Annotated in this window: 27 protein-coding genes and 1 pseudogene (2 of these 28 running past the window's edge); 19 read left to right on the top strand and 9 right to left on the bottom strand. The window is 74.1% G+C overall.

The window, feature by feature from the left end; genetic code table 11:
* The 5 genes from K7I03_RS06375 to K7I03_RS06355 form a co-directional block, all read left to right on the top strand.
* A protein-coding gene (locus tag K7I03_RS06375; RefSeq protein WP_224346922.1) for a nucleotide exchange factor GrpE crosses the window boundary here: on the top strand, positions 1-23 show its end. Its footprint begins 562 nt before the window's first position; the window shows 23 of its 585 coding nt (coding positions 563-585); its start codon lies beyond the left edge, outside the window; the stop codon is at positions 21-23.
* 58 nt (positions 24-81) lie between these two features.
* A complete protein-coding gene (locus K7I03_RS06370; protein WP_185944127.1) occupies positions 82-1,623 on the top strand; it encodes an Hsp70 family protein in 1,542 nt (513 codons plus the stop codon).
* A gap of 27 nt (positions 1,624-1,650) precedes the next feature.
* A complete protein-coding gene (locus K7I03_RS06365) occupies positions 1,651-4,308 on the top strand; it encodes a hypothetical protein (RefSeq protein ID WP_185944128.1) in 2,658 nt (885 codons plus the stop codon).
* Positions 4,305-5,402 (top strand): TRAFAC clade GTPase domain-containing protein, encoded by a 1,098-nt coding sequence (locus tag K7I03_RS06360; protein ID WP_185944129.1) that lies wholly within the window; start codon positions 4,305-4,307, stop codon positions 5,400-5,402. The genes K7I03_RS06365 and K7I03_RS06360 overlap by 4 nt, the downstream gene beginning before the upstream one ends.
* A gap of 88 nt (positions 5,403-5,490) precedes the next feature.
* Positions 5,491-7,743, top strand: a complete 2,253-nt coding sequence (locus tag K7I03_RS06355; protein WP_185944130.1) for a hypothetical protein — start codon at positions 5,491-5,493, stop codon at positions 7,741-7,743.
* Between the two features lie 4 nt (positions 7,744-7,747).
* Here the strand turns inward: K7I03_RS06355 and K7I03_RS06350 are convergent, their stop codons facing one another.
* From K7I03_RS06350 to K7I03_RS06340, 3 genes are all read right to left on the bottom strand, one after another.
* Positions 7,748-10,345: an NACHT domain-containing protein gene (locus K7I03_RS06350; RefSeq protein ID WP_224346921.1), complete on the bottom strand. Its 2,598-nt coding sequence runs from the start codon at positions 10,343-10,345 to the stop codon at positions 7,748-7,750.
* Between the two features lie 43 nt (positions 10,346-10,388).
* On the bottom strand, positions 10,389-11,237 hold the full coding sequence (locus tag K7I03_RS06345; protein WP_185946233.1) for a hypothetical protein: 849 nt from the start codon (positions 11,235-11,237) through the stop codon (positions 10,389-10,391).
* Between the two features lie 255 nt (positions 11,238-11,492).
* On the bottom strand, positions 11,493-13,952 hold the full coding sequence (locus tag K7I03_RS06340) for an ArnT family glycosyltransferase (protein ID WP_224346920.1): 2,460 nt from the start codon (positions 13,950-13,952) through the stop codon (positions 11,493-11,495).
* 536 nt (positions 13,953-14,488) lie between these two features.
* Between K7I03_RS06340 and K7I03_RS06335 the strand changes: the two genes are divergently transcribed.
* The 14 genes and pseudogenes from K7I03_RS06335 (at position 14,489) to dpgD (ending at position 47,629) form a co-directional block, all read left to right on the top strand.
* Entirely contained in the window at positions 14,489-16,117 is a 1,629-nt protein-coding gene (locus tag K7I03_RS06335) for an AMP-binding protein (RefSeq protein ID WP_185946234.1), read from the top strand.
* A gap of 81 nt (positions 16,118-16,198) precedes the next feature.
* Positions 16,199-17,947, top strand: a complete 1,749-nt coding sequence (locus K7I03_RS06330) for an acyl-CoA dehydrogenase family protein (RefSeq protein ID WP_185946235.1) — start codon at positions 16,199-16,201, stop codon at positions 17,945-17,947.
* Positions 17,944-19,668, top strand: a complete 1,725-nt coding sequence (locus K7I03_RS06325) for an acyl-CoA dehydrogenase (RefSeq protein ID WP_185946236.1) — start codon at positions 17,944-17,946, stop codon at positions 19,666-19,668. Before K7I03_RS06330 ends, K7I03_RS06325 begins: the two co-directional genes overlap by 4 nt.
* A 69-nt stretch (positions 19,669-19,737) precedes the next feature.
* Entirely contained in the window at positions 19,738-20,016 is a 279-nt protein-coding gene (locus K7I03_RS06320; protein ID WP_185946237.1) for an acyl carrier protein, read from the top strand.
* A gap of 67 nt (positions 20,017-20,083) precedes the next feature.
* Positions 20,084-27,982, top strand: coding sequence for a non-ribosomal peptide synthetase (locus K7I03_RS06315; RefSeq protein ID WP_185946238.1), 7,899 nt, complete (start codon positions 20,084-20,086; stop codon positions 27,980-27,982).
* Positions 27,979-31,263: a non-ribosomal peptide synthetase gene (locus tag K7I03_RS06310; protein WP_185946239.1), complete on the top strand. Its 3,285-nt coding sequence runs from the start codon at positions 27,979-27,981 to the stop codon at positions 31,261-31,263. The genes K7I03_RS06315 and K7I03_RS06310 overlap by 4 nt, the downstream gene beginning before the upstream one ends.
* Before the next feature lie 103 nt (positions 31,264-31,366).
* Positions 31,367-35,878, top strand: a pseudogene (locus K7I03_RS34475) (amino acid adenylation domain-containing protein); the annotation flags it as partial.
* A complete protein-coding gene (locus K7I03_RS34470) occupies positions 35,852-41,674 on the top strand; it encodes an amino acid adenylation domain-containing protein (RefSeq protein ID WP_449657236.1) in 5,823 nt (1,940 codons plus the stop codon). The pseudogene K7I03_RS34475 and the gene K7I03_RS34470, both read left to right, overlap by 27 nt.
* Positions 41,671-42,975, top strand: a complete 1,305-nt coding sequence (gene dpgA, locus K7I03_RS06295) for a 3,5-dihydroxyphenylacetyl-CoA synthase DpgA (protein WP_221903561.1) — start codon at positions 41,671-41,673, stop codon at positions 42,973-42,975. The genes K7I03_RS34470 and dpgA overlap by 4 nt, the downstream gene beginning before the upstream one ends.
* A gap of 120 nt (positions 42,976-43,095) precedes the next feature.
* On the top strand, positions 43,096-43,815 hold the full coding sequence (gene dpgB / locus K7I03_RS06290; RefSeq protein ID WP_185945480.1) for an enoyl-CoA-hydratase DpgB: 720 nt from the start codon (positions 43,096-43,098) through the stop codon (positions 43,813-43,815).
* Between the two features lie 31 nt (positions 43,816-43,846).
* Positions 43,847-45,199 (top strand): (3,5-dihydroxyphenyl)acetyl-CoA 1,2-dioxygenase DpgC, encoded by a 1,353-nt coding sequence (dpgC, locus tag K7I03_RS06285; protein ID WP_224346919.1) that lies wholly within the window; start codon positions 43,847-43,849, stop codon positions 45,197-45,199.
* Positions 45,196-46,545: an aminotransferase class I/II-fold pyridoxal phosphate-dependent enzyme gene (locus tag K7I03_RS06280; protein ID WP_185945482.1), complete on the top strand. Its 1,350-nt coding sequence runs from the start codon at positions 45,196-45,198 to the stop codon at positions 46,543-46,545. The genes dpgC and K7I03_RS06280 overlap by 4 nt, the downstream gene beginning before the upstream one ends.
* A gap of 47 nt (positions 46,546-46,592) precedes the next feature.
* Positions 46,593-46,799 carry an MbtH family protein gene (locus K7I03_RS06275; protein ID WP_185945483.1) on the top strand — a complete coding sequence of 69 codons (207 nt, stop codon included), beginning with the start codon at positions 46,593-46,595 and terminating at the stop codon, positions 46,797-46,799.
* A 5-nt stretch (positions 46,800-46,804) separates the two neighbouring features.
* Positions 46,805-47,629 carry an enoyl-CoA-hydratase DpgD gene (dpgD, locus tag K7I03_RS06270; RefSeq protein WP_224346918.1) on the top strand — a complete coding sequence of 275 codons (825 nt, stop codon included), beginning with the start codon at positions 46,805-46,807 and terminating at the stop codon, positions 47,627-47,629.
* 409 nt (positions 47,630-48,038) lie between these two features.
* On the opposite strand, the gene K7I03_RS06265 is transcribed toward dpgD, so the two are convergent.
* The 6 genes from K7I03_RS06265 to K7I03_RS06240 all read right to left on the bottom strand — a co-directional run.
* On the bottom strand, positions 48,039-49,469 hold the full coding sequence (locus tag K7I03_RS06265) for a SagB family peptide dehydrogenase (RefSeq protein ID WP_185945484.1): 1,431 nt from the start codon (positions 49,467-49,469) through the stop codon (positions 48,039-48,041).
* A complete protein-coding gene (locus K7I03_RS06260; protein ID WP_185945485.1) occupies positions 49,466-50,470 on the bottom strand; it encodes a lantibiotic dehydratase C-terminal domain-containing protein in 1,005 nt (334 codons plus the stop codon). Before K7I03_RS06260 ends, K7I03_RS06265 begins: the two co-directional genes overlap by 4 nt.
* A complete protein-coding gene (locus tag K7I03_RS06255) occupies positions 50,454-53,024 on the bottom strand; it encodes a lantibiotic dehydratase (protein ID WP_185945486.1) in 2,571 nt (856 codons plus the stop codon). The genes K7I03_RS06260 and K7I03_RS06255 overlap by 17 nt, the downstream gene beginning before the upstream one ends.
* A complete protein-coding gene (locus K7I03_RS06250; protein ID WP_224346917.1) occupies positions 53,021-53,449 on the bottom strand; it encodes a hypothetical protein in 429 nt (142 codons plus the stop codon). Before K7I03_RS06250 ends, K7I03_RS06255 begins: the two co-directional genes overlap by 4 nt.
* 600 nt (positions 53,450-54,049) lie before the next feature.
* Entirely contained in the window at positions 54,050-55,918 is a 1,869-nt protein-coding gene (locus K7I03_RS06245; RefSeq protein ID WP_221903562.1) for a TOMM precursor leader peptide-binding protein, read from the bottom strand.
* A protein-coding gene (locus tag K7I03_RS06240) for a group-specific protein (RefSeq protein WP_185945488.1) crosses the window boundary here: on the bottom strand, positions 55,905-57,671 show its 3' portion. Its footprint extends 63 nt past the window's final position; 1,767 of the gene's 1,830 nt are visible here — the last part of the coding sequence; the start codon falls outside the window, past its right edge — the gene reads right to left on this strand; it ends in the stop codon at positions 55,905-55,907. The genes K7I03_RS06245 and K7I03_RS06240 overlap by 14 nt, the downstream gene beginning before the upstream one ends.

The following is a 57,671-nucleotide window of genomic DNA, read 5'->3' as shown; positions in this document are numbered from 1 at the left end:
CGACGACGCACCAGGACAACTGACGGACAACGGACGGGACGGGCCCGAACGCGGGCGTCCCGGTGGCGGGAGAGAGACCCTATGGCCGTGTACGGCATCGACCTCGGGACCACCTACTCCTGCGTCGCACGGATCGACGACGTCGGCAGACCGGCCGTGCTGCGCAACATCGAGGGGGCGGACACCACCCCGTCCGTCGTCTATTTCGAGAGCGCCGACAGCGTCGTCGTCGGGCAGAGCGCCAAGGACGCCACCGTCCTCGACCCCGAGCACGTCGTCCAGCTCGTCAAGCGGGACATGGGCGAGACGGTGCCGCGCGAGTTCCACGGCCGCGCCTACACACCGGAGGAGATCTCCGCCCGCATCCTCCGCAAGCTCGTCGACGACGCGAAGGCGGCCACCGGCGAGGAGGCGCACGACGTGGTGATCAGCGTGCCCGCGTACTTCGGGCTCGCGGAGCGGGACGCCACCCGCAAGGCCGGTGAGATCGCCGGGCTGCGCGTCCTGGACGTGGTGGCCGAGCCCATCGCGGCCGCGCTCGACTACGGCGCCCTGGAGGGCGCCGAGGAGCACGGGGACCGGGCCATCCTCGTGTACGACCTGGGCGGCGGCACCTTCGACACCACCGTGCTCACCCTGCGCGGCCGCGAACTGACCGTGCTCTGCACGGACGGCGCCAAGGAACTGGGCGGCAGCGACTTCGACGACCGCGTCGTGGCGCACCTGGCGGACCGTTTCCGCGAGCGCTTCCCGGACGCCGACGACCCGCTGTCCGACCCCCAGTCCGAGACGCAGCTCCGCAAAGACGCCGAGGAGGCGAAGAAAGCGCTCTCCTTCCGCGAGCGCTACACCGTGCGCGTCATGCACCAGGGCAGGGTCGAGGCGGTGGAGCTGACCCGGGGGCTGGTCGAGGAGCTGACCCGCGATCTGCTCGACCGCACCGTCGACATCACCCGCCGGACCGTCGAACTGGCCGCGGAACGCGGGGTGACGTCCTTCGACGAGGTGCTGCTCGTCGGCGGCGCCACCAAGATGCCCGCCGTCGCCGCCGCCCTGCGCGCCCAGTTCGGCTTCGAGCCGAGGCTGCACAACCCCGACCTCGCGGTGGCCCGCGGCGCCGCGCTCTACGCCCTCGACCGGGCGGAGGAAGCGCCCGGCGCGGAGGAGACCGGCCTCGCCCACCGCCCCTACGAGATCTCCACCGTCGCCTCGCGCGGCTACGGCATCAAGGTCACGGACATCGACACCGGCCGCGAGTCGGTCACCCACCTCGTGCACGCCAACGACGTCCTGCCGGCGTCGGTGACCGACGACTTCTACACCCTCCGCGACGACCAGCGGCGGGTCCGTATCGAGGTGATGGAGCAGGCGGGCGCGGTGGAGTCGGACGAGCCGGCGCACAACACCGCCGTCGCCGAGGGGACGTTGAAGATCCCGCCGGGCAAACCGAAGCGCTGGCCCTTCCAGTGCGTCTTCACCCTCGACACCTCCGGGCTGCTCAGCGTCGTCGCCACCGAGCGGGAGACCGGCGAGCGGATCGAGATCTCCGTGCGGATCGGGGGCCTGTCGCAGGAGGCGGTCGACGAGGCGCGGGTCGCGATGAGCCGCCAGCGGATCGGCTGAGCGCGGCGGGGCGCGGGGAGGCCGTTCGTGGGGTTCGACGAGGCACGCTACCGGCGCGAGGTGCTCGACGCCGGGCTGCCCGTGACCGAGGACCTCCGCGCGCGCTACCAACTGCCGCATGACCTGGGCGCGGACGCGGTCGCCGAGGCGGTCGCGGCGGTCCGCGCCTGCTGGCGCCGGAGCCGGGCCCGGCTCCGGTACCGCCCGGTGGTCGAGCAGCTGGAGGCCGGGTACCTGGCCCACCGGCCGCTGTTCGACGCGGCCGCCGCCGGCGACCCCGGCCCCCTGCGGGCCGCCCTCCGGGAGCACGGCCGGCGCGCCGCGTCCGAACGGGCCCGGCTGCGCGCCGCCTTGGAGGAGGCCGCGGGCGGGCTCGGCCTGCTCGCCGACAGCACCGTCGCACACCTCGCCGTCGCCCACCGGGTGCCCGAGGACGAGGTGCGGGTGACCCTGGCCGCCCTCGGGCTGCGGACCGCCGAACCGGAACCGCTGCCGCCGTCGGCGCCGCACCCCGCGTACGCGCGCTGCGCCGGCCACCTGGAGGTGCTCGGGCTGCGCCACCTCGCCGACTTCCTCGCGACGGGCACCCCCGGCGGCCGCACCGACCGGCCCGTACGCGTCTTCGGCGCACCCCCCGCCGACCCGGCGGCCGTCGAGGCGGCGGCCCGCCGCTGGGGCCGGCTGCCGCACGGCGCCGCGCACACGGCGGCCCAGGCCGTGATCGCCGCCGTCCGCGGCGTGCTGGCCGAGCGGGGCCCGGAGGGGCTCGCGCGGATCCTCCTCCACGAACTGGCGGTGCCGCTGCGGACGCGCCGCGCCGCCCGCGCGACTCCGGCCACGCTCCTCGCCCACGCGGTGGGGGAGTTGTCCGTCGCCGAGGACGACGCGCGGCGCCTGGTGTTCGCGGTGCTGCACGAGCCGGCCGGGGACCCGGTGGCGGACCGGCTGCGCCGCCTGGCCGCCGACGGGCGGCTCGCCGAGGCGGCGGCCGTGGCGGACCGGCTGCCGCCGGACGCGCTCCCCGAGGACGTCCGCGCCCTGGCCGAGCGCGTGCGCGGGAAGCTCGCCGACGCCCGCGCCGTCCTCGACCAGGCGCGCCGGCTGCCGCCGGAAGAGGCGGACCGGGCCTGGGACCTGCTGGAACAGGCCGAGGTCGCCGTACGCGACCTGCCCGGGACCGACGCCCTCCGCCGCGGCCTCGCCGTGCGGCCGGTGTCGGAGCTCACCGCGACCCGGGAGGGCGCGGGCGTCGCGCTCCGGTGGCGGCCCTCGCCGTCCACGGCCGGCGAGCCCGAGTACGTCCTGCTGCGCACCGAGCGGCGCGCGCCGCGCGACGCCGCCGACGGCACGGTGCTGCCGCTGCCCTCGCCGCGGGCCACGTCGGCGGTGGACGGCGCGCCCCCGCCCTGCGTCCCGCTGTACTACGCGGTCGCCGTCCGCCGGGCCGCCGAACCGGCGGGCGCCTTCTCGCCGCTCGCGGTGACCGGCCCCCTCGCGCACTGGCCGGAGGTCACCGGCGTCCGCGTGGAGTCCGGGGACGGCCGGATCGCCGCGTCGTGGACGTGCCCGGACCTCGCCCGGTCCGTCGAGGCCGTCCGCACCCCGCCCGACGGCGGGGAGGAGACGCGCGTCGCCGCCCGCCGCGACGGCTTCACGGACGGCGGCCTCACCAACGGCACGGCGTACGGCTACCGCGTCAGCGCCGTCTACCGCACCGACCACGGAACGACCGTGCGCACGCCCGGCGTCCGGCTCACCGCCACACCGCTCCCGCCGCCCGAACCGGTCACCGCCCTGGACGTCCGCCCGCCGGACGGCCACCCCGGCGGCCGGCTCCTGGCGCGCCTGGACCCGCCGGCCGCCGGGGAGGTACGGCTGTACGGCCTCGACAGCGTCCCCCCGTGGCCGGCCGGCACCCGGCTGCGCGCGGACGAGCTCCCCGGGGCGCCGATCGAGGCCCGGCCCGCGCCCGGCGGGCTGGTGTTCGCGCCGCCGGACCGGCCCACCGTGGTCCTCGCGGTGACGGTCGCCGGCGACCACGCCGTCGTCGGCGCCCACACCGCCACCGGCGGCCCCGCGCTCGGCACCCCCACGCTCGTCCGGCACGGCGGCGCGGACCTGGTCGTCGTCTTCGACTGGCCGCCGGACGGCGGCGACGAGGCCGAGGTCGCCTGGCGGACCCCGGGCGGGACGGCGGGACAGCGGCGTACCGTCACCCGCGCCGCCTACCGGCGGGAGGCGGGCGTACGGCTGCCGGTCGCGTCCGGCGCCGGGCTGGAGGTCGAGGTACGGGCGGTCGCCCGGCTCGGCGGACGCCCCGTGTACGGCCGGCCGAGCACGGCGGTGCTGCCGGCGCGCACCGAGGCCGGCTACCGGCTGGAGCGGCACGGCCTGCCCGGACGCCGCACGGTCACCGCCGTGTTCACCGCCCGCGCCACCGTACGCGCCGAACGCCTGCTGCTGGTGCGGTCTTTCGGCCCGGTCTGGCCGCTCGAACCCGCCGACGGGGACGTCCTCGCGGAAGCCGCCGACGTGACGCTCGGCCCCGGGAAGGACGTGCGGCTGTCGGCGCGCCTCACCCGCGGCCCGGGCGGCCGGCTGCGCTGCTTCGCCGTCGGCGCCGCGCTCGTGCTGCGCGACCCGCCGCAGCACACCCTCGCCGTCACCCGGAGGGAGCGGGGGTGAGAACGCCGTGGCGGCGCCGCACCCGGGTGTGCCCGCACTGTTTCCGGACCCTCACGCGCGAGCGGATCACCTACGTCTGCGCGGGCCGCCCCGCCTGCCCCGACGACCGGGCCCTGGCGTCCGCCGACCCCCGGGCCGGCTCCGCGGTGTGCGGCACCTGCGGCCGCACCACCACCCGGCTGCGCTGCACCGCGTGCGACGGGCGGCTGCCGGAAGGCTATCTGCGCACCCCCGGCAGACTGGTCGCGCTCGTCGGACCGGCCGGCTCCGGCAAGAGCACCTACACCGGTGTCCTGACGCACGAACTGCTGCACCACCTCGGCGCCGAACTCGACGCCGCGCTGCTCCCCTGCGACGACACCACGATCCTCGACTACCGCGAACGGTACGCACGGCACCTGTACGAGGAGGGGCGCACCGTCCCCAAGACCGCCGGGCACGACGCCGGCCGGCCCCTCGTCCACCGCCTCGGCCGCACCCGCCGGGGCCGCTTCGGACGGCAGCGGGAGCGGGTGCTGACCCTGGTCCTCCTCGACACCGCCGGCGAGCACTTCGCCTCGCGGGAGCGCATGGAGACCGAACTGCGCTACCTCGCCGCGGCCGACGCCGTCATCGTCCTCGTCGATCCGCGGGACCTGCCCGGAGCGCCGGTGCAGGGCGGCGACGGGGTGCCGGGCCGGTCGGGCGAGGTGCTCGCCCGGGTCCTGGCCCACCTGGGCGGCGGCGGGAAGGTGACCGTGCCGGTGGCGGTCGCCCTCACCAAGGCCGACCTCCTGTGGCCGCACCTCCCGGAGCACTCCCCGCTGCACCGCGCCCGCCGTCCCGGACCCGTCTTCGACGCCGACGACCGGGCCGCCGTCCACGCCGAACTGCGCGCCCTGCTGCGGCGCTGGCAGGAGTACCAACTCGACGCGCGACTGGCCCGGTTCTGCGCCGACTACCAGCTCTTCGCGGTGTCCATGCTCGGTGCCGCGCCCCGGCGGGACGGCACGCTCGGGCTCGGCGGCGTCGTCCGCCCGCACCGGGTCGAGGACCCCCTGATGTGGCTGCTGCACCGCTTCGGCGCCCTCGACCGGGCATGGAAACGGAGGTGACGCGCGTGGCAGGACGAGCGCACCACACCTCCGCCCCGCCCCCGGCCGGCGCGCGGCGGCCGCCCCGGCGCCGGGGGAGGGGCGAGCCGTGACGAACCCCGTGGTGCTGCTCCTGGTGATCGTCCTCCTGGTCGTCCTGGTCGTCGGTCACGGCGTCTGCGTCACCCTCCCCAGACTGGTGTGGGCCCAATGGCGCACCGTATGGCGGGCGTTCGGCCGGGCGGCGCCCGTTCCGCCCGATCCGCGCGGTGAACCGGCCGTCCCCTCCTACCTTGCCGTCACCGCCTCCCGTGACCTGCGCGCGACCTGGTGGGACGGGCTGGAACAGCACGAACGGCTGATGGGCGACGCCGAGCGGTTCACGGCCGAGCGGGTCGGCGGCGCGTTCCGCCGGCCGGGGCAGGGCGGGTCCGGCGGGGCGGGCTGCCTGATGGTCTTCCTGCGCCCGGTCTCCCTGCTCACGGGCGTCGGCGTCGTGCTGACCGCGACCGCGGTCACCCTCCTTCCGCTGCTGTCCGCGCTGACGCTGTGGGCGCTGTGCCGCGCCCTGTGGAGCCTGTGGTGGGCGGCGGGCGCGGCGGTCGCCCGGGCGGAGCGCGCGCTGCGCCGCGGACGGGCGCCGTGCCCGTACGCGGACTGCGGGCGCGTCGTCGACCGCCCGGTCCGGGTGTGCCCGAAGTGCCGTGCCCGCCACCGGCGGCTGGTGCCGGGCCGGTACGGCGTCTTCCTGCGCCGCTGCCGCTGTGGTGCCCGGCTGCCCGCCGTCCTGCGCGTCCACCGCCTGGAGGCGCGCTGTCCGCACTGCCGGAAGGCGCTGCCGCCCGGGTACGAACGGGCGCGCGTCGTGGTGCTCGTCGGCGGCCCGGCCGCGCGGCGCGCGGGGGTGCACCGGCAGGGGCTGGCCGACCTGGGCGTCCCGCCCGGCACCGCACCGCCGCTCGTACGGACGGCCGGGACGCCCGTCCTGTGGTACGACCCGTCCGGTGACGCCTACGGCAGCCAGGAGTCGGCGGCCGCGCTGGCGGACGTCCTGCGCCGGGCCCGCGGACTGCTGCTGGCCGTGGACGACCCCGCCGCGCACGGCGACGCCGTGCGCGCCGTCACCCGGGTCCTGCACGTCCTCCTCGCCCTGCCCCCGCGCTCCCGCCCGCGCCGCCTCGCGCTGCTGTACAGCCGGGCCGTACGCGGCGACGACACCGCCGTGCGCCGGCGGTTGGAGGAGGCCGGTGGCGGCCATCTGCTGCGCGCGCTGGACGGGACGGGCCTCCCGGTCCGCTGCGTTCCGGCCGGACCGCTCGGGGGGACGGTGCGGTGGCTGGCCGGTGCGGCCGACACCGCGGGGGCCGCCGTGAGCATGGCGCCCCCGCCCGCGCGCCCGCCGGCGCACACCACGTACCGCTACCCCCGGCACCGCGTCCCCCGCCACACCCTCCTCCTCGCCCATCTAGCCGGATACGTGGCCGTCCCCCTCGTCCTGACGCTCCTGGAGACGAGCGCGCTGCCGCCGTCCTCCTTCGGGGGCCTGCCGCAGCGGTACGCCAAGTGGCGCCATCCGCTGACCGGCACCGTCCACCAGATCGACCTGGCCGCGGCCGCCACCTACGACTGGCCGAGGCTCAGGGCGAGTTACGCGGCGCCCGGACACCCGCCGTCCGCGGCCCTGCCGGGCCACGCGGGCTACTGGTCGGTCGACGGGTCCCCGCGCAAGGGCGGCTGGCTGCGGGTGGACTTCGGGATGCCGCTGCCGCTGGACGAGGTGTCGGTGGACTTCGATCCGGACAGCGTCCCGGCGTTCACGGAGCCGGCCGACGTGGAGGGGCAGGTCGGCGCCCGTACGGTCGTGTTCCCGGATAAGCGTTCACGCAGCGAGAAGTCGGGCCCCGTCCTCACGAAGACGTACGGCTACGACATCACGGTCCCGGAGGCCGTGGACTCCGTCCGCGTCGGTCTGGGTTCCCTTTTCGACAAGAGCGGCAAGGAGGCGCGGCGGCTCCGCCTGCGCGAGTTCCACCTCCGCTGGTCGAGCTCCGACGCCCTGCGCCTGCGCCCGGCGGACGGCGGGCGGCTCGCCGTGGAGAACACCACCACACGCGACCTCGCCGTCACCGTACGCCCGCCCCTGCTGCCCACGGGCTGGCACGCCACCCCGGTCGGCCGCCCGCCCCGGATCCTGCGGGCCCACGCCGCGTACGAGGCGCGCTGGCGGATCACGGCCCCGGACGGGACCACGCGTCGCGCGCCCGTCGCCTACGCCGTCGACATCACCGAGGACGGCCGTACCGTGACGGCACGCCGCCTGGCCCTCCTCACGGCCGCCCTGAAGGCCGAGCCGCTGGCCTGAACGCTCACCGGCCACCGGACGGCGGGGTCCACCGGGGCCCGGCGAAGTCGGCGAGAGCCGAGGCGAGCCCGGGATCCACGCCCGGTGCGGGGCCGGTCGACAGGACGAAGTACCAGCCCCCGCCCATGCGGGAGCGCCGGGGCGGATGCGGGGCGTCGGGGAGGAGCCGGACCTGGAGGGCGTGGAAGCGCGCGTCCCGGCCCCGGACGATCGCTCGGCGCACGGTGATCTCCTCGATGTGCCGCCACTGGTAGGAGCGCCGTCTCCGCCCGAACAGCGAGGTGACGCCGTCGCGGGTCAGCTCCAGCTCCAGCCGCCGCCGTGGCCTGAGGAACCCCACCGCGGTGACCACGGCACCGAGGAAGGGCCAGAAGGCGAGGGACACCCAGCCGACCGGTTCGTGCCACTGCCCTGACACGCCCACGCGAACGGTGGTCAGGCCCATGATGGCGCCGACCGCGGTCCAGTGGGCCAGTGGCAGGCTCCGCGACCGGCCGTGGAGGCGGTAGCGGTCCGCCGTGCGCTCCGCCGTGAAGTCGCCGGGGCGCGACAGCCTGGGCAGGCGGAACGGCCCGGGGCCGGACGCGTCCGGCCCCGGGCCGTTCCGCCCCGCCAGGTGCTCCTGGAGCCGGCGGTTGCGGAAGCGGTAGGTGCCGCCCGACAGCTGCAACAGGCCCGCCGTGCGCGCGTCCCGGAGGAACGCCATCAGCGACCAGGGCACCCGGCCCGCCACCGCGAGGGAACACTTGGCCAGCAGCCAGCGGCTCCACGGACTGAGCAGCACCAGCATGGCCGAGGCGCCCGCCCAGCCGCCGGCCACCGCCCCCCAGTCGTCCCCGCCGTCGAGCCAGAAGAACGAACTGGTGCCCGCCCCCATCAGCGGGGCCGCCAGGGTCACCGTCGTGACGAGCGCACTCTGTTCACCGCGCAGGAGTTCGTCCGGAGTGGCCGCGTCCACGGTGTCCGCGGGAGCCGCGTACACGATCATCAGCAGGGCTGGGAGCACGAACCCGACGGACAGGACGACGAGTTCGGCGTCCCGCGTCACGGAGTAGAGGGCGAGGAGGAGGACGACGAGGACCGGACCGCCGGAGAGCGCCGCGAGACGGACCAGCGGGCCCACGCGCGCGTGCCGGTCGAGGGAGCGCAGGGCCCGGACGAAGAGCAGCGGATTGGCGCTGCGCCGGGGTTCGGCCAGGCGCTGGCCGAACCAGGAGGCGGTCACCGCCCGGGCCACGGCCGCGGAGAGGACCCCGAAGGCGATGGTGCCCGTCGTGTGGAGATCCCCCAGGGGCGAGGGTTCCGCCAGGCCGGACACGCCCGCCTTGACGGCGAAGGACAGCAGGATGCCGGTCACCAGCAGCGCCGGCAGGGCCAGCAGCCGGGGCAGCGGCGCCAAGTGCAGCCGCCACCAGGCCAGTTCCGACTCGCCGCGCCGGTCCAGCAGCCGCGCCAGGTACGAGAGCCAGGCGCGGGCCCGTTCGGCGTCCCAGGCGCGGGGCGCGTGCAGCCGGGCGGGGTGCGCGGGCACCGGCGGGAACGCGGCGGGCACGATCCGGTCGAGCAGGTGCGCCTCGACGGCGTCCCGGGTCGGGAACCGCTCGCGGTCCGCCAACTCCCCCGGATCGGCCGGGCCCTTCCCGTACGTCCGGCGCACCAGCCACACCATCAGGGGACTGGTCAGCGCCCAGGCGGCGGGCGCGACGGGATCGCCCCGGAGGGTCTTCAGCAGCGGTGCCCAGGCGGCGGCGCGGGCCGGGGGCCGGGCCTTGCGCAGGTACTCCGCCACCTCGCCGGGGCGCAGCGGCAGCGACTCGATCACCGTGGCGTGCCGCAGCCCCTTGCCGTCCCGGTCGAGGCGGGCGTACTCGGCCGTGCGGGAGACCAGCACCGCGTCGCCCGCGCCGCCGAGGCCGGTGTTGAGCGCGTCGAGGACCTCGGCGCGGCGGTGCTCGGGCAGTTCGTCGAGGCCGTCGAGGACGGGCAGCACCCGGCGTTCGAGGACGAGCCGGCGGGCCGGGTGGACGCCGTCCACGGGCGGCAGGCCGGGGTGGTCCCGGCGCAGCCGGTCGGTCAGCCACTCGGAGAGCGACTGCCGCCGGGTGTCCCAGGACTCCAGCGACAGCATGAGCGGGACCGGCACGTCGTCCTCGCCCTGGGTGAGCCGGCGGGCGAGGAGTTCGAGGGTGAGCAGGACGGAGAGCACGGTCTTGCCGGAGCCGGCGGTGCCCAGGACGACCAGCCGCCGCCGGGGCCGGAGCCCGAGGAAGGTCCCGGCGATGGTGTCGGTCCCGGAGCCCGCGGGCAGGTGTTCCCCGGCGGAGGTCACGCGCCGGCTGGGCGTCCAGCGCACGGGCAGGGGCTCGGGGTCCGTCATGTCCCAGGCGTCGGCCTCGGCCCGCCACCGGTGGAGGAGGCTGCGGGCCAGTCTTCGCTCGGCCGCGGCGAGCGGGGCGTCGTCGTCGGGCGGCGGGTGCTCCACGTTCAGGGTCAGGTTGAGGTCGCCCTGGAGGATCCCGATCTGGATCAGGTACTCGGCCGTGCAGTCGATCGCGGTGTTGGTGATGTCCGGCCTGCCGCCGGAGTCCGTCCGCCTCACCATGTCCGTCCGCCCCCGTCGTCGCGCTGTCCGTTGAGGCGAAGCCTCAGGGTTTCCCCGGCTCTCCGTGGAGGCGTACCGTGCTGACGATCTTCATGACCGTCGGGTCCGGCAGCTCGTCCCGCACGCCCGTGGCGCCGTAGAGGATCCAAGCGACGTATCCGCCCGCGGAGTTCTTGAACGCGAAGGCGATGGCCTTGCCGTCGGTCGAGCATCTGTTCTTCCGGGGCGCGTTCTCGGACCGGGCCCGGGCGATGCTGCCCTTGAGACCGGACCTGGTGGTGTACGGCTTGGCCGTCTTGTCGGAGATGATGCTCTTCTTGTCCGGCTGTGTGTAGCCGCCGTACACCCACACGGCAGCCGAGTTCACGGCGGCGTGGCCGGTGTCCTCGGCCCCCTTGGCGCCCTTGGTGCCGGCCCCCGCCAGTTCGGTGCTCACCACGCGCCCGTTCGCGTCGATGTCGGGCACGCACCAGTCTTCCCGGAGCGATGCGAAGCCGCTGACGACGCTGACGAAGTCGCCCAAGGCGGCCGGTCCGTCGGTGTCGCGCTCGCCGTCCAGGAAGCCGTACTGCAAGGACGGAGGCTTGACGTCCCACTCCGGCGGCACATCGAAAGCGGTGCCGAACTCGGGGTCGACGACGACCTTCCAGCCCGGAATGACGGGCCGTTCGGCCGCACCGGCGCGGGGGCCGGTGCTCGCGGACGCCGAGGCCGACGCCGACGCCGACGCGGTCGGGCCGGGCGAAGGGCCCGCCGGCGCCGCCGCGTTCCCGCCACCGTCCAGCAGCAGGGAGGCGGTGACGCCGACGGTGACGGTCACGGTCGCGACGGCGGCTACCGCGACGGCCTTCGCCCGGTTTCCGGAGCCCACGGACGGTTCTCCTGACGGCATGGCCAGGAGGATAGCGCCTGGCCTTCCGGAGGACGCCGGCCCGTCGGCGGGCCGGTGCGACGGCGTCGACACGGCGAACCGGGCGGTCCGGTGCGGGGGTTGCCATGCCGCTCCCGGAGCCCGCCGCCTCCCCGGCGATGCCGGAACCGGTATCGCGGCGACCTCGGCCGACCCGCGGCGCGGCACTGGTCCCCGCCGGGACGTCCGGCGGGGCCCGGGGCCTTCCCCTTCAGGTACGGGGAAACGCGGACCGCGTCACGACGCGCCGCAGCGGTAGAGCCTGGACGGGCCGAAGAGACCCGCCGTCGCCCGCTCCTCGGCCGCGTCCACCCCGTAACTCGCGGGCGGGACCGCCGCGCAGTGGCCCTTCACCCAGTCGCGGATCTCCGGGCGGCCGCCCATGCCCGCGATCTTGACGGTGTCGGGACCGGAGAGCAGGACGAAGCGTACGTCGCCGTCTTGGACCAGGCCCCGGAAGCCGCGCAGGGTGGGCTGCGGGGCCGAGCCGCTGAACCCGCCCAGCGGGAGCACGCGGTCGCCGGTGGCCAGGATGAAGGGCGTCCGCCAGCCGTCGGTGACCAGGGGGTAGTCGGCGCCCTCCTGGTGCGCCTTGACGTAGGCGTACAGCTTCTTCTCGCTGCTCGTGAGGGTCGCGGTGGCGTTCAGCAGCGTTCCGCCCGGAGGCAGGTCCCGGTCGGGGGATCCGTCGCGCGCGGAGGAACCGCCGGGGGCCGGGGGGCCGCCGGGGGTCGCGGGACCACCGGGGGGTTTGGGGCCACCGGGGGGTGTGGTGCCGTCGGCGGGCGGCGGGCCCGCGGGGGGCGGCGCGGGCAGGGAGGCCAGCCTCTCCTGCAGCATCTCCGCCTCCGCGAGGATCTCCGACGGGCCGGCGGTCGCGTCGAAGGCACTGCCCCCGTACCGGCGGTCGAGGACGGACGCCGACCAGGCGACCGGTGCGGCCACCGCGCCGGCGAGGCCGATGGCGGCGCCGCAGAGCAGCAGCCGGGTCCGGGTGCGGTCCCCGAGCCGTGCCACGGCCATCGTCACGACTCCCAGCGCGCAGACCGCCGCGACCAGCCAGCGCAGCCACGGCAGGAAACCGCTGTGGTTCGAGGCCAGGTGCCAGCTCCAGGCCGCCTCCGCCGCCACCGCGGCCGGCAGGGCCCAGGCGCGCGGTCCGCCCTTGCGGTAGGCCCGCCACATGAGGGTGATGCCGCAGGCCGCCAGCGCGGCGAGCGGTGGGGCCAGCGTGGCCATGTACGCGGTGTGGGGGATGTCGTCCATCTTGCTGAAGACCAGCCCGACCGTGACCAGCCAGGTGCCCCACAGCAGCAGGCCGCCGCGCAGCCGGTCGGTGCGCGGGGCCCGGCGGCGCCACCACAGCCCGAGCGCCAGTCCCAGGACGGCGAACGGGTACAGCCAGCCGATCTGGGGGGCGAGCGGCTTGGTGAACAGCTTCAGCCAGGGGCTGGTCGCGCTGTCCGCGCCCGGCGGGCCCGGAGGGGCGGGCGGGGCGGGAGGAGCCCCCGGCTTGCCCGCTCCGGGTGCGCCGGGGGCACCGGCCGCAGGAGGAGCGGCGGGCGCGCCGGGCGCGCCGGGCGCGCCGGGCCCACCGGCCGTACCGGGCGCACCCGGTGCGGGCGCCGGGCCGGTGCCGGGGCGAGGCGCCCCGGCCGGGGCGGCCGGAGGAGCGGGAGCGGCCGAAGCTGCCGGAGGCGCAGCCGGGGCAGCAGGAGGGGCCGGAGGCGCCGGAGGGGCGGGAGCCGCCCCACCGGGCCCGCCCGCCGGTGCCGCGCCCGGCGGACGGGAGCCGAAGCTCGGCGCCGATCCCGGGACGTCGATGCCGAACCGCTCCAGCCCGTTGTAGCCGAACACCATGGCGAAGGCACTGTTGTTGGTGCTCCCGTCCACGTACGGGCGGTGCTTGGCCGGGACGACGGTCATCATCAGCACCCACGACAGCGAGACGGCCAGGCAGATGGCGCCGGCGACGGCCGTGTGCGCGACGCGGCGGCGCAATTCCACAGGTGCGGCGACGAGATAGCCGACGGCGAGGGCCGGCAGCACCAGCCAAGACTGCAGCATCTTCGCCTGGAAGCCCAGCCCGATCCAGATGCCGGCGAAGACCAGTGACCGCAACCGTGCGTCCAGCAGCGCCCGTTGGAAGCAGTCGGCCGCCAGCACGAGGCACAGGGTGAGCGCACCGTCCTCCATGGAGTGCCCGAACATGGAGGCCAGGACCGGGGTGAAGGCGAAGAGGGCGGCTGCGCACAGGCCCGTCAGCGGGCCCACCCAGCGGCGTACGACGCGGTACATCACCAGGACGGAGACGACGCCGGCCACGCACTGGGGCAGCGCGACGGCCCAGGCGTGGAAGCCGAAGAGCTTCACGGAGAGCGCCTGTGGGACGAAGGCGCCGGGGATTTTGTCCGTGGTGATGGTGGCCGCCGGGTCCAGCGCGCCGAACAGCAGTGCCTTCCAGCTGACGGACATGCTCTTGACGGCGTTCGAGTAGTAGAGCGTGAAGCCTGAAGAGGAAACGTTCCAGCCGTAGAGGATCGCGGCCAGTGCCGCGACGGCCAGCAAAGCGGGTCTGGCCCACCACGGTTGTCGTTCCGGAGAGCGCCAGAACATCCAGGGCCGGCGTTTGCCCGGTGGGGACTCGTGCGTGCCGCCCGCGGCGTTCCTGCGCTCGGCGGTGGGTATGGCGAACAAGGTGTGCCTTTCTTGCATGGGGAGTTGAGGCGCCGCAGTGTCGGCGTCGGCGCGGTGAACGAACGGATAAGGCGGGCCCGCAGGGCTGCCACGCGCGGAATTCTCCCCGGGCGGGCTGCCGCTGGCCGAACGGACGGGTCGCGCGGACATCTTGCCGCCACTTTCCCCGAGGTGCGGTGAATGGTCCGGGTCGTTCGGGACCTGCCTCCCGAGCGGACGCGACTTGCGCTCCGTCACATCGTCGCACCGCGCGTCGACATGGGTGGAGGAGCGTTCCGCGAGGACCGCCGGGAGGCGAATTCCCCCGCGGGAGAGATGTTGATCAAGTTTGCCGGATATCTGTATCCTCTCCGGGTTTGTGCGTCAAGACGGTGCTCGTCGCCGTGATTGATCCCATGCTTGTAAGTGGTGAGGGGGGCGTGTCCCCGGTGATAGGTTTCAGAGCCGGGGAGAGGGTCGCGTTGCGCGTGCAGATGGTTTGACGACTACTCAGTTACACGCGATCCGCAGTTCTCGTTACGGGGGGATCAACCAGCATGTCCGAAACTTTGTCAGGTCTCTTGGAAGACCGCGCCCGGACCTTTCCGGACCAGCGGATCCGGTTCGCGGAAGAGGGCCGCGAGCTGTCTCTGGCGGAGCTTCTCGAAGAGGGCCGGGAGACCGCCCGCGCCCTTGCCGGAATCGGCGTGCGGAGCGGCGATCTGGTCGCCTTCGTCCTGCCCAACGGCAGCGGGTTCCTCCGTGTGATGCTCGGCGCCCAGTACCTGGGTGCCGTACCGGTGCCGCTGGCCCTGCCGTTCGGCGGGGTCGACGAATACCTTGAGCACGTCGCCGGCGTGGTCGCCGACGGCGGTGTTCGGCACGTCGTGGTGGACCTCTCCGCCGCACGGGTGCGGGAACGGCTGGCGGCGGCGCTGCCCGGGGTCTCCGTCGTGGACCTCGGGAGCCTCGCGGCGGGGGAGGGCGCCCTCCCGGCGCACACCCGCGACGGGAACGGCATCGCCTTCATCCAGTACACATCGGGGAGCACGTCGGCCCCGAAGGGCGTGGTCCTCACCGACGCCAACATCGTCGCCGGGCTGAGGGCCATCACCACCCCGGCCGCTGTCGGGCCCGGCGACCGCTGGGGCCTGTGGCTGCCGCTCTTCCACGACATGGGCATCTTCAGCCTGCTCGCCGCACTGTCGGTCGGCGCCGACGTCGTCCTGTGGCAGCCCCGGACCTTTGTGCGCAAGCCGCTCGACTGGCTCGCCCGTTTCGCCGAGGCCGGCTGCACCCTCTGCTCCGCACCCAACTTCTTCTTCGACATGCTGGTCGCCGCCCGGCGCGCCCTGCGGGACGAGCGGCTGGCGCCGGACGCCGGGCCGGACTTGTCCCGCTGGCGCCTGACCTTCAACGGCGCCGAGCCGGTGAACGCCGGGACCGTCGAGGACTTCTGCGCGGAGTTCGCCGCCGCCGGCTTCCGGCGCGAGGCGATGTACCCCGTGTACGGCATGGCCGAGGCGACCCTCGCCGTGACCTTCCCCCCGCTGGGGCGCGAGCCCGTGGTCTACGGCGCCGACCGCCGGCAGCTCGTGGAGCACGGCCGCGCGGTCCCGGCGACGGACCCGGCCGAGACCCGGACCCTGGTCGGCGTGGGCCGGCCGGTCCCCGGCGTGCGGGTGCGGATCGCCGCGGACGGCGCCCCCGCGCCCGAGGGGACGGTCGGCGAGATCGAGATCAGCGGCCCGCCCGTGACGCACGGCTACTACCGCCGGGAGACGGGCGAGGAGCGCACCGCGGACGGCTGGTTCCGCACCGGCGACCTCGGCTTCCTCGCCGACGGCGAGCTGTACATCGTCGGCCGGGTGAAGGACATGGTCATCGTGGGCGGGGTGAACTACCACGCCGAGGACGTCGAGGCCGTCGTCCGGGACCACCCGGGCATCTACCGCAAGCGGTGTGTCGCCGTCCTCGGTCCCGACGAGACGATGGCGGTCGTCGCCGAGACGTCCCTGGAGGGGGACGCCGAGCGGGCCGCCCTGGTGGAGGAGCTGGAGGCGCACGTCCGGGCCCGCACCGGGCTGCCGGCCGTCCGCGTGCACCTGGTCGCGCCCCGCTGCCTCCCGCAGACCAGCAGCGGCAAGTTCCAGCGCCGCAAGGTGCGTTCGTCGCTCCCCGCGTGAGCAGGAGCCGTCGGGCCGCCGGGAGCCGGCGGCCCGACGGGCCATGCCCTGTCCGACGGGATCTCGAAGGGAAAGCAGGACGTGCCATCTCAGTCTGCCGTGGCGCTGGAGCGTGCCGTGCGCGCGGCCGAAGCCGACGGCGGCCCGCTGTCGGCGGCCGCGCTCGCCGGCTCCGACCGTGCCGAAACGTTTCCTGAGCCGGCCTGCGCGCTGCTGGACGCCGCGGGCCTGGCGCACCACTACGTCCCCGTGGCGCACGGCGGCGAACTCCGCGGCTACGACGAGCTGATCGGCCTGGTGCGCACGGTGGCCCGGCGGGACCTCACCGTCGCCATCGCCCACGGGAAGACCTTCCTGGGCACCGCACCGGTCTGGGTCGCGGGCACGGCGGAGCAGGCCGCGCGGCTCGGCGAGGACGTCCGGCGGGGTGCCGTGGTCTCGTGGGGCCTCACCGAGCGCGACCACGGGAGCGACCTGCTGGCCGGCGAGGCGGCAGCCGTCCGCGACGGCGCCGACTGGCTGCTCGACGGCGAGAAGTGGCTGATCAACAACGCCACGCGGGGCACGCGGATCTGCGTCCTGGCCCGGACTGACCCGGCCGGCGGACCGCGCGGGTTCAGCCTCTTCCTGGTGGACAAGCGCCGGCTGCCGGAGTCCGCTTCCACCGCGCTGCCGAAGATCCGGACGCACGGCATCCGCGGCGCCGACATCAGCGGCATCGCCTTCCACGGGGCCCGGATCCCCGGATCCGCCCTCGTCGGGGCCGAGGGCACCGGTATGGAGACCGTCCTGAAGGCCCTCCAGCTCACCCGCACCGTCTGCGTCGGGCTCTCCCTGGGCGCCGCCGACCACGCCCTCCGGCTCACCGCCCGGTTCGCCCGCGACCGTCGGCTGTACGGCGGCCGGCTCGCGGACCTGCCGCAGGCGCGGCGCCTCCTGGGCGAGGCGTCCGCCGCGGTGCTCGTCGCCGAGGCGGCCGCCCTGGTGGCGGGCCGCAGCGTCACCGCGCTCACCGACGAGATGAGCGTGGTCTCCGCGGTCGCCAAGGCGTGCGTGCCCACCCTGGTCCAGGACGCGATCGCCCAGCTCGGTGAACTCATGGGCCTGCGCGGCTATCTGACGGAGCATCACGAGGAAGGGGCGTTCGCCAGGCTCGACCGCGACCACCGGCTGGTGTCGATCTTCGACGGCAGCACCGCCGTCAACCGCAACGCCCTGATCGACCAGTTCCCGCGGCTCGCCCGCGGCTACGGCAAGCGGTGGTGGAACGAGGCCGGCGTGGCCGAGGCCACGACCCTGACCGCACCCTCGGGCGCGTTCCGGCCGGAACGGCTCCGCCTGCTGTCCGGCGCCGGCGGCAGCCTGGTGCAAAGCCTCCCGGACGCGGTCGCCCGACTGGACGCGCTGGCCGCCACCGGCGCGGTCCCGGCCCGCCTCGCCCGGCTGGCCGGCGACCTGGGTGCCGCCACGGCCGCGCTGCACGAGGAACTGGCCGCACAGCCGCGGCACCCGCGCGACGTCCCGGCCGGCTCCTTCGACCTCGCCGAACGGTACGAACTGTGCTTCGCGGGCGCCGCGAGCCTGTGGCTGTGGCTCAACAACCGGCCGGACGACGCACGGTTCCGGACACCGGACCGGCCCGACCACACCTGGCTCCAGGCGTGCCTCGTCACCGTACTGACCCGGCTCGGCGCCCCCGTCGGCGAAGAGGACCGGTCGGCCCACGACCGGCTGGCCGCACTGCTCGTCGAAGGGGAACCGGACCCCGCCCACCCGCCGATCAGCGTCGACATGATGACGAGCGCCGGCATGATGAGGAGCACGTCATGAGCGACGGCCGCAGAACCGGCGGAACCGCCGGCGCGACACCCGGCGTCGACGCCCTGGAAGCGCTGCTGGGCGACCCGCTGGACCCGGACAATCCGCTCCGCTTCTCCCGGATCCTCGAGGCGGACGAGCGCGGGGAACCGTTCCTCCCCGGCGAACAGGCCCTCGACACCTACGGGTTGAACGCCGAGTTCGTACCGGCCGCGTACGGGGGACGGCTCACCCGGCTCGACGACCTCGTCGAGACCATGCGCGCGGTCTACCGGCGCGACCCCGCCCTGGGCCTGGGGTACGGCGTCAGCTCCTTCCTGGCCGCCGTCAACATCTGGACCGCGGGCAGCGCGCGGCAGTGCGCGGAGGCCGCCGGGCTGCTCCTGGGCAACGGCCGGATCGCCGTCGCCTACCACGAGCTGGACCACGGCAACGACATCACCGGAATGAGCTTCGAGGCCACCGAGGCCCCCGAGGGGTACCTCCTCCGCGGCAGGAAGGAAGTCGTCGCCAACATCCGGCGGGCCGAGGCCATGGTGCTGCTGGCCCGCACGGACCCGCGCCCCGGCGGCCGCAGCCACTCCCAGCTGTTCGTCGACGCGGCCGCCCTCCCGGCCGACCGCCACCTCCCGCGCTTCCCCACCGCGGGCATGCGCGGCGTCCGGCTCGGCGGCATCGAGCTGCTCGGCTGCCCCGTGCCCACTGACAGCGTCCTCGGCACGCCGGGCCAGGGCCTGGAGACGGCCCTGAAGTCCTTCCAGATCACCCGGACGACCGTCGTCGCCATGTTCACCGGCGTCCTCGACACCGGCCTGCGCACCACCCTCCGGCACGTCCGCGGCCGGAGGCTCTACGGGCGGACCGCCGCCGACCTCCCCCTGGTCCGCTCCGTGCTCGCCGGCGCCTACACCGACCTGCTGCTCTGCGAGGCGTTCGCCGCGGTCGCCATCCGCGCCCTGCACCTCACACCGGCCGAGGCGGGCGTCTACGCGCAGGCGGTGAAGTACTTCGTCGCCAAGACGCTGATGGACGCGATGCACCGCCTCTCCACCGTCCTCGGCGCCCACTTCTACCTGCGCGACGGCGACAGCGCGATCTTCCAGAAGCTGCTGCGGGACATCCAGCCCGCCGGATTCGGCCACGCCGCCCGCGCGATCTGCCAGATGGCCATCGTCCAGCAACTGCCGCTGCTCGCCCGCCGCTCGTGGAACCGGGGCGAACCCGCCCCGGACGACCTCTTCCGGCTCGACGGACCCCTGCCGCCCGTTCCCTTCGACCGCCTGCGCGTCTTCGCCGGCGGCCGCGAACGCCTCAGCTCCACCGTGACCGCCGCACCGGCCGGCGCCGGGGACGCAGAGGACGCCGACGTCGCCCGGCTGACCGCCCACTTCGCCGGCGAACTGCGCGCGCTCACCGACACCTGCGCCGGTCTGCCGCCCTCCGAACTGACCACCGCGGCCGCACCCCGGACGTACGCCCTCGCCGACCGCTACGTGCGGGTGCTCGTCGCCGCCGCCTGCCTCGGCATCCGGCGGCACAACCCGGCCGACCCGCTGCTGGGCGACCCGCGCTGGCTCCAGGCGGCACTCACCCGGCTCGCGGCCCGGCCCGGCGCCACCCCCCGCGCCCTGCCCGACCACCTGGAGCGGTGGCTCTTCGCCGAGCTGACCGCACGCTTCGAGTCCGGCCGGAGCTTCGGCCTCACCGGACGCCGCCTCCCCGACGGCCGCTGACCGGCGCCCCGCTCACGGCCGCCCACCCGCACCCGCCACCCGTACCGAACCCACCCCCGAGGAGAGACCGTGCAGCCTGCTGCCTCCGAAACGACCGCGGTGTCCGCCGAGTCCCTGACCGCCTGGCTGATCGAGCGGATTGCCGAACACGTGCGGATGCCCGCCGCGGACATCAGCCCCGACCGGCCGATGACCGGCTACGGCCTCAGCTCCCTCTACGCGCTGACCCTGGCGAGCGAGATCGAGGACCACCTCGACATCACCGTGGACGACACGATCATGTGGGACAACCCCACCGTCGCCTCCCTCGTCGACGCCCTCCTCAAGGAGATCGCCACGTCCTCCTGACCCCGCCCCGCCCCACCCGGTCCGCAGCGCCGCACCAGGACCACGAGCCAGGAAAGCCAGGAGAGCCGTGAACGACATCGAGACCGCACGCCATGCCGCCTCGGCCGCGCAACTGGGCGTCTGGGTCGCCCAGCAACTGGACCCCGGCAGCCCCCTCTTCCACTGCGGCGTCTGCTTCGAGCTGACCGGAACCCTCGAAGTGCCGCTGCTGGAGCGGGCGGTGAACCTGACCGTCGCCGAGACGGACGCGCTGCGCACCCGCTTCACCGAGGACGACGAGGGCCTGTGGCAGCTCATCGACGCACCGGCCGACGCGCCGCTGCGCCTGATCGACCTGCGCGAGCACCGTACGGACGCCACCGGCACCCCCGAGGACGCGGCCCGCGCATGGCTCGAAGCCGCCCTCGCGGCCCCGTTCGACCTGCTCCGCGGCCCCCTCCACGAGCACGTGCTGCTCCGGCTCGACGACGGACGCCACCTGCTCTTCTTCCGCTACCACCACATCGTCCTGGACGGCTACGGCCAGTCCCTCTACTGCCGGCGGCTCGCCGAGACCTACACGGCCCTCACCCAGGGCCGCACGCCGGCCGCCACGGACTTCCACCCGCTGGCGGACCTCCTGCGGGAGGACGCCGAATACCGCACCACCCGGCGGTACCGGCCGGACCGCGACCACTGGCTGACGGCCTCCCGGGACGCCCCCGAACCCGTCACCCTGGCCGGCCGCACCGCACCCGCCTCGGGGGGCGTCCTGCGCCGGAGCACCGCACTGGGCCCCGAGGAGGCCCGGGCACTCCTGGACGCCGTACCCGGCGCCGCCGGCCGCTGGTCCCTCCCGGTCATCGCCGCCACGGCGGCGTACCTGAGCCGGCTCGCCTCCCGCCGCGACGTCGTGCTGGGACTGCCCGTGCCGGGCCGGGTCGGGCGCGCCGCCCTCGAAACGCCGTCGATGATGGCGAACATCCTGCCGCTGAGCCTCACGGTCGACGCGGCGCTCGGCTTCACCGCGCTGGTGGACCAGGTGTCGCGGAAGGTCGCCACCGTCCTGCGGCACCAGCGGTACCGCAGCGAGGACCTGCTGGCCGAACTGGGCTACTCCGGCGGCTCGCAGAGCCTCGTGGGCCCCACGGTCAACATCATGTCCTTCCAGCACCCGACGGTCTTCGGCGACCTGGGCACCACGGCCCGCCAACTGGCGACCGGCCCGGTCCAGGACCTCTCCGTCGTGGCCATCGGCAGCGCGGACGCCCACGACGGCATTCGGCTGGAATTCGACGCCAACCCCGCCGTGTACGGCGAGGACGAACTCGCCGCCCACCTCGAACGGTTCCAGGGCTTCCTGCGCCGCCTCGCCGAGGCCCCGGACACCCCCCTCGGACACCTCGACGTCCTTGGGGCGGCCGAACGCCGCCGGGTGCTCGTGGAGTGGAACGACACCGCCCGCCCCCAGCCCCCGCGCACCCTCCCGCAGTTGTTCGAGGAGCAGGCGGCCAGGACCCCGGACGCCGTGGCGCTGGTGTCCGAGGGCACGACACTGAACTACGCGGAGCTGAACGCCCGCGCCAACCGCCTGGCCCACCGCCTGCTCGCCGAAGGCGTCGGCCCCGAGCAGACCGTCGGCCTGGTGCTGCCCCGCTCCGTCGCGTTCGCCGTCGCGCTGCTGGGCGTGCTGAAGGCGGGCGCGGCGTTCCTGCCGCTCGACCCGGGACACCCGGCGGAACGGCTGGCGTACATGCTGGCGGACGCCGGCCCGGTGCGCCTGCTGACGCTACGCTCCGCGGCCGGCGCGGTCGCCGCGTCCGAGGTGCCCTGCCTGGTGCTGGACGACCCGGGGACCGCGGCCGACCTGGCGGCCCGTCCGGACACCGATCCGGCGGACGGCACCGACCGTCCCGTCCCGCTGGACCCGGAGCACCCCGCCTACGTCATCTACACCTCCGGTTCCACCGGGCGGCCCAAGGGCGTCGTCGTCCCGCACGGCGGCGTCGTCAACCGCCTTACCTGGCTGCGCGAGACCCACCCCCTGGCGCCGGACGACAGGGTCCTGCAGAAGACCCCGTCGAGCTTCGACGTCTCCGTCGCGGAGTTCTTCCGGCCGCTGATCGAGGGCGCCGCCCTGGTCGTGGCCCGCACCGACGGTCACAAGGACCCCGGCTACCTGGCCGACCTCATCCGCGCCGAGCGCGTGACCGCCGTCCACTTCGTGCCGTCCATGCTGCGGGTCTTCCTCCAGTCACCCGAGGCCGCCGCCTGCCGCGACACCCTGCGGCAGGTCTCCTGCAGCGGCGAGGCCCTGCCCGCCGAACTGCAGGCCGCCTTCTTCCGGACCTTCGACATCCCGCTGTACAACCTCTACGGGCCCACCGAAGCCTCCATCGAGGTGACGGCCTGGCAGTGCCGCGACGAGGGCACCGGCGTCCCCGTGCCCATCGGCGCACCCATCCGGAACACCCGCGTCTACGTGCTCGACCACGCGCTGCGCCCGGTACCGGCCGGGGCGACCGGGGAGCTCTACCTCGCCGGCGCCGGGGTCACCCGCGGCTACCACGGCCGCCCCGGCCTGACCGCCGAGCGCTTCGTGGCCGATCCGTACGGCCCGCCCGGGGCGCGGATGTACCGGACCGGCGACGTGGTGCGGTGGCGTGCGGACGGCAACCTCGTGTTCGTCGGCCGCGGGGACGGACAGGTGAAGGTCCGGGGCTTCCGGATCGAACTGGGCGAGGTGGAGGCCGCGCTCGCCGCCCAGCCCGGGGTGGCGCAGGCGGCCGTGGTGGTCCGGGAGGACGTCCCGGGCGACCGGCGCCTGGTCGGCTACGCGGTCCCGGAGCCGGACACCGGGCCCGACCCGGCGCGCCTGCGCGCGCGGCTCGCCGAGCGGCTTCCGGACTACATGGTGCCGGTGGCGGTCGTGGTGCTGGACGGACTGCCGGTGACGGTGAACGGGAAGCTGGACCGCGCCGCCCTGCCGGCCCCCGTCTTCGGCGGGGCCCCGGCGGGACGTGCGCCCCGGTCGGGCCGCGAGCAGGCCCTGTGCGGGCTGTTCGCCGAGGTGCTGGGGGTGGAGCGGGTCGGCGTCGAGGACAACTTCTTCGACCTGGGCGGGCATTCGCTGTCCGCGACGCGGCTGGTCAGCCGGATCCGCTCGGTGCTGGGCGTGGAGCTCGGCATCCGGACGCTGTTCGAGGCGCCGACGGCGGAGGGCCTGGCACGCCGCCTGGAGGACGCGGGCCGGGCACGCCCGGCGCTGGTCGCGAGGGAGCGGCCGGAACGCCTGCCGGTGTCCTTCGCCCAGCGCCGCCTGTGGCTCGTCGGACAGCTCGAAGGCCCCAGCGCCACCTACAACCACCCGCTCGCCCTGCGCCTGACGGGCCCGCTGGACCGGATGGCGCTGGGCGCGGCGCTGCGTGATGTCGTGGAGCGCCACGAGAGCCTCCGGACGGTGTTCGGCGAGGTGGGGGGCGAGCCGCTCCAGCGGGTGCTGGGGATGGCCGAGGTGGGGGAGGTGCTGTCGTGGGTCCCGTTGGCCGGGGCCGGCGAAGAGGCAGTCTCCGCCGCGCTGCGCGAGCGTGCCCGGTACGTGTTCGACCTCGCGGCCGAAGTGCCGGTGCGCGCATGGCTGTTCGGCGTCGGGACGGACGAGTACGTGCTGTTGCTGGTGGTGCACCACATCGCCGGTGACGGCTGGTCGATGGGCCCGCTGGGCCGGGATCTGGAGGTCGCGTACCGGGCGCGGGTGTCGGGTGGTGTGCCGGAGTGGGACGCGCTCCCGGTGCAGTACGCGGACTACGCCTTGTGGCAGCGGGAGTTGCTGGGGGACGAGGCGGATCCGTCGAGTCCGGCCGGGTCCCAGCTGGCGTTCTGGCGCGGGGCCCTGGCCGGCCTGCCCGCGGAGCTGAGCCTTCCGGTGGACCGGGTCCGCCCCGCGGTGGCGTCGTTCGCGGGCGGATCGGTGCCGGTGCGTATCGACGCGGATTTGCATGGACGTTTGGCGGAGGTGGCCCGCGCCTGCGGTGCGAGTGTGTTCATGGTGGTCCAGGCGGGTCTGGCCGCGTTGCTGACGCGGTTGGGCGCGGGGACGGACATTCCGATCGGCTCGCCGGTGGCGGGGCGTATGGACGAGGCGTTGGAGGACCTGGTCGGGTTCTTCGTCAACACGCTCGTCCTGCGCACGGACACCTCCGGGAATCCGTCGTTCGCGGCGCTGGTGGACCGCGTACGGGAGACGGACCTCGCGGCGTACGCGCATCAGGACCTGCCGTTCGAGCGGCTGGTCGAGAATCTCAACCCCGAGCGTTCCCTGGCCCGGCACCCCCTCTTCCAGGTCATGCTCGCCTTCCAGAACGCCGACGGAGCCGCCCTGCGCATCCCCGGCGTCACCACCGAGAACCGGCCGCTCGAAGCCGGCGCGGCCAAGTTCGACCTGTCCTTCGAGCTGCGCGAGCGGCCGTCGGCGGACGGAGCCCCCGCCGGCATCACCGGAACCGTCGACTACGCGGTGGACCTGTTCGACCGGGGAACCGTGGAGCTGATGGTGGAGCGGCTGGTCCGCTTCCTGGAGGCGGTCGCCGAAGACCCCGGCACCCCGGTCGGCCGGGTGGAGATCCTGGAACCGGCGGAACGCGAGCGGCTGCTGGAGCAGTGGAACGACACCGCGGCCGACGTCCCGGACACCACCCTTCCCGAACTCCTCCAGGCACAGGCGGCCAGGACCCCGGACGCCGTGGCGCTGGTGTTCGAGGGAACGCCGCTGACCTACGCGGAGCTGAACGCCCGCGCCAACCGCCTGGCGCACCGCCTGCTCGCCGACGACATCGGTCCCGAGTCCACGGTGGCGGTCCTGCTGGAGCGCTCGGCCGAGCTGGTCGTCGCGCTGCTCGCGGTCCTGAAGGCGGGCGCGGCGTACCTGCCGCTCGACCCGGGGCTGCCGCCGGAGCGCCTGGCGTACATGCTGGCGGACGCCGGCCCGGCGGCCGTGGTGACGCGGCGGTCGGCGGCCGGCGCGGTCGCCGGGGCCGAGGTGCCCTGCCTGGTGCTGGACGACCCGGGGACCGCGGCCGACCTGGCGGCCCGTCCGGACACCGATCCGGCGGACGGCACCGACCGTCCCGTCCCGCTGGACCCGGAGCACCCCGCCTACGTCATCTACACCTCCGGTTCCACCGGGCGGCCCAAGGGCGTCGTCATCCCGCACCGCGGGATCGTCAACCGCCTCGCCTGGATGCAGGACCGCTACGGGCTGACCGCGGACGACCGGGTGCTGCAGAAGACCCCGGCGAGCTTCGACGTCTCGGTCTGGGAGTTCTTCTGGCCGCTACTGGAGGGCGCCACCCTGGTGGTGGCCCGCCCCGAGGGTCACAAGGACCCGGCCTACCTGGCGGATCTCATCCGGACCGAGCGGGTGACCACCGTCCACTTCGTGCCCTCCATGCTGCGGGTCTTCCTCCAGGCCCCCGAAGCCGCCGGCTGCGGCGGCGTGCTGCGGCGCGTGCTGTGCAGCGGCGAGGCGCTGCCCGACGAGGTGCGCGCGGCCTGCGCCCGGGTGCTGGACGTCCCCCTGCACAACCTCTACGGCCCGACCGAGGCGTCGGTCGACGTGACGTCGTGGCAGTGCCGTGACCGGGACGGGGACGGCGGCGCCTCCGTACCGATCGGCGAACCCATCTGGAACACCCGGCTGTACGTGCTCGACGGCTTGCTGTGCCCGGTGCCGGTGGGCGTGGCCGGCGAGCTGTACCTGGCCGGCGCCAACCTCGCCCGCGGCTACCTGCGCCGGCCGGGGCTGACCGCCGGGCGGTTCGTCGCCGACCCGTTCGGGGCCCCCGGCGAGCGGATGTACCGGACCGGCGACCTCGTCCGCCGGCGCCCCGACGGCGCTCTCACCTTCGTCGGCCGCGTCGACGATCAGGTGAAGATCCGAGGCTTCCGCATCGAACCCGGCGAGATCGAGGCCGTGCTCGCCGCGCTGCCCGGCGTCGCCCAGGCGGCCCTGGTGGTCCGCGAGGACACGCCGGGCGACAAGCGGCTGGTCGCGTACGTCGTCCCCGCACTGGACACCGCCCCCGACGCCGGGCGCCTGAAGGCCCTGGCCGGGGAGCGGCTGCCCGAATACATGGTCCCGGCCGCGGTGGTGGTCCTGGAGTCCCTGCCGCTGACCCCCAACGGCAAGCTCGACCGGAGGGGGCTGCCCGCGCCCGACTTCACCGCCGACGCCACGGGCCGGGAGCCGAGGACGCCCAGGGAGCGGGTGCTGTGCGCGCTCTTCGCCGACGTCCTCGGCCTGGAGCGGGTGGGCGCCGACGACGGCTTCTTCGAGCTGGGCGGCGACAGCATCCTGTCGATCCAGCTGGTGAGCAAGGCACGCGCCGCGGGCCTCGGCATCACCGCCGGGGACGTCTTCCGCGCCAGGACGGCCGCCGCCCTGGCCGAGGCCGCCACCGAACTCGACACCGCGGCCGGGGCCCCGGCGCGGGACGCCGACGACGACGGAACCGGACCGTTCCCCCTCACCCCCGTCATGCGGTGGGCGCTGGAACGCGGCGGCCCCGTCGACGGCCTCCACCAGGCCGTCGTGGTCCGCGCGCCCGCCGGACTCGACCTCCCCTCGCTGACCGAGGCGCTGCGCCGGATCGTCGACCACCACGACGCGCTGCGACTGCGGCTGAACCGCACCGGAACCGCGTGGCAGCCGGAGATCACGCCCCCGGGCACCGTCTCCGTTGCCGAGGCCGTCGAGCGCGTCGACGCCACGGAGCTGACCGACGACGAGCTGCGGACGGCCGTGGCCGAGAGCGCCCTGACCGTCCGCGACCGCCTGCGGCCCGACGACGGACGCCTCCTCCAGGCCGTGTGGTTCGACCGCGGCCCCCACACGCCGGGCCGGCTGCTGCTCTGCGTCCACCACTTCGCCGTCGACGGCGTTTCCTGGCGCATCCTCCTGCCGGACCTGGCCGCCGTCCACGCCGGCCTCGCCGCCGGCCACGACGCCCGGCCGGAGCCGGTCGGGACCTCGTTCCGCCGCTGGTCGCAGCGCCTGACGGCCGCGGCGCGGACCGCCGGCCGGGTCGCGGAACTCCCTTTGTGGCAGGAGGTGCTCGACCACTCCGAGCCGCCGATCGGCAGTCGCGCACCGGATCCCCGACGGGACCCGGCCGCGACCGCCCGCTCGCTGACCCTGACCCTGCCCGCCGACGCCACCGGACCGCTGCTGACCACCGCGCCCGCCGCCTTCCACACCGGCGTCAACGAGGTGCTGCTCACCGCCCTGGCCCTGGCCTTCGCCCACTGGCGCCGGGACGGCGGCGGGACGGGGAACGGCCCGCTCCTCCTCGACCTGGAGGGGCACGGCCGTGAGGAGTCCCTCGCGGCCGGCGACGTGTCCCGCACGGTCGGCTGGTTCACCACCGTGCACCCGGCGCGGCTGGACGTGGACGTCAGCGACTGGGACGACCTCTGGGCCGCCGGGCCGGAGGCGGGGCACGCGCTGAAGCGGGTCAAGGAGCAGCTGGCCGCCCTGCCCGACCACGGCGCCGGCTACGGCCTGCTGCGGTACCTCAACCCGGACACCGCCCCCCTGCTGGCCGGACTGGCGCGCCCCCAGGTGCTGTTCAACTACCTCGGCCGCACGACCGCCGGCCGGGACGCCGACTGGCAGCCGCTCGCCGACGTGGACCTGCCCCCGGGAACCGACCCCCGGGCACCGCTCGGCCACACCCTGGAGATCAACGCCATGGCCCGGGACGACGGTGCCGGCCCCGTGCTGACCGCGACCTGGTCCTGGCCCCGTGACCTGCTCGCGGAGGACGACGTCCGGCGCCTGGCGGAGACCTGGTTCCGCGCCCTGCGCGCCCTCACCGCCCACGCCGAGAACCCGGACGCGGGCGGCTACACCCCCTCGGACCTGCCCCTGGTCTCGCTCGACCAGGCACAGATCGACCTCGTGGAAATGATGTGGAGGACGGCCGAGTGAGCAAGGCCCGACTGGAAGACATCCTGCCGCTGACCCCGCTGCAGGACGGACTGCTGTTCCATGCCCTGTACGACGAGCGGCAACTCGACGTCTACACCGTGCAGTTCGTTCTCTCCCTGGAGGGCGACGTGGACGCCGACGCGCTGCGCGCCGCCTGCGCCGCACTGCTGCGGCGGCACGCCAACCTGCGCGTCGGCTTCCTGCACGAGGGCTTGGAGCAGCCCGTCCAGGTGGTGCCCGCCGAGGTGCCGCTGCCCTGGGAGGAGGCCGACCTCCGGGGGCATGGGGGTGGGGCGGACGCCGTCGGGGTGGATGCCCTGGGGCCGGACGCCGTCGCTCCGGATGCCGGCGGGCCCGACGCCGTCGAGGCGGAGACCGCCCGCCTGCTCGCCGAACACCGCGCACGCCGCTTCGACCTCTCGAAGCCGCCGCTGCTGCGCTTCCTGCTGATCAGGCTCCCCGGCGGCCGGTACCGGTTCTCCCTGACCAACCACCACATCCTGCTGGACGGCTGGTCCATGCCGGTGCTGATGCGCGAGCTGCTGGCGCTGTACGAACAGCGCGGCGACGGCTCCGCCCTGCCCGCGGTCACCCCGTACCGTACGTACCTGGCCTGGCTCGCCCGCCAGGACCGCGACGCGGCCCGGCGCGCCTGGGCCTCGGCCCTCGCCGGGCTCGACCAACCCACCCGAGTGGCCCCGGCGGACGTCCGGGACCCCGCCGCCGCACTGCCCGCCCAGCGCACGGCCGAGCTCCCGGAGCGCCTCGGCGACGCCCTGCGCCGACTGGCCAGGACCCACCAGCTGACCCTCAACACCGTGGTCCAGGGCGCCTGGGCGCTGCTGCTGAGCCGCCTGACCGGACGTTCCGACGTCGTCTTCGGCACGACCGTCTCGGGCCGGCCGCCCGAGATCCCCGGGGTCGAGGACATGGTCGGACTGTTCATCAACACGCTGCCCGTACGGGTCCGTATCGACCCGGCGGAGCCCCTGATCGCACTGCTGGCCCGCACGCAGGCCGAGCAGGCCCGGCTGATGGACCACCAGCACCTCGGGCTCGCCGAGATCCAGCGGCTGGCCGGATTCGGCGACCTCTTCGACACCACCACCGTCTTCGAGAACTACCCGCTCGACCCCGAGCTGCTCGCCGGACCGGACGGCGGCGGCCTGCGCGTGACGGACGTCCAGGGCCGCGACGCCACCCACTACCCGCTCGCCCTGATCGCGATGCCCGGACCGCGGCTCAGGCTGCGCCTGGACCACCGGACCGACCTCTTCGACCAGGCCGAGGCCGGCACCCTGATGCGGCGACTGGTCCGCATCCTGGAGGCGCTGGCCGAGAACCCCGAGCAACCGGTGGGCCGCGTGGGGATCCTCTCGCCGGACGACCACGGGCAGCCGCCGGCCGGCCAGGGCACGGCCGGCGCCCCGACGGCGACGGACCTGTCCCTGCCCGAACTGTTCGCGGCGCAGGTGGCCCGTACCCCGGACGCCATCGCCGTGGCCGCCGAACACACCACGCTCACCTACCGGGAATTGGACGACCGCGCCGCCCGACTGGCCCGGCGCCTGGTCCGCGCGGGCGTCCGCCCCGAGGACCGGGTGGCGCTCCTGATGGAACGCACCCCCGACGTGGTGACCGCCGTCCTCGCCGTCACCCGGACCGGAGCCGCGTACGTCCCCCTCGACACCGCCTGGCCCGAGAGGCGCACGCGCTTCGTCCTCGAAGACACCGGGGTCACCGCCGTCATCAGCGACCGCCCGGCCCCGGCGGACGCCTCCGCCCCGGTGGACGCCTCCGGGCCGCCCGCACCCGGCACACCGGCAGCCCCCGGGGGCCCGGCCGTCCTGCACCTGGCCCACCTCGACACCGACGGACCGGAGGATTCCGGCCGAGCGGTGCGGACGGACACCCCGGACCCCGACCAGCTGGCCTACGTGATGTACACGTCCGGCTCCACCGGCACGCCGAAGGGCGTGGCCGTCACCCACCGGAACGTGGCCGACCTCGTCCACCACCACCGCTTCCGGACCGACGCACACGCCCGCGTCCTGATGCACTCCCCCCACGCCTTCGACGCCTCCACCTACGAACTGTGGGTACCGCTGCTGACCGGAGGGCGCGTCGTGGCGGCGCCGCCCGGCCGGCTGGACGCCGGCACCCTGGAACGGGTCATCACTGAGCAGGGCGTGACCGCGCTGTGGCTCACCGCGGGCCTCTTCCGGCTGCTCGCCGAAGAGGCACCCGCCTGCTTCGCGTCCGTCCGCGAGGTGTGGGCGGGCGGCGAGGCCGTGCCCGCGTCCGCCGTCGAACGCGTCCTGGCGGCCGGTTCCGGAACGGTCGTGGTGGACGGCTACGGGCCGACCGAGACCACCACCTTCGCGACCTGCTTCCCCATCGCCGCCGGCGACCCCGTACCGGCGACCGTCCCGATCGGCCGCCCGCTGGACGGCACCCGGACCTATGTCCTGGACGCCGCCCTGCGGCCGGTCCCGCCCGGCACAGCCGGCGAGCTCTACATCGCCGGCAGCGGCCTCTCCCGCGGCTACCTCGACCGCCCCGGGCAGACCGCCGAGCGGTTCGTGGCCGACCCCTTCGGCGGCCCCGGCACCCGCATGTACCGGACCGGCGACCTCGCCCGCCTGCGCGGCGACGGAAACCTCGAGTACCTCGGACGCGCCGACGACCAGGTGAAGATCCGCGGCTTCCGCATCGAACCCGGGGAGACCGAGGCCACGCTGGCCACGCTGCCCGAGGTCGCGCAGGCCGCGGTGGTGGTGCGCGAGGACACCCCCGGTGACAAGCGCCTGGTGGCGTACGTGGTGGCCCGGCCGGGTACCGAACCGGACGGCGCCGGCCTCCTCGCCCGCGCCGGCGAGCTGCTCCCGGACTACCTGGTGCCCGCCGCCGTGGTGATCCTGGAGACGCTGCCGCTGACCGGGAACGGAAAACTGGACCGCAGGGCACTGCCCGCGCCCGACTTCGCCGCCGCCGCGTCCCCCTCAGGCCGCGGCCCCAGGACACCGCGGGAAGAAGTGCTGTGCGGCCTCTTCGCCGGCGTCCTCGGTCTGCCCCAGATCGGCATCGACGACAACTTCTTCCACCTCGGCGGCGACAGCATCCGTGCCACCCGTCTCATCAGCCGCGCCCGGTCCGCGCTCAAGGCCGAGCTGAGCGTCCGCGTCCTCTACGAGAACCCCACCGTGGCCGCCCTGGCCGACCAGCTCCCGGCCGCCGCCCCGGCACGCCCCGCACTCCGCCCGAGGCGCCGCCCCGAATAGCACCCGCCCCGCCCCCCCTTACTTCGCCACCACACCCCCCACTTCGTATCTGCTCCACCGGACACGGCTCCCGGTTGTGACCTATGAGACAGGAATCCACCGCATGATCCCCCTCTCCTTCGCGCAGCGTCGTCTGTGGTTCATGGGGCAGCTCGAGAACTCCGCCGCCATTTACAACATTCCGCTCGCTCTGCGTCTGTCGGGTGAGCTGGACCGCGTGGCCTTGGCCGCGGCGCTGCGTGACGTGGTGGAGCGTCACGAGAGCCTGCGGACGGTGTTCGGTGAAGTGGACGGTGAGCCGTTCCAGCGGGTTCTTGATGTTTCCGAGGGCCTGGTGGATGTCTGTTTCGTCGAGTGTGGTGGGGAGGAGTTGTCGGCGAGGCTGGCGGAGGCGGCGTCTGCCGGTTTTGATCTGGCGGTTGAGGTGCCGGTGCGGGCGTGGTTGTTCGACGTGGGTCCGGATGAGCACGTGCTGTTGTTGGTGGTGCACCACATTGCCGGTGATGGCTGGTCGATGGGCCCGCTGGGTCGTGACCTGGCGGCCGCCTACCGGGCGCGGGTGTCGGGTGGTGTGCCGGGGTGGGACGCGTTGCCGGTGCAGTATGCGGATTACGCGTTGTGGCAGCGGGAGTTGCTGGGGGACGAGTCGGATCCGTCGAGCGTGGGCGGGACTCAGTTGGCGTTTTGGCGGGGGGCTTTGGCCGGTCTTCCGGAGGAGTTGAGTCTTCCGGTGGACCGGGTGCGCCCAGCGGTGGCCACCTTCTCTGGCGGATCGGTTCCTGTCCGTATCGATGCGGAATTGCACGGACGTTTGGTGAGTGTCGCTCGTACCTGTGGTGCGAGTGTGTTCATGGTGGTGCAGGCGGGTTTGGCCGCGTTGTTGACGCGGTTGGGTGCGGGGACGGACATTCCGATCGGCTCGCCGGTGGCGGGGCGTGTGGATGAGGCGTTGGAGGATCTGGTCGGGTTCTTCGTGAACACGCTGGTCCTGCGTACGGATACGTCGGGGGATCCGTCGTTCGCGTCGCTGGTGGGCCGTGTGCGGGAGACGGATCTCGCGGCGTACGCGCATCAGGACCTGCCGTTCGAGCGGTTGGTCGAGGATCTCAACCCCGAGCGTTCCCTGGCCCGGCACCCCCTCTTCCAGGTCATGCTCGCCTTCCAGAACGCCGACGGAGCCGGACTCGATCTGCCCGGAATCCGGTCGGAGCGGTACGACCTGGAAGCGACCGCCGCCAAGTTCGACCTCGCCTTCGGTCTGGGGGAGCAGTACTCGCCGGACGGTGTCCCGGCGGGTATCGAGGGCAATGTCGAGTACGCGGTGGATCTGTTCGACCGGGGCACGGTCGAGCTGATGGTGGAGCGGCTGGTTCGCTTTCTCGGGGTGGTCGCCGAGGCGCCTGATACCCCGATCGGCCGGGTGGAAATCCTGGAGCCGGCGGAGCGGACACGTCTGCTGGAGGAGTGGAACGACACCGTGGCTGACGTGCCTGATGCCACGCTTCCGCAGCTGTTCGCGGCTCAGGTGGCGCGTACGCCGGATGCGGTGGCGTTGGTTGACGGAGATGTCCGGCTGAGCTATGCCGAACTGGACGCTCGGGCGGATCGAGTGGCGCACGGCTTGATGGCCGAGGGCGTGGAGTCCGGGTCGTTGGTCGCCGTGTTGATGGAGCGGTCGGCTGATCTGGTCGCCGTGCTTCTTGGGGTGCTGAAGGCCGGTGCGGGGTACGTGCCGTTGCATTCGGGATATCCGGTGGAGCGGATAGAGGCGATTCTTACCGAGGCTTCGCCGGCCGTTGTGGTGGTGGATGAGGTTTCGGCGCGGCATGAGTGTGTGGGTGGGCTGGATTGCGCTCCGGTCTTCGCGCGGGATGTGTTGTCGGGTGTGGTTGGTGTGGGGGATCCGGGGGTGGTGGTTTCTCCGGGTGGTGTGGCGTATGTGATGTATACGTCGGGTTCGACGGGGCGGCCGAAGGGTGTGGCGGCGACGCATGCCGGTGTGGCGGCGTTTGCGCTGGACCGTTGCTGGACGGGTGTCGCGGAGCGAGTGCTGTTCCATGCGAATCACGCTTTCGACGCGTCGACGTACGAGTTGTGGGTGCCGTTGCTGTCGGGCGGGTGTGTGGTGGTGGCTCCCGCCGGCAATGTCGATGCCGCGGGTTTGCGGGCGTTGGTGCGGCAGCACGGCTTGACGAATGTCCACGCGACGGCGGGTCTTTTCCGGGTGTTGGCGGAGGAGTCTCCGGAGGTGTTCGCGGGGGTGCGTGAGGTGTCGACCGGTGGTGATGTGGTGTCGGCGGCCGCGATCCGCAATGTGTTGGCGGTGTGCCCGGATGTCGTGGTGCGTTCGACGTACGGGCCGACGGAGACGACCGCGTTCGCGACGCATATTCCGTATCTGGCGGGTGATGAGGTGCCGAATGCGGTGCCGATCGGCCGGCCGATGGACAACACCCGCGCCTATGTCCTCGACGCTGCCTTGCGGCCTGTACCAGTAGGCGTAGCAGGCGAGTTGTATCTCGCGGGTACGGGGCTGGCGCTGGGTTACCTCGGTCGGCCGGGTCTGACGGCCGGGCGTTTCGTGGCTGACCCCTACGGCCCGCCCGGTACGCGGATGTACCGGACCGGTGACGTGGTGCGCTGGCGGGCGGACGGCCACCTGGATTTCGTCGGCCGTGGAGACGAGCAGGTCAAGATCCGCGGCTTCCGCATCGAGCTGGGTGAGGTGGAGGCCGCCCTGGCCGCCCAGCCGGGTGTGGCACAGGCCGCCGTGGTCGTCCGAGAGGACGTTCCCGGGGACAAGCGCCTGGCCGGTTACGTCGTCCCGGAGCCGGATACCGAGATCGATGCGGTGCGCCTGCGCGCCCGCCTCGGCGAACACCTCCCCGACTACATGGTCCCGGCCTCCGTGACGGAGCTGCCCGCACTTCCGCTGACGCTCAACGGCAAGATGGACTGGCGTGCCCTGCCTGCTCCGGAATACGCGACGGGCTCCTCCGGCCGGGCGCCGGCCTCCCCCCAGGAGGAGCTGCTTTGCGGGCTGTTCGCCGAGGTGCTGGGGGTGGAGCGGGTCGGGGTCGAGGACAATTTCTTCGACCTGGGCGGTCATTCGTTGTTGGCGACGCGGTTGGTGAGCCGGGTTCGTTCGGTGCTGGGTGTGGAGCTCGGTATCCGGACGTTGTTCGAGGCGCCGACGGTGGAGGGCGTGGTACGCCGCCTGGAGGACGCGGGCCGGGTGCGTCCGGCGCTGGTGGCGGGGGAGCGTCCCGAGCGTCTGCCCGTGTCCTTCGCGCAGCGTCGTCTGTGGTTCGTGGGGCAACTGGAGGGACCCAGCGCCACCTACAACATCCCCCTGGCAATGCGCCTGACCGGCGCGCTGGACAGGGATGCGCTGAACGCGGCACTCACGGATGTCATCAGGCGTCACGAGAGCCTGCGGACGGTGTTCGGTGAAGTGGACGGTGAGCCGTTCCAGCGGGTTCTTGATGTTTCCGAGGGCCTGGTGGATGTCTGTTTCGTCGAGTGTGGTGGGGAGGAGTTGTCGGCGAGGCTGGCGGAGGCGGCGTCTGCCGGTTTTGATCTGGCGGTTGAGGTGCCGGTGCGGGCGTGGTTGTTCGGCGTGGGTCCGGATGAGCACGTGCTGTTGCTGGTGGTGCACCACATTGCCGGTGATGGCTGGTCGATGGGCCCGCTGGGTCGTGACCTGACGGCCGCCTACCGGGCGCGGGTGTCGGGTGGTGTGCCGGGGTGGGACGCGTTGCCGGTGCAGTATGCGGATTACGCGTTGTGGCAGCGGGAGTTGCTGGGGGACGAGTCGGATCCGTCGAGCGTGGGCGGGACTCAGTTGGCGTTTTGGCGGGGGGCTTTGGCCGGTCTTCCGGAGGAGTTGAGTCTTCCGGTGGACCGGGTGCGCCCAGCGGTGGCCACCTTCTCCGGCGGATCGGTTCCTGTCCGTATCGATGCGGAATTGCACGGACGTTTGGTGAGTGTCGCTCGTACCTGTGGTGCGAGTGTGTTCATGGTGGTGCAGGCGGGTCTGGCCGCGTTGTTGACGCGGTTGGGTGCGGGGACGGACATTCCGATCGGCTCGCCGGTGGCGGGGCGTATGGACGAGGCGTTGGAGGACCTGGTCGGGTTCTTCGTCAACACGCTGGTCCTGCGCACGGATACGTCGGGGGATCCGTCGTTCGCGTCGCTGGTGGGCCGCGTACGGGAGACGGATCTCGCGGCGTACGCGCATCAGGACCTGCCGTTCGAGCGGCTGGTCGAGGCCCTCAATCCCGAGCGTTCCCTGGCCAGGCACCCCCTCTTCCAGGTCATGCTCACGTTCCAGAACGTCGGCGATGCCGGCCTGGACCTGCCCGGCATCACGGCCGACGCGCTTTCGCTGGACAACGGGGTGTCGAAGTTCGACTTGGCTTTCGGGCTGCGTGAGCAGGTGTCGGCGGATGGTGTTCCGGCGGGTATCGAGGGCAATGTCGAGTACGCGGTGGATCTGTTCGACCAGGGAACCGTCGAGCTGATGGTGGACCGCCTGGTTCGCTTTCTCGGGGTGGTCGCCGAGGCGCCTGATACCCCGATCGGCCGGGTGGAGATCCTGGAGCCGGCGGAGCGGACACGTCTGCTGGAGGAGTGGAACGACACCGAGACCGATATCCCCGACGCCACTCTCCCCGCCCTCTTCCAGGCGCAGGCGGCCCGAACTCCGGATGCTGTGGCACTGATCCACGAAGGTGCCAGCATCAGCTACGCGGAGTTGAACTCCCGCGCCAACGCTGTGGCGCATCACCTGATGAGCGAGGGCGTTGAGTCCGGCTCGCTGGTCGCCGTGCTGATGGAGCGGTCGGCCGATCTGGTCGCGGTTCTACTGGGTGTGTTGAAGGCCGGCGCGGGTTATGTGCCGCTGCATTCCGGCTACCCGGTGGAACGGATAGAGAGCATTCTCGCCGAGGCTCGGCCGGCTGTCGTTGTGGTCGATGAGGTTTCGGCACGGCATGAATTCGTGCGTGGGCTGGATTGCGCTCCGGTCTTCGCGCGGGATGTGTTGTCGGGTGTGGTTGGTGTGGGGGATCCGGGGGTGGTGGTTTCTCCGGGTGGTGTGGCGTATGTGATGTATACGTCGGGTTCGACGGGGCGGCCGAAGGGTGTGGCGGCGACGCATGCCGGTGTGGCGGCGTTTGCGCTGGACCGTTGCTGGACGGGTGTCGCGGAAAAAGTCCTGTTCCATGCGAATCATGCTTTCGACGCGTCGACGTACGAGTTGTGGGTGCCGTTGCTGTCGGGCGGGTGTGTGGTGGTGGCTCCGGCCGGCAATGTCGATGCCGCGGGTCTGCGCGCGTTGGTGGACGACTACAACATCACCAACGTCCACGCGACGGCGGGTCTTTTCCGGGTGTTGGCGGAGGAGTCTCCGGAGGTGTTCGCGGGGGTGCGTGAGGTGTCGACCGGTGGTGATGTTGTGTCGGCGGCCGCGATCCGCAATGTGTTGGCGGTGTGCCCGGATGTCGTGGTGCGTTCGACGTACGGGCCGACGGAGACGACCGCGTTCGCGACGCATATTCCGTATCTGGCGGGTGATGAGGTGCCGAATGCGGTGCCGATCGGCCGGCCGATGGACAACACCCGCGCCTATGTCCTCGACGCCGCCTTGCGGCCCGTACCAGCAGGTGTAGCAGGCGAGTTGTATCTCGCGGGTACGGGGCTGGCGCTGGGTTACCTCGGTCGGCCGGGTCTGACGGCCGGGCGTTTCGTGGCTGACCCCTACGGCCCGCCCGGTACGCGGATGTACCGGACCGGTGACGTGGTGCGCTGGCGGGCGGACGGCAATCTCGACTTCCTCGGCCGTGGAGACGAGCAGGTCAAAATCCGCGGCTTCCGCATCGAATTGGGCGAGGTGGAGGCCGCCCTGGCCGCCCAGCCCGGCGTGGCGCAAGCGGCCGTGGTCGTCCGAGAGGACGTTCCCGGGGACAAGCGCCTGGCCGGCTACGTCGTCCCGGAGCCGGATACCGAGATCGATGCTGTGCGCCTGCGCGCCCGCCTCGGCGGACACCTCCCCGACTACATGGTCCCGGTGGCGATCATGGTGTTGGGCGGGTTCCCGGTGACGGTGAACGGCAAGCTGGACCGCCAGGCGCTGCCTGCTCCCGCCTTCGACTCCGCCTCTTCGGGACGATTGCCGTCGTCGCCTCAGGAGGAGGTGCTCTCCGCGCTGTTCGCCGAGGTGCTGGGGGTGGAGCGGGTCGGGGTCGAGGACAATTTCTTCGACCTGGGCGGTCATTCGTTGTTGGCGACGCGGTTGGTGAGCCGGGTTCGTTCGGTGCTGGGTGTGGAGCTCGGTATCCGGACGTTGTTCGAGGCGCCGACGGTGGAGGGTGTGGCCCGTCGTCTTGAGGGTGCGGGCCGGGTGCGTCCGGCGCTGGTGGCGGGGGAGCGTCCCGAGCGTCTGCCCGTGTCCTTCGCGCAGCGTCGTCTGTGGTTCGTAGGGCAACTGGAGGGACCCAGCGCCACCTACAACATGTCGCTGGCGATGCGCCTGACCGGTGTCTTGGACCGTACGGCGTTCGAGGCGGCACTGCGCGACGTCGTCGGGCGTCACGAGAGCCTGCGGACGGTGTTCGGCGAAGTGGACGGTGAGCCGTTCCAGCGGGTTCTCGATGTTTCCGAGGGCCTGGTGGATGTCGGCTTCGTCGACTGTGGCGCGGAGGAGTTGCCGGCGAGGCTGGCGGAGGCGGCGTCTGCCGGTTTTGATCTGGCGGTTGAGGTGCCGGTGCGGGCGTGGTTGTTCGGCGTCGGGCCGGATGAGCACGTGCTGTTGCTGGTGGTGCACCACATCGCCGGTGATGGCTGGTCGATGGGCCCGCTGGGTCGTGACCTGACGGCCGCCTACCGGGCGCGGGTGTCGGGTGGTGTGCCGGAGTGGGACGCGCTGCCGGTGCAGTACGCCGACTACGCGCTGTGGCAGCGCGAACTGCTCGGGGACGAGGCGGACCCGGCCGGCGTGGGCGGGACTCAGTTGGCGTTCTGGCGCGCCGCCCTTGCCGGACTCCCGGAGGAATTGACTCTTCCGGTGGACCGGGTGCGTCCAACGGTGGCCACCTTCTCCGGCGGATCGGTTCCTGTCCATATCGATGCGGAATTGCACGGACGTTTGGTGAGTGTCGCTCGTACCTGTGGTGCGAGTGTGTTCATGGTGGTGCAGGCGGGTTTGACCGCGTTGTTGACGCGGTTGGGTGCGGGGACGGACATTCCGATCGGCTCGCCGGTGGCGGGGCGTATGGATGAGGCGTTGGAGGACCTGGTCGGGTTCTTCGTCAACACGCTGGTCCTGCGCACGGACACCTCCGGAAATCCGTCGTTCACGGCGCTGGTAGATCGTGTGCGGGAGACGGATCTCGCGGCGTACGCGCATCAGGACCTGCCGTTCGAGCGGCTGGTGGAGGCCCTCAATCCCGAGCGTTCCCTGGCCAGGCACCCCCTCTTCCAGGTCATGCTCACGTTCCAGAACGTCGGCGATGCCGGCCTGGACCTGCCCGGCATCACGGCCGACGCGCTTTCGCTGGACAACGGGGTGTCGAAGTTCGACTTGGCCTTCGGGTTGCGCGAACGGGCATCGGCGGATGGCACTCCGGCAGGTATTGAGGGCAATGCCGAGTACGCGGTGGATCTGTTCGACCGGGACACGGTCGTGCTGATGGTGGACCGCCTGGTTCGCTTCCTGGGGGCAGTCGCCGAGGCCCCCGACCTCCCGATCAACCAGGTGGAAATTCTGGAGCCGGCGGAGCGCGAGCGCCTGCTGGAGGAGTGGAACGACACCGAGACCGATATCCCTGAGGCCACCCTCCCCGCCCTCTTCCAGGCGCAGGCGGCCCGCACTCCGGACGCGGTCGCACTGGTTCACGGGGATGTCCGGTTGACGTACGCGGAGTTGAACTCCCGCGCCAACGCTGTGGCGCATCATTTGATGAGCGAGGGCGTTGAGTCCGGCTCGCTGGTCGCCGTGCTGATGGAGCGGTCGGCCGATCTGGTGGCGGTTCTTCTCGGTGTGTTGAAGGCCGGCGCGGGTTATGTGCCGCTGCATTCCGGCTATCCGGTGGAACGGATCCGCGGCATCCTGGCCGAGGCCGGGACGAATATCCTGATCGTGGACGAGGCGATGACCTCACACGAGGCCGTTTCCGCCATCCCGGAGGCATCCGGGACCGTGCTGTCCGCGCGGGATGTGTTGTCGGGTGTGGTTGGTGTGGGGGATCCGGGGGTGGTGGTTTCTCCGGGTGGTGTGGCGTATGTGATGTATACGTCGGGTTCGACGGGGCGGCCGAAGGGTGTGGCGGCGACGCATGCCGGTGTGGCGGCGTTTGCGCTGGACCGTTGCTGGACGGGTGTTGCGGAGCGAGTGCTGTTCCATGCGAATCATGCTTTCGACGCGTCGACGTACGAGTTGTGGGTGCCGTTGCTGTCGGGCGGGTGTGTGGTGGTGGCTCCGGCCGGCAATGTCGATGCCGCGGGTCTGCGCGCGTTGGTGGACGACTACAACATCACCAACGTCCACGCGACGGCGGGTCTTTTCCGGGTGTTGGCGGAGGAGTCTCCGGAGGTGTTCGCGGGGGTGCGTGAGGTGTCGACCGGTGGTGATGTGGTGTCGGCGGCCGCGATCCGCAATGTGTTGGCGGTGTGCCCGGGTGTCGTGGTGCGTTCGACGTACGGGCCGACGGAGACGACCGCGTTCGCGACGCATATTCCGTATCTGGCGGGTGATGAGGTGCCGAATGCGGTGCCGATCGGCCGGCCGATGGACAACACCCGCGCCTATGTCCTCGACGCTGCCTTGCGGCCTGTACCAGTAGGCGTAGCAGGCGAGTTGTATCTCGCGGGTACGGGGCTGGCGCTGGGTTACCTCGGTCGGCCGGGTCTGACGGCCGGGCGTTTCGTGGCTGACCCCTACGGCCCGCCCGGTACGCGGATGTACCGGACCGGTGACGTGGTGCGCTGGCGGGCGGACGGCAATCTCGACTTCCTCGGCCGTGGAGACGAGCAGGTCAAGATCCGCGGCTTCCGCATCGAATTGGGTGAGGTGGAGGCCGCCCTGGCCGCCCAGCCGGGTGTGGCACAGGCCGCCGTGGTCGTCCGCGAGGACGTTCCCGGGGACAAGCGCCTGGCCGGTTACGTCGTCCCGGAACTGGTAGGCACCACCCTCGACACCGCCCACCTGCGCGCCCGCCTCGGCGAACGCCTTCCCGACTACATGGTCCCGGCCTCCGTGACGGAACTGTCCGCCCTTCCCCTGACGCTCAACGGCAAGCTCGACTGGCGCGCCCTCCCGGCCCCCGCGTACACGACGGGCTCCTCCGGCCGGGCGCCGGCCTCCCCTCGGGAGGAAGTGCTCTGCGAGCTGTTCGCCGAGGTGCTGGGCGTGGACCGGGTCGGGGTCGACGACAACTTCTTCGAGCTCGGCGGCCACTCGCTGATGGCGATGCGGCTGGTGAGCCGTATCCAATCGGTGCTGGGTGCGGAGCTCGGCATCCGGGCTGTCTTCGAAGCGCCCACGGCGGCGGGCCTGGCGGCGCGCGTCGACGGCGTGTCGGCGGGGGACTCCCTGCGGCCCCTGCTGGCCCTGCGGGAGAGCGGTACCGGGACGCCCCTCTTCTGTGTGCATCCCGCGTCCGGCCTCAGCTGGTGCTACGCGGGCCTGTTGAAGCGGCTCCCGGCGGGCTTCCCCGTCCACGGCATCCAGGCGCGCCTGCTGTCCGAAGGGGGGAGCGCGCCCGACTCGGTCGAGGCGATGGCCCGTGACGGCGTCGCCGCGATGCGGTCGGTGCAGAAGACCGGCCCGTACCGCCTGCTCGGGTGGTCCCTGGGCGGTCTGGTCGCCCATGCGATGGCCGCCATGCTGCAGGAGGAGGGGGAAGAGGTCTCGTTCCTCGCGCTGCTGGACGCGCGGCTGCGCGCCAAGGACGGGGACCCCGTGGACGACCGGTCCGAGCGGGAGGTGCTGCTGGCGGGGCTGCGCGAGCTGGGCCACGTGGTCGACGAGGCCGATGCCCGGCGGATCACGACCGTCGCGGACGCCGCCGGTTACCTCGTCGAACGGGACCGGGAGTTCGCGGCCATGGACGGCGCGACGGCCGCGTCCATGATCGGGCTGTCGCTCGCCAACAAGCGGCTGATGAACGAGCACCGGCCTCCGGTCTTCCGGGGGGACGCGTTCTTCTTCACCGCCGGGGAGGAGGACGACGCGGCCGGTGACCCGGCGGCGGCGTTCGCGCCCTACGTGGACGGTCCTCTCCACCGGCACGTCATCGCCTGCACCCATCGCGAAATGGGACGCCCGGCCGCCCTCGCGGAGATCGCTGGTCTGGTCGCACCCCACCTCGCCGGGGCCGGGGAAACCGGACCCGAGGAATCCGGCGCATGACCACGAGCGCAAGCACCGCGCCCCCGCGCCGCCCTGGCAGCGGTAGCGGCAGCGGCAACGTCAAAGGCGACGGAAGCGGCAACGACAGCGGCAACGACAGCGACAGCGGAAGACCTGAGACGGCCCGACAGGCCGTTCTCCGAACCAGAGAGCACACAGTGATCAAGAGCGACGTGACGGGGCTCCTCGCCGGAGCACGGCCGCATATCGTGGAGGTGGCCACGGCCGTGCCTCCGCAGTCCTACACCCAGGCGGAAGTACTCGACCTCTACGACATAGCGGACCCGCGCATCCGCTCGCTGTTCGCCAACAGCGCCATCGAGCGCCGCCACCTGACCATCCCCCCGATCGAGGCCGGAACCGGCAGGCCCCGCATGGAGACCCAGGGCGAACTGCTGGCCAAGCACCGCCGGAGCGGTCTGGCGATGGGCGCGGAGGCACTGGAGAAGTGCGTCAAGCAGAGCGGCGCGGCGCTGTCCGACATCGGCTACTTGGCGTGCGTCACGACCACCGGCTTCCTCACCCCCGGTTTCTCCGCCCGGCTCATCAGGGACCTGGGCCTGCCCCACACCTGCTCCCGCAGCGACATCGTGGGCATGGGCTGCAACGCGGGCCTCAACGCCCTGAACGCCGTGGCCGGCTGGGCCAGCACCCACCCGGGCGAGCTCGCCGTGATGGTGTGCATCGAGGCGTGCTCGGCGGCGTACGTCTTCGACGACACGATGCGCAGCGCCGTCGTCAACAGCCTGTTCGGCGACGGCGCGGCCGCGGTGGCTCTCAGGGCCCCGGCCGGGCAGGACCTCCTGGAGGCCGGTGCTTCCGGGAGCGGTGCCACCGAGGCGATCTCCGGCGGCGGGCGCGGGCCGCAGATCCTGAAGTTCGCGAGCTGCGTCATCCCGGAGGCGCTGGACGCCATGCGGTACGACTGGGACGACGATCACGGCAAGTTCAGCTTCTTCCTGGACCGGGACGTCCCGTACGTCGTCGGGGCCAACGCCGAGGACGTCGTCGACCGGCTGCTCGCCGGCACCGGCGTGCTGCGCAGCGAGGTGGAGCACTGGGTCGTGCACTCGGGCGGGAAGAAGGTCATCGACTCGGTGATGGTCAACCTCGGCCTGACCAGGTACGACCTCCGCCACACCACGGGTGTCCTGCGCGACTACGGCAACCTCTCCAGCGGGTCGTTCCTCTTCTCCTACCAGCGTCTGCTGGAGGAGAACGTGGCACGGCCCGGCGACTATGGCGTGTTCATGACCATGGGTCCGGGCTCGACCATCGAGACGGCCCTCGTCCGCTGGTGACAGCGCACCGGCGGACCGGCCGGTGACAGCTCACCGGCCCGACCGGCCCGCGGCCGGTCCCCGTACCACGTACCACCCCTCGTGGTGCGATCGGCAGCAGTGAACGAAGGAATGATGAAAGTGACAGCGATACCGCAGACCGACGTCGTGCGGCTCCGGCTCGACCTGACGGCGGGCATCAGGGAGCTGACCCGGGTGCTGGTCGAGTGCTGCGAGCGGGCCGAGCGCGAGCGCGCCGCCACGGTCGTGGTGGAGGCGGGCGAGGGCACGCCCGCATGGCCCGGTGACGCCGATGTGCACGCCGTGAACAAGTGGGAGCGCGCGCTGCGCCGCTTCGAACGGCTCGACGCCGTCACGGTCGTCGCGGTGTCCGGTACGTGCGGCGGTCCGGCGCTCGAGGTGCTGACAGCCGCGGACGTCCGGCTCGGCGGGCCGGACCTGCGGCTCGCCCTGCCCGTGGTGAACGGCGGCTTCTGGACCGGCATGGCGCTGCACCGGCTGGGCAACCGCATCGGCACCTCCCGCACCCGTCGTCTGGTCTTGGCCCGCGCCGGGCGGGGTGCGCTGACCGCGGCCGAGGCTCACGGCCTGGACATCGTGGACGAGATCACCGACGACGTCGACGCCTGGTGCGCCGCCTTCACGACTGCCGGAACCCCCGTCCGGGACCCCCGGCTGCTCCGGAGCCTGGTCCTCGACGCCGTGCACACGCCGTTCGAAGAGGCCCTGGGCATCCACCTCGCCGCATGCGACCGCACCCTGCGCGCGGCAGCGACGACGGTGGCGGCAGAGGCGCCTGAGGCGGCGGCAGAGGCGACGACCGCCTCCGCGACGGCCTGAGACGGAAGGACCGGACACTCCCATGCCCCCCGTGGCCAACGCACACACCACCCCCACACCCCCCGCACCTTCCGTGCCGTCCACACCTCAGGTACCCGCCGCGCCGGCGGACGCCTGGCGGGAGCCCTCGGCGCGGGCCGCCCACGCCGAGGAGATCCTGGCCGGGCTGCCCCGCAAGAGCGAGCGGACCGCGAAGCAGCAGGCGCGCCTCGACCGTGCCGTGGAGGACGCCCGGCTCGCCCGCAGTGCCTTCCTGGCCGAGCACGGCCAGGCCGTCTACGACGCGCTGACCGATGGCCGCACCACCCGTCTGTGGCTGGACGAACTGGCCGCCGCCGCGGCCGGGATGTTCCCGGGCCTGGTGCCCACCGCCGCGCAGATGAACGCCGAGCGCGAGCTCGTACAGGAGGAGAAGGAAGGCCGGGAGATCGACCAGGCGATCTTCTTCTCCGCGCTGCTCCGGCAGCCCAGGGCCGGCGCCCACCTGCTGGAGTCCATGCGGCGCCCCACGCCGCAGGCCCTCGACCTGCTGCCGGCGTTCGTCGCGGACGGGTTCGTGGACCTCGGGCCGCTCAGGGTCGAGCGGATCGGCCGGGCCGCCCATGTGACGGTCACCAACCCCGGCAGCCTCAACGCCGAGGACAACGAACTGATCGCGGCCATGGACGTGGCCGTGGACCTGACGCTGCTCGACGACGGCGTCCGGGTGGGCGTGCTGCGCGGCGGGGAGATGACGCACCCGAAGTACCACGGGCGCCGGGTCTTCAGCGCGGGCATCAACCTCGTCCACCTCAGCCAGGGTCGGATCTCCTACGTCGACTTCCTGCTGCGGCGCGAGATGGGTTACATCAGCAAGATCCAGCACGGCGTGCTGCGGCCCGGGGAGACCCGGGACTGGCGGGGCGGGTCGGTGCAGAAGCCGTGGATCGCGGCGGTCGACACCTTCGCCATCGGCGGCGGCATGCAGCTCCTCTTCGTGTTCGACCGGGTGATCGCCGCCTCCGACGCGTTCCTCAGCCTGCCGGCCGCGCAGGAAGGCATCGTCCCCGGCGCCGCCAACCTGCGGCTGCCCCGGATCGGGGGCAACCGCCTGGCCCGGCAGGTCATCCTCTCCGGCCGGCGGATCAAGGCCGACGAGCCGGACGCGAAGGTCCTCTGCGACGAGGTCGTCGAGCCCGAGGAGGTGACCGCGGCCGTCGAGGCGGCCGTCGAGGAACTCGCGGCACCCGCGGTGGTCGCGAACCGGGCCATGCTCAACCTCGCGGAGGAGCCGCCGGAGGTATTCCGCGCCTACATGGCGGAGTTCGCCCTCCAGCAGGGCCTCCGGCTCTACGCCGAGGACGTCATGGACAAGACGACGAAGTTCAGCGTGAGGGAACGATGAGCCTGCCCGCCCCCGACCCCGCCCTCGATGCCCTCGACGCGCTCGAAACACCCGGCGCCCTCGACCTCCGCGACGATCTGCACGGCAGCGCCTCGGACCCCGCGGTCGGCTCGATCAGCTTCCTCAACGAGGTGATGGGCCGCTACCCCGACGCCGTCTCGTTCGCGCCGGGAGCACCCCACACCTCGTTCTTCGAGGGCGTGGACCTGGACCGGTACATCACCTCGTGCCGCGACCACCTGGCCCGGCGGCGCGGACTGGAACCGGAGGCCGCGCGCCGGCTGCTCTTCGAGTACGGCCCGAGCCGCGGCATCATCAACGACATCGTCGCGGACGCCCTGAACCTGGACCACGGGCTGGGGGCCGACCCGGCCGACATCGTCGTCACGGTGGGCTGCCAGGAGGCGATGTTCCTCACCCTCCGCGCCCTCTTCCGCGGCGGCGACGACATCCTGGCCGTCGTCGACCCGTCCTTCGTCGGCATCCTCGGCGCCGCCCGGCTGCTGGACATCGACGTGGTCCCGGTCTCCGAGGGGACGACCGGGGTGGACGTGGCGGGGCTGCGCGCCCTGTGCGCCACGGCCCGGGCCGCCGGCCGCCGGATACGCGCCCTCTACGTGGCCCCGGACTTCGCCAACCCCTCGGGGACGCGGATGACCCTCGAAACCCGCGAGGAGCTGCTGGAACTCGCCGCCGAGGAGGGGCTGCTGCTCCTGGAGGACATCGCCTACGGCTTCACCGCGGCCCCCGGCGACGAACTGCCGCCGCTGGCCGCCCTGGACCGCACCGGCAACGTCATCACCCTGGGCACGTTCGCCAAGGTCTGCCTGCCCGGGGCCCGGGTGGGATTCGTCGTCGCGGGGCAGCGGGTCACCGACCGGCGGACCGGCGCGGAGCGCAGACTCGCCGATGTGCTCGCCGAGCTGAAGACCATGGTCACCGTGAACACGTCGCCGATCGCCCAGGCCGTCGTCGGCGGGCTGCTCCTGGAACACGGCGGGTCCCTGGTCCGCACCGGCCGCGCCAAGGCCGAGCTGTACCGCAGGAACCTGCGGCTGCTGACCGAGGCGCTCGACCGGCACGTCGCGGACCGGGCTCCCAAGGTCACCCGGAACGACCCCGACGGCGGCTTCTTCGTGCGGCTGCGGCTGCCCGTCGCGGTGGACATGGCCCTGCTGGAGTACTCCGCCGAGAAGTACGGAGTGCTCTGGACCCCGATGTCGACGTTCTACCTCGACGGGGGCGGCGACCACGAGCTGCGGCTGTCCTGCAGCTACCTGGACCCCGACGCGATCGACGAAGGCGCGCGCCGGCTCGCCGACTTCCTGGCGGACGTCGCGCGCTGACACGCCGCCCGCATCCCTCACCACCACTGCTTTCCTGGAGGAACGACATGAGCAACCCCTTCGACGACGCCGAGGGCACGTTCTCGGTGCTCGTGAACGACGAGGGGCAGCACTCCCTGTGGCCCGCCGTCGCGGAGGTCCCGGCCGGCTGGCAGCCGGTCCTGGAAGGGGCGGACCGGCAGGCGTGCCTCGACTACATCGAGGAGCACTGGACCGACATGCGCCCGAAGTCGCTGCAAGCGCGAACGGCCTGAGCCACGTGACCACCACCGGACCCGGGCCGGACGGCCTGACCAGGGTCGCGTACGAGAAGTCCGGACGCGTGGCGCACATCACGCTCGACCGTCCGGACCGGCTCAACGCCATGGACCTCCGCATGCACGAGGAACTGGCCGCCGTCTGGGACGACTTCGAGCGGGACGACGACCTGTGGGTCGCGGTGCTCACGGGCGCGGGCGACCGCTCGTTCTCCGTGGGCCAGGACCTCAAGGAGCTCTCCGAACGGGTACGCGCCGGCACGGCCGAACCGAGCACCTTCGGAAGCCGCGGCAAGCCCGGCTGGCCGCGGCTCACCGAGCGCTTCGACCTCTGCAAGCCCGTGGTGGCCCGCGTCAACGGCTACGCGTACGGCGGCGGTTTCGAACTCGCCCTCGCCTGTGACGTGGTGATCGCCGCCGACCACGCCTCCTTCGCGCTGCCGGAGGCACGCCTTGGCCTCATGGCGGGCGCTGGCGGCGTCTTCCGCCTGGTCCGCCAGGCGCCCTACCGGGCGGCCCTCGGCCACCTGCTGACCGGCCGCCCCATGACGGCCGCCCGGGCCCACGCGCTCGGCCTGGTCAACGAGGTGGTGCCGCCCGGGGAACTCGACGCCTGCGTCGATTCCTGGGTCGAGGACATCCTGCGCTGCGCCCCCCTGTCCGTCAGGGCCGTGAAGGAAGCCGCGGCGGCGTCCCTGACCATGCCGCTGGAGCAGGCGTTCCACACCCGCTTCGTGTGGGAGGAACGGCGCATGCACAGTGCGGACGCGCAGGAGGGCCCCCTCGCCTTCGTCGAGAAACGCCCGCCCGAGTGGACCGGCCGGTGACCACCGCCACCGACACGCGAGCGGCCCGGCGACCGACGTGAGAGCTTGCGACGCGATGAAGCCCCACCGGAACGGAAGCGCTCCGGTGGGGCTTCCGCGTGGCAGCCGTTTGACCACGGCCCCCCGGGTCGCTCACCGGTCCGGGGAGCCCGCGGGATGTCGTGCGACGGGGCACTCTCCGCTCGAAGCGGACCTGTCCTCCGTGAGCAGCCCGCGCGAGGCGAGCCGGCCGTCCCCGGCCGTCACACGTGGCGGTAGCGGGATCGCCGGCAGCACCACGGCGAGGGCCGCCCATAGCGGCGTACGCGGGCCGCTCAGCCCCAGCGTGCCCGCGTCCAGCGCGATCAGCACCGCGAAGAGCAGGCCGACGCGGCACGCCGCGCCCCGGGCCCCGGCCGGCCGGTGTCCGCTAAGGGTCCCCTGCCGCCTGCCGTAGGCGCCGTCCGGCGGCGCCGCCCAGGACGAAGGCGCCGACGGGGATCTCGGTGTGGGGCCGCAGGCCGAAGGCCCGGGCGGGGGTCTCGCCGTCGCCGCCGCCCAGGATGCAGCCGGACAGGCCCATGGCCGTGGCCACCAGGTGGAGCGTCTGGAGCAGCACCCCGGTGTTCTTCAGGGTGAGGGTGTAGGCGTGCGCCGCGTACTTCCACGACAGGCGCTTGAAGCGCGACGCCACGGTGACGTGCACGTCCGGCGGCGGCCCACCGGTCGCGGCCGTTCCCTCCCGCACCAGCGCGTCCACCTCCGCCGGGCCGCCCGGCAGGACGGTCAGAGCGTGGGCGAGCGCGTCGTAGTGGTACAGGCCGCGGCCGAGCCCGGCACAGCGGTGCACGGCCACGTACAGTTCCAGCTCGTACGCCGAGCCGGCGCTGGGGTACGGGCGGCTGGTGACCGCGTACGGCCGGTCGTGCTCGGGCCGGGCGTCCAGCACCGTACGGACACGGGCGGCGCGGTACAGCCACCCGGCCAACTCGTCGACGGTCAGCGGGCTTTCACCGTAGGCGCGGACCGATGTGCGGGACTCCAGGACGTCGGTGAACGTGCGGTCCTCGCGCCGCGCCTCGTCCAGGTCGGGACGGCGCAGGGGGATGGTGCGGCCCGGACGGGCGGGTGCGACGGGCGGGGCCGGCGCCTCGGTGGCGCGCAGGGGGAAGACGGGACCGTAGAGGCGGTCGCGGAGGCCGGCCCGGCTGCCGTCGTGGGCCAGCAGCTCGTGGAAGGACCAGCCCGGTGGGAGCGCGGCTCCGCCGGGGCCGTCACCGTCCACCGGGTGCAGAAAACCGGCGATGTGGAGAATGGAGAGGACCGCAGTGAGATCGTTCTCCGTCAAGTCCGGTACCGCAGCGGGCAGTTCCCCGCACATCGTGGGTCCGGTCAACGCCGCGAACACCGCTGCCACCCGCGCGTCGTCCAGGCGGATCCGGAACCGGGACCGCGGTGACTCGGCCACGAGCGTGCCGTCCAGCGGGCGCAGATGAGCGGCCTGGTCGAGCGTCACCGCGCCCAGTGGCAGGGGGCCGGGGCGTGGGGCCGCCTCCGGTGCCAGCGGTACGGCGGTGGCCAGCGGGCGCGTTCCGGCAGCGGTGGCGTGATGGCACAGCGTGTGGCCCAGGTGGTCCAGGCAGTACTGGAGCAGGGCGACTCCGGTGTCCGGAAGCCGGCCGGTGAGGTCGTCCAGAGCCACCGGGCTCCGCGTGAGCGCCGTCAGCGCCTCCGCCAGCGGCCGGCCACCCGGGCCGGCCGGCGTGCTGCCCCAGCGGTGGCGCACGGTCACGATCCCCTGACCGCCACCGTCGTGGTGCACCGTCGTGCCGGGTGCCAGGGACAGGAGGAGCGCACTCACGGGCGGCTGTCCCCCAGGGCGGCGGCGGCCCGTGCCGCGAAGTGGCGCAGCATGGCCTCCTGGGTGGCGTCCAGGCCGAGCCGGTTGCACATCAGATGGGCGCACCGGTTGGCGGTGAGGGCCGTGCGGGGGCTGGGCAGGGCGAGCAGCGAGGGGTCGTCGCGCAGGGCGGCGAGGTCGGGGGCGAAGGCACCGGTGCGCTCCAGGCCCGCGAGGCTCGCGTGGAGCCGCGCGACGCTGTGGTGCCACGCGGCGAGCGGCCCCGCACCCGGCGCCGCGGGGACCGGTGCGGCCAGCAGCCCCGCCGCGCGCCGCAGCAGACCGGGGCGCGCGCGCTCGTACGCCCGGTCGAAGCCTTCCGTGTCGTACGCGGCCCCGAGCATGCGGCGCCACGACTCCGCCCCGGCCCGCAGCGCGGCCAGGCGCTGCCCGGCGTCCGGCGCCGTCACGGTCCACGTCAGCAGCAGGACGGCGAAAGCGGCCGACAACCGCTCGGCGGGGGAGGGGCGGCGGGCGAGCAGGGCCCGGGCGCAGTCGCTCGCCTCGACGAAATGCCGCTCGACGGCGGCGAGGGAGGCTCCGGTGCCGTAGCGGTCGTGCTCGGGCCGGTACGGGCGTATCCGCGCGGTGTCGTGCAGGCCGCGCCACGGCTCGTGGTCCGGCAGGTGCTCCTGCCGCGCCGCCGCCGTGGCGAAGCGGTGGTAGGCCGCCTCGTCGACCGTGCACGGCGAGGGGTGGCGGGCCAGCCAGTCGTTCCACCGCTCCACGAGGTGGCCTGCGGTGTCCCCGAGAGGTTCCGCGGACCGGACGCGGACCCGCAGATGGGGGCCGCCCTCCCAGTAGCGGAGGAAGAAGTGGCCGCCGACGGTCCCGGTCCGGGCGAGCCGGCCGAGCTCGGGTACGACGGCGTCGAGCAGCAGGACGTCGAGGTCGCCCTGGTGGAAGAGGTGCACGGCCGTCCAGTGGCCGGACGGCGGGGATGTGTCAGGGGTGGGCGGCACGGTGCTCTCCGGGGAGGCCGGACGGGGGTCCGGCGGGCAGTTCGATGACGAGTTCGGTGGTGTACAGGCCCGTACCGGGGGCCTGGTCGGCGGCCGGGTCGGGCAGCGCTTCCTCGATGTGGACGACGGTGCCGGGCGCGGTGAGCGCGCGCGTGAAGGCGGCGGTCAGCAGGGGCGAGGCGAAGTCGACGTAGGCGGGCTTGTAGCCCTTGTCCGCGAACGGGTCCGGTGCCGGCCCCCCGGCCGGGCGGGTCCGCACGAAGCAGCGCTGCGGAAGGCCCACCGCGCGCTGCCAGGCGAGCAGCCGCAGCAGGTGGTCGTGGTCCTGCTCGCCGGGCCGCGGCAGCGGTACGGACGCGGCCCGGGTGAGCCACCCGCGGCGGCGCAGGACCACGTTCCCGGCGCGGAGGCGGGGCAGGTGGCGGACGCCGTCGGCCGGTACGTCGTCCGTGAAGGGGCCCGGCTGGAGGGGGTGCCCGGTACGGAAGAGGGTGTGCGGGTCGCCGAACAGCCGCAGCACGGTGGCGAGCGGGGGCGGCAGCAGCTGCGGGCTCATCAGCCCGAGGTGCACGGGGACGAGGCCGGCGTCGAGGCGCGGCGCGTGGAGGGCGGGCAGGCCGGTGGCCGTGTCGACGTGCACCGTCACCTCGCCCAGCGCGATGCGCTGGTGGGCGGGGCGGCTGTCGCGGGTGAAGGGGTGGTCGAAGACGTGCGGCACGGTGGGGCGGCGCAGGTTGGTGTTGGAGGCGTACAGCCCGCCGAGGTCGACCGGGAGCGGGTCGCATACGGAGGCGGAGGCGGTGGGGCCCGGCGGCACCGGGCGGCCCGTGGCGCGGGCGTGGATGCGGTCGAGGCGGCCCTGCCAGTGGCCGTGCCCGGCGGTCACGGCGTTGAGGACGGCGTACGGCCGCCCGTCCGGGCCGGCCAGCGGCTGCACGTAGTGGGCGAGGGACAGCGGCGGACGCGGGAGGGCGAGGCCGGTGGGCAGCTCACCGGCGTGCAGGGCGGCCGTCACGCGGCGCCGCTCGTCGGCGAGCCGGCGCAGGACGGGCAGGGGGCTCGCGGCCAGCAGCTCGTCGTCCGTGCCGAATCCGGGGCCGAGCAGGTCGCGTACGCGCTGCGCGGCGGGGGACCGCTCGTCCTGGAGCTGGTGCAGGACGAGCAGCAGCGGCACCCGGGCGGCCGGGCCGTGGCGTTCGGTGAGCCACGCCGCGGCGGCGTGCCGGGCGGGCAGGTCGCGGTCGAGGACCGCCAGGGCGCGGCCCGTGGCGGTGAGATCGGCCAGCAGGGGCCGCCAGTGCGGGTGGCCGAGCGTGGCGGCGTCACCGCCGAGCACGCTGTCCTCGTGGAACGGCCGGCGCTCGTAGCTCTCGCGCGGGGCGGGAAGGCCCAGGGCGTCCTCGACGGACCGCAACCGCTCGCGGACGGCACGGTCACGGCGGCGACGCTCGGTGTGGGTGGACGCGGACTGATGCCGCGTCAGTTCTGCACGCAGGTCGTGCAATGCGGCGGCTATGGGTGCGAGTTCTGCCGCCTCCTCCAGCCAGGCGGTCAGCGCCGTCAGGTGGCAGGGCGCCGCGTCGTCCAGCGGCAGATCCTCCTGGAGGATGCCGGCGGCCAGGAAGCGCCGTACCGCGGGCCCGGCCTCGGCGGCGGTGAGCCCGTCGACCTGCCGCACGGCCTCCAGCAGCCGGGACAGCCGTTCCGGTGCCGGCAGGGCGGTGATCCTCGCCCCGGCGGTGGGCGGGATCAGGCGGATCGCCTCCGGGGAGGCGTGCAGGGCCGGGTTGGAGCGCAGGCGCAGGGTGGCGCGCAGTTCGGGGCGGGTGCGCAGCAGGGCGTCGGCGATGCGGCGCAGGCGTGCCAGGTTGATCTCCGCGTGCACCGGTCGCCGGGTCATGTCCCCGAAGTCCAGCCAGGGCCCGGACGGGCGCCACCTGGCCTGCCCGGTGGCGGTGAAGGTGCTGTACGGGCTGGTCTTCGCCGCCGCACGGGACAGGTAACGGGCCAGGCTCACCAGGGCCTTGGTGCCCGGCGCACGGCCGTGGGGGGTGTCGAGCCAGCGTTCCAGGACGTCGTCGAGGTCCCGGCTGCCGTGCAGCAGCCCCTGCCGGAAGGAGGGTTCGGTCAGCGGACCGCGCAGCGCCCCGAGCACGGCCCCGGTCTCGCGCGCGAGCGTATCCGCCAGCGCCGCGCGGCGCTGTTCCTGGCGGGCCCGTGCCGCGAGCCAGCCCTCGACGCGGGCGGCGAGCGGCGCCGGCAGCGCGGCCTGTACGGCGGCGTCCCACTCGGCGGTACGGGGAGTACGGCCCTGGTGGGCGGCGCGGCGCAGGCCGATGACGCGGGGGCGCAGCGCCGGGTCGGGCAGCGCCCCGATGACGGGATGCAGTGCGTCGGCGACGGCCCGGCCCTCGGCGTCGATCCGTTCCTGCTCGGCGAGGACGGTCTCGGCCAGGGCGTGGCTTTCGGGGGTGTTGAGGGCGGCCAGCACGGACCGGGGGACGCCGGCGACGCGTAGCACCGGGTCGGGCGGCATGGCGGCAGCGGTGTTCACGACAGGGCTCCGGGGACGAGGACGGGAACGCGGAGGCGTGGTTCGGGCGCCGCGTGGCCGAGGGTGACGTGACAGGCCACCGCGCCCTCGCCGGGCTCCACCCGCAGCAGGGCCGCCGCCGCGGGCGCCGGCCGGTCGTCGCACCAGGCCGTCAGCCCCGTCTCGTGCGCGGCGACCCGCAGACGCAGCGCCTCGGCCGCGCGCGGAGGCAGTTCGCCCAGCAGATGCACGGTGACGGGCGCGTCGGCGAGGGCCGCGACGGCGGCGGGGCCACCGCGCGTGAGGACGTACGCCAGGGAGGCGGTGTCGCCCGGCCGCACGGGCTCCGGACCGTCCGCCACCGGCCCGTACAGACCGGCCTCCAGGCCCGCGACGTCCCGTACGGTCACCCGGTACGGCGCCCGCACGCCGGCCGCGGCCAGCACCCGGAGCAGCTCCTCGCGAGTGACCGCCGCACCGGTACGCAGGTGCGCCGGGGGGGCCGGCGGGCAGGTCCGCCAGCACGGCGTCGAGCCCGGCGCCCGCGGCGGCGGGCGGCAGCGGGGCGGCCGGCCCGCTGTGCAGAAGCAGCGTGCCGGGCCCGGCGCCCGACTGCCGCGTACACAGTCCGCAGGCCGCCGCCACCAGGGCGGCCCGGGCGGCCCGTTCGCCCGTGTCGTCACCGGGCAGGCGCAGCACGAGGCCCGCGCCGCTCTCCGGGAGGGCGCCGGCGCCGGGTACGAGAGCGTGGGCGACCGGGTCGTAGGCGTACGTGCCCCGGGGCACGGGGGCGTCGTCCCCTGCGGCGAGCAGGGGCCGTGGGACGTGGGCGTGGGCGAGCCCCGGGGGCGTACCGGGGCGGGCTTCGAAGGGGCCCGGCCCACAGGCGTGACCGAGGACGGCGGCCAGGTGGTGCAGTGTCACCGGGCCGGACGCCGGGGGACAGCCGCACGTCCGGGCGGCGCGCAGCGCGTCACCGGCCGTGCCCAGCGGCGGGAGCGGCGGCAGGGACGGCGGGAGGCCGGGCAGGGGCGTCACGGGCGTCGTCACGGGAACGGGTGCGGGTCGGTGGACAGTTCGCCGGTGAGCCGGGGCAGGCCCTCGGTGCGCCGCATCAGGTGCCCGTACGTCACCGGGGCGGTGCCGGGGACGACGACCTTGACCGCCGTCAGGTCCAGCGCCGCGAGCTCGGCGGTCGTCTGGTCCACGGCGAGCACGTCGAACCCCGTGTCGAGGTAGCGGCGGACCAGGTCGCGCAGATCGTCCGTCAGGTCGTCGTGGTGCCGGGGCAGCCGCCGGCCGCGGTGCACCTCGGCGAAGGCGCGGGGCGGCCGGCCCTCCAGGAGGAACGCCAGCCGCCCGGAGAACTCGGGCGCGGCGGCCACGAGGGCGTGGTCGGCGGGGTGGGTGATGCCGGAGGGGTCGAGGGCCAGCTGCCGGGCGCGTTCCCGCCGGGCCGGGTAGCGGGCGGCGAGCAGGGACAGGTGCGGGCCGAGCTCCATCAGCGCGCGCACCGCGGCCTGTTCGGGGTCGGGGTGGGCGCCCGCGGCGAGGGCCGCGCGCGGCGTGTCCGGCCGTTCGTCCTCGTCGACGGCGAGCGCCACGACGCACGGGATCTCCTGCTCCAGGGTGGCGTCGAGGAGGTGGACGCGGTGCCCGGTCAGCTGGGCCAGGTGCTCCACGAGGAGCGGCACGGTGCGGTCGCGCGCGCTGCCCGGGTCGATGGCGTCGAGCGGGGTGCGCCGGTACCACGCCGTGAAGAAGGCGTCCCGCTCGGCGACTTCGAGCAGGCCGTGCAGTTGCGCCTCCTCGGAACAGCTGCCGAGCGCGCAGCCGTTGGAGACCTCGAAGACGAATCCCCGGTCGCCCGGGTCCCGCTCGTCCGCGGAGAGGAAGTACGCGTACGAGCGGGGCAGCAGCACCGGCCGCGCCCGCCCGTGGGACCACGCCCACACCCACTCCGTCACCCGGTCCTCCGCGAACCGGCGGAACGGGAAGCCCGGCACGTCGTAGTGGCTGTCGGGGTGCAGGCCCAGCGTGCGCGGGTCGACGGCGTCGTCGCGTACGTCGGCGTACGCGGCCCGGACCACGGTGCGGCGGGCCCGCGGCCGGACGCTCGCGTAGCGTTCGGCCCCTTCGAGGAGCGCGGCGGCCGTCGCCGTGTCCCGGTCGGGGCCGGCGCCCAGGCCCGCCTCGGCCTCGCCGCCGTCCGGCAGCGCGAGCGGCGCCCGGGCCAGCGGGACCGCCGCCGTCGCCTGCGTCACACCGCGCACCAGCCCCGTCTCCGGGTCGGCCAGGAGCGCGCGGAGCAGAGCGGTGTCCGGCCACCGCAGCCGCAGGCCGGGGCGCGGTTTGGGCCGGGGCGCGAGCGCGCGCGGCACGGCGGTGGGCGCGTCGTCGGGGAGCCCGCCGCACACCGGGCAGCACGGGTCGGGGAGGAAGGCGTGCGTGCTCACGTCGAGGGCACGCAGGCCGACCACCGTCATGGAGCGGGCCGCGGGGGCGTCGGGGGCGGTGAGGCGCTCGGCCACGAGGCGGGCGGTGAGGGTGACGGCGGGCGCGGTGAGCAGGGGCGACGGCAGTGTGTACAGGTCGGGGGCGTGGCCGAGCACGGCCCGGGCGACGGCCCGGTCCGGTGCGTGCGCGCGCCGCATGCCCAGGCAGCGGTGGCAGCCGGGCACGCCGGGCCGCACGACCGGCCCGACCACCGCGCGGTCGCCCTCGGTCCACACCGGCAGGAAGGGCACGCCGAGCGTGGTCGCCCGCCGAAGGGCGCCGTCGTGGTCGTCGTCGGTGGCGCGGGCGTCGGTGGCCGTCACGACGGCGGCCACCGCGGGCCGCCCGCCGAGGACCTCGTCGAGCGCGTGGTGCAGTACGCCGCCGTCACCCGACACGAGAACGTCAGTGCGCGTCAAGGAGCACCACCCGGGCCACGAACGGGGCGTGCGCCGCGAACGCGCTGTCGTGGTCCAGCGGCACCACGTACGCGGTCCGGCCCCGCGCCGCCAGCCGGTCGGCGAGGAGCCGGCACCGGCCGGCCGCGTCCAGTCCGGGCAGGGCGGCGGGCACCGGTGCCGGCGCGCCGGTCCGCACGGCCGGCGTCGTACCGGCGGACGGGCAGGCGCCCTGCCGGCGGGCGAGCAGGGCCCGCGCCGCCTCGGCGAACGCCTCGGCGGCCGACGCGGCGCACCCGACGGCGACCCCGTCCTCCGCGACCAGCGCGACGACGGGCGCGCCCAGGCCCCCGGAGACGTCCAGAACGGGGGGCAGGGGGCCGAGGGCGCCCACCAACCGCCAGTGCCGGGCCGCCTCACTGTGGTGCGGCAGCACGGCCGGGTCGAGCACGGGGTACGGCCCGGCGTCCGGCGCCGCCATGCGCCGCAGGGCCAGCTGCCGCACGGCACCGAGCAGCGCCGCCTCGACGGCGGCGTCCCAGCTCTCGGCACAGGCGGTGCCGGCGGGCGCGGGCGTGGGCGTGGCGTGCCCGGCGGGGGCCCGGTCGTCGAGCGGGAGAACGGCGGAGGCGGGCAGGGGCTCCGTACGGCCGTCGGCCAGTCGTCCGGCGAGGATGTGGTCCGGCGCCGTCCGCTCCACCGCCGCCGCCAGCGCGTGGGCGGCGGCCGCACGGCGCAGTGCCTCGTCGTGGGCGGCGCGCGGGTCGAGGGCGGAGCCGGTGACCGTGCCGCCGCCGGGCAGCTCGCAGCGGGCCACCGTCAGGGGGATCTGCGTGCCGTACGCCGTGGTGGGCGGCCCGTAGGGGCCCGTCAGTCCGTCGGCACAGGCCGACAGGCGCCGGGTCAGGTCGCCGGGGGCGAGGGCCGGCGCTTCGCGCAGCTCCTTCAGGCGTACGGCGAAGTCCTTGTCCGCCGCTACGGCCGGGGGTGCTGCCAGGACGTGGTGCCGGTGGGAGGCGAGCGTGTCCCGGTCGACGCGCAGGACGCCGGTGTCGTCCTCTTCGGGTATGCCCGTCAGCAGCCGGAACACCGCCAGGGCCACGCGCCCGCCCACCAGGGCCGTCGCGGCCGGCGTGGGCTCCGGGGCCTGTGCGGGCGCGGGACGGTGCCGCAGGCGGTGCAGGACGTCGGCCCAGCGCTGGGCGCCGTCGTACGGCAGCAGCCAGCAGCCGTCGTACCGGGCCAGGGCGCGGAACAACGGCGTACCCGTGGCCCGGCACGCGTCCTCGGCCGCGGCGACCGCCCGTACGCCGTCGGGCCCTTCGCCGTCGCCCGCGTACACGACGGCGTCCACCCGCCCGGCCGCCTCCCGCGGGTCCACGGCGTGCACCCGGCGCAGCCCGCAGGCGAGCAGGGCGTGCCGGGCCGCGTCGGCGAGGGGTCCGTCGCCGGCCAGCAGGACGCGCGCGGTGCGGTAGCGCTCGAAGTGGTGCTCGGGGGAGTCGCGCCAGTTCCCGACGTACGCGATCTCGGGCGCGTGGGCCCGCAGTTCGTCGTCGGTCAGGCCGTGCGGCAGCGGATCGGCGGCCTCGCGGACGAAGCCGTGCGCCCGGAGCGTGTCGAGCAGGCGCAGCGCGACCGTCCGGTGGCCGTCGGGGAGGGGCGCCAGCGCGGCGTCCACGTCCTGCCGGCCGTCGAGCAGCGGCCGCAGCCGCTCCAGCCACGCGTGGACGGTGGCGCCGCGGAGGGCCACGGCGGACGACGGGCCCAGGAC

The organism is Streptomyces mobaraensis, from assembly GCF_020099395.1.
Lineage (GTDB): Bacteria > Actinomycetota > Actinomycetes > Streptomycetales > Streptomycetaceae > Streptomyces.
The sequence above is the reverse complement of the archived record's forward strand: the minus strand, read 5'-3'. Positions and strand labels throughout refer to the sequence as shown.

Excerpts from the sequence above, each read along its gene's own strand:
- K7I03_RS06370 (WP_185944127.1), top strand. The coding sequence starts at position 82 with ATGGCCGTGTACGGCATCGACCTCGGGACCACCTACTCCTGCGTCGCA.
- K7I03_RS06350 (WP_224346921.1), bottom strand. The coding sequence starts at position 10,345 with ATGGTGAGGCGGACGGACTCCGGCGGCAGGCCGGACATCACCAACACC.
- K7I03_RS06345 (WP_185946233.1), bottom strand. The coding sequence starts at position 11,237 with ATGCCGTCAGGAGAACCGTCCGTGGGCTCCGGAAACCGGGCGAAGGCC.
- K7I03_RS06335 (WP_185946234.1), top strand. The coding sequence starts at position 14,489 with ATGTCCGAAACTTTGTCAGGTCTCTTGGAAGACCGCGCCCGGACCTTT.
- K7I03_RS06325 (WP_185946236.1), top strand. The coding sequence starts at position 17,944 with ATGAGCGACGGCCGCAGAACCGGCGGAACCGCCGGCGCGACACCCGGC.
- dpgA (WP_221903561.1), top strand. The coding sequence starts at position 41,671 with ATGACCACGAGCGCAAGCACCGCGCCCCCGCGCCGCCCTGGCAGCGGT.
- K7I03_RS06280 (WP_185945482.1), top strand. The coding sequence starts at position 45,196 with ATGAGCCTGCCCGCCCCCGACCCCGCCCTCGATGCCCTCGACGCGCTC.
- K7I03_RS06275 (WP_185945483.1), top strand. The coding sequence starts at position 46,593 with ATGAGCAACCCCTTCGACGACGCCGAGGGCACGTTCTCGGTGCTCGTG.